Consider the following 55,931-nt stretch of genomic DNA (forward strand, 5'->3'; position numbering starts at 1 on the left):
CCGCACCGAGGAGGATGCTCGCGGCGATCACCTGCTTCCAGGATTCCGCAATGCCGAAGTCCTTCGTGATCTGCAGCAGGGCTCCGGAGATGATGCCCGTGTCGTAGCCGTAGAGCATGCCCGACACCGCCGACACCAACGCGACGATCACCACCGCCCCCGTCAGCTGGCCGGGTGCCTTCTCGCGGGCCTCTGCCGACCCGGTGGGAGCGTTGTCGGTCGAACCCATGCCTCGGCCCTCCAGCCTGTGTGACGTCGTCGTCTAGGTGGTGCTGTGGCGTCATACCCACAAAACGTCCAGTTCACCCCAAGGTGCCCTCGCGCGACGAGCGCGACGTGTTCCACGACGGCGGGTGAGAAGTGGCACGGGGCCGGCGCGGCGTTTCCACCCGGGTGGCGGCATACTGTCCACCTTGGAAAGGCGACGTGACTAATCGTCGCTTCCGTTATCTCACAAGGGTTTTGGATAAATGATCGACGTGAAGGCGATTGCCGCAGCTACCGCCGTCGCGGGAGCCCTCGGCGTCGCCGCCCTGGGAATTGGTTCGGGTGTCACCGGACCGCTCGGGCTGCTCCACTTAGGCAACTGCTGAGCGCGATCTGCACGGCGGTCCGCCAACGAAGACGCCCACCTCCGAGCGATGCTCGGAGGTGGGCGCTTTCAGTTCTGGGAAGTCAGCGACGGGTTAGCGGGCGGGCTGAGCCAGGGTGGACTTGTAGTGGCGCTGCAGGAGGAAGCGCAGCCAGCGAACGTCGATCAGCATGTCGAGATTCCTTTCGCTCAGGCGGACTTGGTGAGGATGGGGAGGATGCGCCGGCGCTCGCCCGCGACGTCCGAGAAGTGGTGCAGTGCATCGGGGACCGACGGGGTGGCCGGGAAGACGTCGTCGACCCCACACAGTCGCAGGGTGCGCGACACCGCCTGGCTGATCACCAGTGACCACTCGTCACCGGCGGCGTAGCAGGCCTCGTCGATGGCGTCGAGGAGTTCGATGCCCTGGGCAGCGAATGAGGTAACGCCGCTGAGATCTAGTACGAAGGGCTTCTCCGCGATGATGCAGCCCTTGGCCTGGGCGACCACCTGGCCGACGTTCACCTCGTCGATCGATCCGGTGATGGTCAGGACGGTGGCGAGTTGCCGGCACTGCTTGTGGAGCTCGGCGCCGTTGCATTCGACCGACGGATTTCCATAGCGGAAGCGGGAATTCGTTGCTGAGCTGGTGCTCGTAGCGATCATGGCACTGCCTCCCTTCGGTAGTTGCCGAATGAATTGGCGGCGTTGCCGTCACTTCGACTTGAATCCCAAGGTAAGGGGCCAAAATAAGGTACCGGGGAGTAAGTCCTAAAACATCCTTAAGACTTCCGCGAGGGTCTGGCAGCAAACCGACTCGGAAAGCGTCAGTTCCGGGCGCCCTGGTTACCCGTGTAACCCTCCCACGGGGAGTAGTCGGCGATGAGCGACTCCTGCGGTGGCCGTTGGTCTTCCGGCACGTGCTGGAGGTTGATCCGGACGCGATACCAGATCGAACTGGGCCCCCGCATGCCGTCGACGAGGACGTCGACCGGGGTCAGCCGGTCGGCGGCCGACCCGTACCTTGCCTTCCACGTCTCGAGGGCGGCCATCGCCTCGTCCTTGGTCTTGGTCCTGGCGATCTCGATGAGGGGTTTGGTGGAGACGCGACCGCGGGTCGAATCGTCGCCCCGGCGAGCGCCCTTGGGTGCCTTCTCCGCCGGACCCAACTCCTTGGCGAGTGCGAGCAGCCCCTCGAGGCCGCCTGCGGCGTCGTCCATCCCCTCCCACGGATCGCCGATGTCGGCGTAGCGCTGCGGCACCGTGGCGACGGTGAACGCCTCCGGCCGACACCCGGGAACCTCGTCCCACCGAAGCGGCGTCGACACCCGGGCATCCGGCCGCGAACGCACCGAGTAGGCCGACGCGACCGTCCGGTCCTTGGCGTTCTGGTTGAAGTCGACGAAGACGCCCTCGCGTTCTTCCTTCCACCACCGGCTGGTCGCCAAATCTGGTGCGCGCCTTTCGACTTCGCGCGCGATCGTCTCGGCGGCCAGTCGCACCTGTCGGTAGGGCCAATGTGGCTCGATGCGGGCGTAGACGTGAAAGCCCTTCGAACCGGAGGTCTTGGGCCACGCCGTCAGGCCGTAGTCGGTGAGCACGTCGCGGGCCACCAGGGCCACGTCGACGATCTGCGCCCACTCCACTCCGGGCATGGGGTCGAGGTCGACGCGCAGTTCGTCGGGATGCTCCAGGTCGCCGGCGCGGACCGGATGCGGGTTGAGGTCGACGCAGCCGAGGTTCACCGCCCATGCCAGGCCGGCGGCGTCGGAGAGCACGGCCTCCTTGGCCGACGTGCCCGAGGCGTACTTCAACTCGGCGACGTCGACCCAGTCGGGCCGCTTCTCGGGTGCGCGCTTCTGGAAGACCGCCTCTTCGGTGATGCCCTTGACGAAGCGCTTGAGGATCATCGGCCGTCCGGCCACTCCGCGCAGGGCGCCGTCGGCGACGGACAGGTAGTACTCGATGAGAGCAAGCTTGGTCACGTCCGCCCGGCCGTCCGCGCCGGGGAAGACGACCTTGTCGGGGTTGGTGACGCGCAAGGTCCGACCGCCGATGTCCATCGACAGCGAAGACGCCATGGCGACGATGGTAGTCAGGCATTGCGACGTTGACTCGGACCCGCGTGCGATGGCGGTCACATATTGTGGGGCCATGCCCAACCTCACGGAGCTACCCCTGCAGGCCGCGGCCAAGGTGCAGCAGTACCTCGAACGCGGCTCGGCCGAGTTGCACTACGCCAGGAAGATGTTCGAGGCGGGTGCCCTGAAGGTCGAGCCGCCGCAGAACGTCGCCGCGATGCTCGCCGACATCCGGCGGTGGGGCGAGATCGGAATGATCCCGGCGCTCAACGCGCGTCGCAACCCCACCGGGACGGCGATCATCGACGACGACGGCGAGCTGACCTTCGCCGAACTCGACGAGGCGGCGAACGCGGTGGCCCACGGGTTGATCGGCATGGGCGTGCGGGGCGGCGACGGGGTGGCGCTCCTGATCCGCAACCATCGCTGGTTCCTGATCGGTCTCTACGGTGCCGCCAAGGTGGGCGTCCGGCTGATCCTGCTCAACAGCGAATTCTCCGGGCCGCAGATCAAGGAGGTCTCCGAGCGTGAGGGCGCGAAGCTGATCATCCACGACGACGAGTACACGAAGGCGTGCGCGTCGGCCGAGCCGGAGTTGGGCAAGCTTCGCGCGCTGTCGACCAACCCCGACAAGCCCGACCAGCCGTCGGAGAGCACCGACGAGACCCTGGCCGACCTGATCAGTCGCAGCAAGGCCGGGGCGCCGCCGAAGGCCAGCGCGCACTCCAAGATCATCATCTTGACCAGTGGCACCACGGGAACTCCCAAGGGCGCCAACCGAAGCAGCCCACCGTCGTTGGCCCCGATCGGCGGCGTGCTCTCGCACGTGCCGTTCAGGTCGGGGGAGGTGACGTCGCTGCCCGCGCCGATGTTCCACGCGCTGGGCTTCCTGCACGCCACCATCGCGATGATGTTGGGCAGCACGCTGGTGCTCCGTCGCCGGTTCAAGCCGGACACCGTGCTCGCCGACATCGAGAAGCACCGGGTGACCGCCGTTGTCGTGGTCCCGGTGATGTTGTCGCGCATCCTCGACGAGTTGGAGAAGACGAGTCCCAAGCCGAACCTGTCGAGCCTGCGCATCGTCTTCGTCTCCGGATCACAGCTCGGCGGCGAGCTCGCCACCCGGGCGTTGAAGGATCTGGGCCCCGTCGTCTACAACCTCTACGGGTCGACGGAGATCGCCTTCGCGACCATCGCCCGGCCCAAGGATCTGTCGATCAACCCGTCGACGGTGGGCCCGGTCGTCAAGGGCGTGAAGGTCAAGCTCTTCGACGACAACGGCAAGGAGGTGGCGCCGGGTGAGGTCGGCCGCATCTTCGTCGGCAACACGTTCCCGTTCGAGGGGTACACCGGCGGCGGCCACAAGGCGATCATCGACGGCCTGATGTCGTCCGGAGACGTCGGCTACTTCGACGAGCACGGCTTGCTCTACGTCAGCGGCCGCGACGACGAGATGATCGTCTGCGGTGGCGAGAACGTCTTCCCCGCCGAGGTCGAGGATCTGATCAGCGGGCACCCGGAGGTCGTCGAGGCCACGGCGCTCGGCGTCGAGGACTCCGAGTGGGGCCATCGATTGCGTGCCTTCGTCGTCAAGACCGAGGGCGCCTCGGTCGACGAGGATGCGATCAAGGCCTACGTCAAGGACAACCTGGCCCGGTACAAGGTGCCGCGTGAGGTGATCTTCCTCGACGAGCTGCCGCGCAACCCGACGGGCAAGATCCTCAAGCGCGAGCTGAAGGACATGGGCCCCGCCGACGAGAAGGCCGACGAGAAGCCCGACGCCGACTAGGCCCCGACGAGGTGCTCCAGGTCGGTCCACCGGCCGTGCGGGGTGCGGTCCAACAGGTGTGCGATGCCGGCGTCGTCGAATGCGGCGGCGACGTCCTCGATGCCCTCGGTGAAGTGGGCCCAGGAGTCCAGGTGGGCCGCGACCACCAACCGCGGCGCCAGCACCTCCGCCGCGGCGGCGGCCCTGGCGCTGGTCAGGGTCAGCGGACGGCCGCCCTGCTTCGGGGGCACCCGGGCGGCGCCGACGAACAGGACCGCGACGTCGATCGCGCCGACGGTGTGCGCGATCTCCGAAACCGTTGCCAGAGAAGCATTGTCACCACTGACGTAGACGGTCGGCAGGCCCTGTCCGGACAGCACGAAACCGGTCACCTCGCAGTTGACGTAGCCGGAGTCGTCGCGCTCGCCGTCGGCCGGGCCGTGCACCGCGGGGACGGCCTGCACGCGCAACCCGTCCAATTCGACCGTCTCCCAGGGCGTCAAACCCTGGGCGGGTGACCCCAGCCGTCTCGCGGCACCGGGGTGGGTGAGCACCCGCGGTACCGACCGGGCCAGTGCCCGGCCCGCGTCGTCGAAGTTGTCCAGGTGCTGGTCGTGGCTCACCAGCACCAGGTCGACCCGGCCCAGCGCCGCGGCGTCGACCGCGGGTGGGGCCGTCTTGGTCAGGTAGGCGTGCGGACCCGGAGGGTCGAACGTGGGATCCACGACGATCCGGTGCCCGCCGATGTCGAACACCGTCGTCGGCCCGCCCAGCACACTCACCGCACACGGGCGCCTGACCTCGGTGACTCCCAGGTCGCCCATGGCGGTCCTCTCGACGCTAGGAGGCTGCGGTCGGCGTGGCGCCCAGCACGCGCTGAAGGTCGGGCTTCATCGCCTGAAGCTGCGCTCCCCAGTATGGCCAGTCGTGCGTGCCGTCGTCCGGAAAGTTGAAGACGCCGTTCTTGCCGCCCGCGGCGATGTAGTTGTCCTGGAACGTGCGGTTGGTGCGGATGGTCAGCCCCTCGAGGAACTTGGCAGGCAGGTTGTCCCCGCCGAGGTCACTGGGGGTGCCGTTGCCGCAGTAGATCCAGATGCGGGTGCCGTTGTCGACGAGTTTCTGGATGTTGACCATCGGGTCGTTGCGCTTCCAGGCGCTGTTCGGGTCCTCCGTCGCACCCCACATGTCGTTGGCCTTGTAGCCGCCTGCGTCACCCATCGAGACGTTGATCAGGAACGGCCACGATCCCTCCGACGGGTTCAGGAAGCCCGACAGCGAGCCCGCGTAGATGAACTGCTGCGGGTGGTAGATCGCCAACGTCAGCGCCGCCGAACCGGCCATCGAGAGCCCCACCGCGGCGCTGCCGTCGGCCTTCACCTGGCGCTGGTCGGCCAGATAGGCGGGCAGTTCCTGGGTCAGGAACGTCTCCCACTTGTAGGTCTGGCAACCTGTCTTTCCGCACGCCGGCTGGTACCAGTCGCTGTAGAAGCTGGACTGGCCGCCGACGGGCATGACGACGGACAGACCGGAATTCAGATACCACTCGAACGCCTGGGTGTTGATGTCCCAGCCGTTGAAGTCGTCCTGGGCACGCAGGCCGTCGAGCAGGTAGACGGCGGGGGAGTTGGGCCCACCGCTCTGAAACTCGACCTTGATGTCACGCCCCATGCCCGCCGAGGGCACCATCAGGTATTCGACCGGCAAACCGGGGCGGGAGAAGGCGTTCGCCGTGGCGGCGCCGCCGGCGAATCCGACGAAGACGGGTAGCAGAACCGCCATGAAGGCCGTGATGACGAACCGACGCACGATGATCTCCTCCGGTGTCGAACGCAGTGACGTCTACGTTGACACGCGCTCCTGTGAAACTCTCGTGGCCGCGGGCGGGGAATAGCCTCGGCGCCGGAGTGGTACTACTCCGGAGTGATCATCGACCTGACAGGAAAGACCGCACTCGTCACCGGTTCCACCCAGGGCATCGGCCTGGCGATCGCGAAGGGACTGGCGCGCAGCGGTGCCCGGGTCGTCGTCAACGGACGCACGGCGGCGCGCGTCGACGAGGCGGCCGAGGAATTGCGCTCCACCACCGACGGGGACGTGATCGGCATCGCGGCCGACGTCACGACCTTCGGCGGGGTGAAGGGACTGCTCGACCAGCTTCCCGCCGTGGACGTCCTGGTCAACAACCTCGGCATCTTCGGCGCGGCACCCGCCCGCGAGATCTCCGACGACGAGTGGCGCCGCTACTTCGAGGTGAACGTGCTGTCGGCAATCCGGCTGATCCGCACCTACCTGCCGGGGATGACCGACCGTGGCTGGGGACGGGTGCTGCAGATCGCCAGCGACTCGGCGATCGTCATCCCCGAGGAGATGATCCACTACGGAACGTCGAAGACGGCGCTGCTGGCGGTCTCCCGCGGCTTCGCCAAGGACGCCGCGGGCACGGGCGTCACGGTCAACTCCGTCATCGCCGGGCCCACGCACACGGCGGGGGTGGAGGACTTCGTCTACCAGTTGGTCGACGCGAACCTGCCCTGGGAAGAGGCGCAGCGCGAGTTCATGCGCAAGCACCGCCCGCAGTCGCTGCTGCAGCGCCTCATCGAACCCGACGAGATCGCGAACATGGTGACGTATCTGAGCTCGCCGTTGGCGTCGGCGACCACCGGAGCTGCGGTCCGCGTCGACGGCGGGTACGTGGACTCGATCGTCCCCTAGACTCTTCGCCATCACGTCGACGTGATCTGGCCCGGTGCACGGTTTTGGCGGCGGCCCGTCTGGGTACGGATGGGCCGAGACGATGCGCTTGCCGCGCCTCCCCCCTGACACTTGACCGGAAAGTCGTGGTGAGCCCATGAGACGAGAAGTTGGCGCGCAATTACAGGTCGAGGTATTCGACACCACGACACTGGAATTCCAGATCGCGGTCGCGCCCCAGCCGGGTGCCGAGGTGACCGAGGAGTTGTCCTTCACCCTGAACGGCAACACCGTCGAGCCGATCGAACTGGTCGGCCAGCATGGCACCCGCATCCACAAGTTCGAGGCGGGCAAGGGCACGGTGCTGGCGAACTACTCGGCCACGATCATCGGCCAGGCCGACCCGGCTCCGGTCACCGAGATCGACTTGTCGACCTACCTGCGGCCCAGCCGGTACGCGGAGGCCGACAAGTTCTACGGTTTCGCCGCAACGGAATTCGGCAGCGACGCAAAGTCGACGGCGCTGCTGGAGAAGGTGTCGTCCTGGGTGGGCACGCGGTTGCAGTACGTGCCGGGTTCCAGCGATCCGATCGACGGCGCCGCCGACACGGTGCTCGCCGGCACGGGGGTGTGCCGTGACTACGCACACCTGGTGATCGCACTGCTGCGGGCGGTCAACGTGCCCGCCAGACTGGTCGCGGTGTACGCGCCGGGCTGCTATCCGATGGACTTCCACGCCGTCGCCGAGGCCTACGTCGACGGGATGTGGCGCGTCGTGGACGCGACGTGCCTGGCGCCGCGGCAGACGATGGTCCGCATCGCCACCGGACGCGACGCCGCCGACACGGCCTTCCTGGACAACCACGGTGGCGGGATCAACCTCACCAGCATGAACGTGAACGCGTGGGTCGAGGGCATGCTGCCGCTCGACTCGGTGGAGGAACTCGTCTCGCTGGGCTGACCACGCGCCGACTGCACGCCTGTTCGCGTCGTCTCTCGACGTTCGCGGGCAACGAGCGTGCAGTCGGCGGGGTGAGCGGTCCTAGTACTCGATGGCCTCGATCAGGGGTCCGGGCTCGTCCATCAACGCCCAGAAGCGATCCCGGATGGCGACGGTGACGGGTCCGGGCTCGCCGTTGCCGATGTCCTCGCCGTCGAGGGTGTTGATCGGGGTGACACCACCGGCGGTGGTGACGGCCATGATCTCGTCGGCGTCGTACAGCTCACGGCTGGTCACGTCGCACAGGGTGGCCTCGATGCCCATCTGCTCGGCGATCTCGTAGACCGTCTTGCGGGTGATGCCGGGCAACGCATTTCGCGACGGGGAGAACAACTTGCCGTCCTTGACGACGACGACGTTGAAGCCGGGTCCCTCGGCGACGCAGTTGTCGGAGTCCAGCAGGATGGCGGTGCGGGCACCGCGGTCCTTGGCCTCGAAGCTGGCCGCGGTCAGGTCACCCCACTGGTAGTTCTTGATGGTCGGGTCGACGGTGTTGCGGCCGGCGCGACGAACGTGGCGCGGCACGATGGCGGTGGTGCCGAAGATCTGCTCGGCGGGCGGGAACGCCCACAGGTACGGGATCGCGTAGATGTAGACCTGGTGGGTGAGCTTGGTGAGATCCTTCTCGCCCTTGCGCTTTCCATAGCCGCGGGTGATCGTCAGGTTGACGAAGGACTCGCGCAGCTGCGACAGCGAGATGCACTTCTTGGTGATCTCGACGATCTCGGCCTTGCTCATGCCAGCGTCCAGGCGCAGCTTGCGGGCCCCGTCGAGAAGTCGGTCGACGTGGTCGTCGAGCCGAAAGACGTTGCCGTGCCACACGTGTGCGACGGTGTAGGTCACGTCCGAGTGGCCGAATCCGGTGTCGAAGATGGAAATCCTGGCATCCTCGGCGGGAATGAACTCGCCCTCGATCCAGGCCACCCCACCCGCGAACGGGCTGGACGTGTCGAGCTCGTAGTCGCTGTACTGGATCGCCGAGCCGGCGGGGGTGTCCTCACGGATGGCGGCGCCCGGTTCGACGGCGACGAGGTTGCTGGTGCCGATGTCGGTGACGGTCATGATGATCCTTTCGAAGTGCTTTGTGAGTCTTGGCGTTTCAGGAGGCGTGGGTCTTGGCGTAGTCGGGCCCGGCTTCACCGGTCGCCAGCCGCTTGCGCAGGCCGGTGAAGGCCCAGAGGGTGGCCAGTGCCAGCAGACCGAGGAACACGTAGCCGTTGCCGGCGAACTGCGGCAGGAAGATCAGCGCCGCACACACGCACGTGAAGGCGACGGCCGCGAGGAGGGCCACCGGCACGCGTGCCTTGCCGAGGTCGAACGTTCCCGGCTCGGGCGCCGGGATGGTGCCGCGGCGGGTGGCGATCATCACGGCGATGGTCTGCAGGAGGTACATCGCGCAGACCGCCAACGAGGAGAGCCCGAGGATGAGGAAGAACGCCTTCTCGCTGACCAAGGCCGAGAGCAACAGGATGGTCGAGAGCCCGAAGATGCCGAGCACCGCGTAGGTGGGCGTGCGGTTGGTCGGCGAGACGTGCCGCCACACGTGGGAGAACGGCAGCATGTTGTCGCGGGCCATCGAGTAGGTCAGCCGGGTGGCGACCAGGATGTTGGCCAGGATGCAGGCCAGCACGTTGGTGAGGGCGACGGCGACGACGATTCTGCTGACGATCGGGCCAGCCTGCTGGGTGATGATCTCCTCGATGGGCGCGGCAGAGGCAGCCTCGACGGCGGAGGGGTCCTTGATCGCGAGGACGTAGACGACGTACATGCCGAACTCGATGATGATCGACGCGGTCAGTGCGTAGAACATGGTGCGCGGAATTACCTTGCGGGCGTTGACCGTTTCCTCGGCGATGTCGGCGCTGGCCTCGACCCCGATGAGGCCGAAGAACGGGCCAAGTGATGCTGCCAGCCAGGCCAGGACGTACGGGGTGCTGTCGCCGGACGTGCCGCCGGTGAAGAGCACCGACACCGATTGGTGGTTCGCGGGCGAGGAGAAGGCGATGATCGCGACGACGATCGTGGCGCCGATGGTGATGACGAACTCCAGACCGACGCCGATGTTGTTGACCATCGTGGCGAAGCGCACGCCGTAGAGGTTGATCAGCATGCAGACGGCCATCACCCCGATGGCTACCAGGATCTGCGCGGACTGACTCATGTTCCAGCCGAACAGGCTGCCGAGGTAGCCGGACAGAATGAAGCCGACGCCCGTCATGCCGCAGATCCAGCCGGCGAGGGCCAGGACGCCGGTGAACAGCGCCATCGTCGAGCCGACGAGGCGGCTGGTCCACTGGTAGGAGTAGCCGGCCAGCGGGATCTTTGCCGTCAGGTCGGCGGCGATCAAGGTCCAGATGACGAACACCGCGGCGGCAAGCAGTAGCGTCCAGACGAATGGACCGCCCGCGGTGAAGTAGCCAGCGCCGAAGCCGGTGAACACCGCCGTGGTCGCGCTGATGGTGGCGAAGCCGATCGCGAACGAGGCCAGGCGGCCGACCGAGCGGTCGAGCTTCTGGGTGTAGCCGAACTCGGCGAGGTTGGCGTCCTCGTCCCGCAGCGGCGGCTGTGAATGAGTGGATGAAGCCAGGGCATCGGTCATGATCGCTCCAGGTCAGGTCTGTCGAATTACGCCTAGAGACAGGAAAGCCCTCCGGCCCGCCCGGCGGAAGTTCCGTGTTTTGATTTGCTTATAAGCTCGGGTTATCAGTGATCTCGTCGGCGAGCATGTCGCCGAAGTTCCAGTGCGCCTGCACGTGCCTGACCAGCGCATCTCCCTGCGGCGACAGCGCCGACGGCCGCCACGCCAGCGCCGTGTAACTCGGCGGTCGGTCGGTGATGGGTACGTAGACGATGCCCGGCCGGTCGTAGAAGCGGGCGACGGACGACGACGTGAAGCTGATGCCGAGGCCCCTGGCGATGCACGTCGTCTCCGCCTCGTAGGTCGCGGCGACCGCGGCGATGGTCGGCGGCCGGTTGCCCCGGACGTCCATCGCCAGCCAGTAGTCGCGCCAGGGACCTGCGGTCAGGGGCGCGCAGACGATGGGGTCGTCGAGCAGCTCGGTGATCGACACCTCGGCCCGCTCGGCGAGGCGGTGGTCGCGCGGCATGCACACCACCCACGACTCGGCGTCCAACATCAACATCCGGTGCTCCGGCAGGTCGACCGGCGGGCGGATGATCGCCACCTCCGTGCTGCCGTCGGCCAGGCCGGCGGTCGGGTCGGCGAAGTCGTACTCCATGGGCTCGACGGTCACCTCGGGGTAGGCGGCCTCGAAGTGGCGGACCACCCGGAACAGCAGATCGGCGCCGGTGCCGATGAGATACCCGAGGCGCAGCACGCCCTTTCGCGTCCCGGACAGGGTGACGAGGTTCTCGACGACCGCGTCGACCCCCGAGATCGCCTGCTGCACCTGCGGCAACCACGCCGCGCCGAGGTCGGTCAGCGCGACCTCGCGGGTGTTCCTGGTGAACAGCACCACGCCGAAGTGCTGCTCGAGCTGCTTGATCGCCGTCGACAGCGCCGGCTGGGTGATGAACAACCGGCTCGCCGCGCGCCGATAGTTGAGCTCCTCGCCGAGGACCGCGAAGTAGCGCAGCTGACGCAGGGTGATGTCGGCGCTCACCCTGACCAGGGTGTCACGACGATTACGGATCGCGGGGCAGGCCGAGCAGGCGTTCGGCGATGATGTTGAGCTGCACCTCCGAGGTGCCGCCGTAGATCGTCGTGGCACGGCCCGCGAGCAGGTACTCCGCCCACTTGCCGGACGGCTCGCCCTGGTCGCCGATCGCCGCGTCGGTGCCGAACGACGACACCCCGAACTCGGCGTAACCCTGGCCGGTCTTCATCGACAGCAGCTTGCTGATGGCAGCCGCGGGCATCGGGTCCCCGCCCGCCAGCGTCAGCAGCGTCGAGCGCATGTTGAGCAGCTTGGCGGCGTGCCCCTCGGCGATCAGCTTGCCCGCCTCGTTCTGCTCGATCTGATCGAACTGCCCGTCGCGGACGAACTCCACGAACTGCTCGAGGCTGGCCAGGAAGGGCGGCTCGCTGCTGCCGATCGACACGCGCTCGTTGGTCAGCGTGTTGCGGCTGACCTCCCAGCCGCGGTCCACCTCACCGAGTACCAACTCGTCGGGCACGAAGACGTCGTCGATGAAGACGGTGTTGAACATCGCGTTGCCGGTGAGCTCGCGCAGCGGCTTGACCTCGACGCCCTCGGCCTTCATGTCGAGCAGGAAGTAGGTGATGCCCTGGTGTTTCGGCGCCGACGGGTTTGTGCGAGCGAGCAACGCACCCCACTGCGAGTACTGCGCACCGGTGGTCCAGATCTTCTGGCCGGTGATGCGCCAGCCGCCGTCGACCTTGGTGGCCTTGGTGGTCAGGCTCGCCAGGTCGGATCCGGCGCCGGGCTCGGAGAACAGCTGGCACCAGATCGTCTCGCCGCGGAACGTCGGCGGCAGGAAGCGCTGCTGCTGCGCGTCGGTGCCGTAGGCGACGATCGACGGGATGATCCAGGCGGCGATGCCCATCTGCGGCCGCTTCACGCGACCACTGGAGAACTCCTGGGCGATGATGATCTGCTCGACGGGTGCGGCGGCCCGACCCCACGGCGTCGGCAGGTGTGGCGTCACCCAGCCGCCCTCGGCGATCGCGGTGACGCGCTCCTCGCTCGGAAGTGCCTTCAGCGCAGCCACTTCCGCGCGGATCTCCTCGCGGAGCTTCTCGGTGTCGGGGTCCAGGTCGATGTTGATCGGACGCATCCCGGTACCGGTGGCGACGTCGACCACCTGCTGGGGGTAGTCCGCGGCCCGGCCGAAGCACGCGGCGAGCACGATGGCGCGCCGGTAGTAGACGTTGGTGTCGTGCTCCCAGGTGAAGCCGATGCCACCGTGCACCTGGATGCAGTCCTGCGTGCTGTGCTGCGCGGCGACGGGGGCCAACGTGCCGGCCACTGCTGCGGCGAATTCGTACGAGGAGTCCTCGCCGTCTTCGTCCAAGGCGCGCGCCGCGTCCCACACGGCAGCCGTCGCCCGCTCGGTCTCGGCGATCATGTTGGCGCACTTGTGCTTGATGGCCTGGAACTGGCCGATCGGCCGGCCGAACTGTTCGCGGATCTTGGCGTACTCCGACGCGGTGTCGGTGGCCCAGCGCGCGACGCCGATGCACTCGGCGGACAGCAGCGTCGACATCAGCGCACGGGCACGGGTGCGGCTGAGGTTGGTCAGCACGCGGTCGTCGGCAACCTCGACGGCGTTGGCGCGGACGTGGGCCAGGGGGCGCAGCGGGTCGACGCTCGCGACCGGCTCGATCTCGACCTGGTCGGCGTCGAGGACGATCCACTCCTCGCGGCTGTCGATGGACACCGGAAGGACCAGGAGCGACGCCTGTGCGGCGGCGGGCACGGCGCGGACCTCGCCGCGGATGACGAGGCCGCCGCCCTGACGCGTCGCGGTCAGCCCGGAGTCGATGGCGTAGGCGGCGATGGTCTCCCCGGAGGCGAGGCCCTCGAGGAGCTTGTCGCCCGGGTCGTTGGCGGCGATCAACGCACTGGCGATCGCCGACGGGACGAACGGGCCGGGTACCGCGCCGTAACCGAATTCGGCCAGCACGATGGCGAGTTCGAGGATGCCGAAGCCCTGTCCGCCGACGTCCTCGGAGAGGTGCAGACCCTGCAGGCCCTGCTCGCCGGCGGCCTTCCAGTAGGTCGGCGGATTGGCAATGGGGGTCTCGAGGGCGTCGTGGAGAACCTCCGACGGTGCCACCCGCTTGACCAGGTCCCGGACGGAGTTGGCGAGGTCGTTGTGCTCGGAAAGGATCGCGATCGGCATGCGGTGCTCCTTGATCAACCGGTGGGTTGGGTTCGAGCGTACCTGGGCGTCAATCGGGCGCGACGGCGACCTCGTTTACCAGGTTCACCAAGTGCTCACCGTCGCGCAGGCGACGGCAGTCGTCGACGCCCACGGCGAGGTAGCGCCGCATGGTGTCGGCGGTGTACCAGGTGACGTGCGGTGTGACGACGACGTTCTCGAGCGTCAGCAAGGGGTTGTCCGGAGTCACGGGTTCGACGGCGAAGACGTCGAGTCCGGCGGCGGCCAGCCGGCCCTCCCGCAGCGCGGCGGACAGTGCCCGCTCGTCGACGATCGCGCCGCGCGAGGTGTTGACCAGTACCGCGCCGGGCTTCATCAGGGCCAGTTTCCCGGCGTCGAGCAGGGCCGAGGTCTGCTCCGTGAGCGGCAGGTGCAGCGACACCACGTCGCTGTCGGCGAGCAGTGCCGCCAAGGGTCGCCAGCCCGGGGTGCCGTCGTCCCGCGTGCTGGTGTGCACCACGTCGGCTCCCATGGCGGTCACGATCGTCTCGACCCGCTTGGCGACGTTGCCGTAGCCGATCAGCCCGACCGTGCAACTGCCGACGTCGCGGACGGTCTCGCCGAGTGCCGGATCGGACGGCCAGCCGCGGCCGTCGCGGGTCGCGGCGTCGAGGACCACCAGGCGGCGCAGGGCGGCGAGCATCAGCAGCACCGTGCCCTCGGCGACCGACGGGGCGTTGGCGCCGGGCATGTTGGCCACCCCGATGCCCAGTCGTGTCGCGGCGTCGACGTCGATGGTGTTGACTCCCGCTCCCAGCTTGTGCACCAGGCGGCAGCGCGTGGCGCGCTCGAGGTCCGTGCCGGACAGCGGGCGCAGGACGTGCCAGATCACCTCGGCGTCGGGCAGCTCGCGGTAGAACGTCTCGTCGTCGTCCTCGGCGCAGAACCGCACGTCGAGCCAATCAGACTCGGGCGCAAGCAGTTCGCGAACCTTGTCGCCAGGAGTGAAGTGGGCGAGAACTCTCACCGGAGGCCTCACCGGGCTACTTCCACCGCTTCGAAATCCACTTCGCGATCGTATCGGCCTGCTCGCTGCGCGCGCCGGGAGTGGTGAAGTAGTGGTCGGTGTCGATCGAGCACGGCGTCTTGTCGGTACTCGCCAGCGCGTCGAGGATGCGTCGGGCGTCGGACGGGTAGACCCCGGTGTCCTGTTCGGCGTTGATGATCAGGGCGGGGCAGTCGATGCGCGCCAGGTGCGGCTCCGCACTGGTTTGGGCGGTCCGAAGGCTCCACATGCCCAGCCAGCTGCGGAGCGTGCAGGCCGCCGCGATGCCGTGCGCCGACCGGTTCGCTCTGGCCGGTACCCCGGCGTAGCAGGTGTTGGGTGGCCGCTTGGTGGGTTCGAGCGCGGGGTCGACCATCCGCGGATCGGCCCAGGTGCGCATGACCGTGAAGGGGCGGTCTGAAAATCCAGCTGCCCGAACACGTTTGAGCTCGTCGTACACCCAGTCGGTGATGGCGTGGTTGCGCGCGGTCTGGGCGGAGCGGTAGCGCTCGACGAACTCGGCCGAGAACGGCGGTCCGTTGCGTTCGTCGAAGACGTCCACGGTGGCGTCGGTGGCCACGGGGTCGTTCTCGTCGACGACGGAGCCGTCCATCCACGCCGTGAGCACCTGGGGCCTGCCGGGGTGCGCGGCGCTGGCGACGTAGCCGTCGGCCGGGAGCAGGTCTGTGATCCCGGCAGCGGGTCGCATGCCCTCCATGGGTGTCACGTGCGGGTCGACGGCCTGCGCCTGGTAGGCGGCCATCAACGACCCGCCACCCGAATTGCCAAGCAGAACAATGGTTTCGAGATGCTGGACCTCGCGCAGCCACCGGATGCCGACGCCGACGTCGACCAGCGCGTGGTCGAGCAGGAAGCTGCTCTCGTTGCCACGGAAGCGGGTGTTCCAGCCCAGGAAGCCGATGCCGCGGGTCGCCATGTAGTCGGCGAGGTAGTGCTCGGAGAAGTCGACTTGGTAGTGGGTGGCGATCATGCCGATCTTCGGCTTGCGGCCGACGCCCCGGTGGTAGACGCCCTGGCACGGATGCCCACCCGAACCGGCCCGGCGAGCGGTGGGGGAGTCCAGGGCCACGAACTCGCGCAGAACTCCAGGTGTCATGGTGACGACCTCTCTGGCTCAACCGCACAGTCGACGATTCGGCTGATGGTAATTTCAGATTCGCCCGTTGACCAGACGATTCCCGTGCCGGATAGCGGAATTCGCTAGTGCCGGTCCCGCTCGCGCGCGGCGAGGCCGTCGAGCATGCGGGTCAGCTGAGAGACCAGCTGCGGCTGGCTGAGCGCGACGTCGCCCGAGACCCACGCGCTGATCGTCTGGGCGACTCCGCCGACGATGAAGTGGGCGGCCGACTTGGTCCATTCGTCGTCGGGTAGTGCGTAGGCGCTCGTCGCGTGTTCGCCGGACAGGATGGCGAAGAGGCCGCCGGCTTCGGACCGCTTGCGTGCCAGTACCGCATTGGTCAGCAGGGGGTTGAACAGGAGTCGTCCGACACGGGCGTCGACGGCGACCGCGTTGACCAGGTTGGCGACGCCCGCCCGGTTCTGCTCCTCGGGCGGTGCGGCGGCGACGGCGGCCTGGGTGGTGGCGGCGATGTCGGCGACCACCCGATCGAAGACGGCCGCGACCAGCGCGTCCTTGTCGGTGAAGCTCTCGTAGAAGTACCGGGCGGTGATGCCGGCCTCTGCGCAGACGGCGCGAACGGTGAGGTCGGGCGGGCTGTCGGAACCTCCGAGCAGTTCGAGGCCCGCGTCGAGCAGGCGGCGCCTGCGCTCGGCCACGCGGTCGCGTGCCTGCACGCCGCGGTAGGGCCGGACGTCCGTCATGGGTCGATCTTGACACCTGGCGGCCGCCGGGAGCAATATCTGGAAACATTCGTTGTCAGATATGAGGGGTGGACCCATGGCGGTCGGCAACAGTCACGTCGAGCGTGCGATCAATGCACCCGCCGCACCCTCGGCGCGGCGTCGACCGCGCCGGCGGCGCGGTCCGACCGTCGACGAGGGGCTGCTCGGAGTGGGTCTGCTGCTCGGGCCCGCGAACGTCATCATGCAGCTGGCCAGGCCGGGCGTGGGCTACGGCGTGCTGGAGAGTCGCGTCGAGAGCGGCCGGGTCGACCTGCATCCGATCAAGCGGGCGCGCACCACGTTCACCTACCTGGCCGTCGCGGGCCGGGGCAGCGACGAGCAGAAGGCCGCCTTCCGCCGCGCGGTGAACAACGCCCACGCGCAGGTGTACTCCACCGACGAGAGCCCGGTGACGTACCACGCCTTCGACAAGGACCTGCAGATGTGGGTGGCCGCCTGCCTGTACAAGGGCGCCGTGGACTCCTACCGCACGTTCGTCGGCGAAATGGACGACGAGACCGCCGATCGGCACTACGCGGAGGGCAGTTCGCTCGGCACCACGCTGCAGGTGCCGCTGGAGATGTGGCCGGCCGACCGGGCCGCCTTCGACGCGTACTGGGAGGAGCAGCTGGCGAAGGTGCACATCGACGACACGGTCCGGGAGTACCTGTACCCGATCGCCGCGAGCCGGATCCGCGGGGTGCGGCTGCCGGGACCGCTGCAGCGCCGCAACGAAGCACTGGCCCTGTTGATCACGACGGGCTTTCTCCCGCAACGCTTTCGGGACGAAATGCGGCTGCCGTGGGATGCCCGTCGTCAGCGTCGCTTCGACCGGTTGATGGCACTGTTGCGCACCGCCACCCACCTGACGCCGCGCCCCGTCCGGCAGTTCCCGTTCAACGTCCTGCTCAAGGATCTCGACTGGCGCATCAAGACCGGTCGCCCGTTGGTGTAGTCGGGGTGCGGGCGTATCGTCGGCTGAGTGCGACCCGACGGCGACGAACGAGACACGTGGGACATCACCACCAGCGTTGGCTCGACAGCCCTGTTCGTCGCCGCGGCAAGGGCTTTGGAGGCCAAGCGTCCCGAACCCCTGGTGCTCGACCCCTACGCCGAGGCCTTCTGCCGGGCGGCCGGAGGCGAGTGGTCCGACATGATGGACGGCCACGCGTCGGGCAGCCACGGCAGGCAACTGCTCGAGGGCGACTTCGGCGGGTACTTCGTGTCCTTTCAGGCCGCCAGGACGAAGTACTTCGACGCCTACTTCGCCGACGCCGTCGCCGCGGGCGTGCGACAGGTCGTGATCGTCGCGGCGGGCCTCGACTCGCGCGCGTACCGGCTGCCGTGGGCCGACGGCACGGTGATCTTCGAGCTCGACCAGCCCAAGGTGCTGGCGTTCAAGCGGGAAGTCATGGCCCAACTCGGCGACTCGCCACGCGCCGACCGGCGCGAGGTCGCCGTCGACCTGCGCGACGACTGGCCGCGGGCGCTCGCCGACGCCGGCTTCGACCCGTCGGCACCCACCGCGTGGATCGCCGAAGGCCTGCTGATCTACCTTCCCGCGGCGGCGCAGGACCAGTTGTTCGCCGGAATGGACGGCCTGTCGGCTCCGGGCAGCCGGATCGCCGTGGAGGAGGGCAGGCCCATGCCTGCGCCAGTGTTCGAGGCCAAGCAGCAGGAGGAACGCGACGCCGGCCAAGAGGGCACCTTCTTCACGCTGATCTACAACGAGCAGATCGCGCCCGCCGACGAGTGGTTCGGCGCCCGCGGGTGGCACGCCAGGCCGACGCCCCTGGCCACGTACCTGGCCGCCGTCGGGCGACCGATCCCGGCCGACGATCCCGACGCCGGCCCGATGGCAGCGGCGAACAGTTTGGTCAGCGCGGTCAAGGATCGAGCCGTCACGGACTGAGGCGGTACACCAGCGACGTACCGACCGGGATCCCCGGATAGTGGGCGTCCACCCAGTCGGCGATCTCCCTGACGTGGGACGGGCCGTGGTTCTCCGACCGGATCACCGGACCCTCCGGTCGCGCCGCGCCGCCACGGCCGGCCTCCACGTAGTAGGCGACTCGGCCGGCGTGCACGTCGTCGACGAACTGGGCGAGGGTGGGCGTCGGGTCGCCGCTCCACCCGCCGATCGCCATCACCGACGTCCCGGTGGCCAGTTCCAGTGCCGCCGCCGACTGCGACCCGTTGGTGGCCGCCGACCACCGGGTCGTGGTCGCCGTGAGCATGGCGGCCAGCGTTGGGTTGGTGGCCTCGTCGCCGGTCCAGCCGCCGACGGTGTGCGGGCTCTGGCCCGGTCCGGCGACGGCGGTGGGGACGGCCCCGTGATGCGGCGTCGCGACCGTCGCGAACGTGAACGCGACCGTGCCCGCCACCGCTGCCGCCGCCCCCGCGACGAGCCCCGCCGTCATCGGCTTGAGCCGCCCGACCAGGATGCTCACCGATGCCACCAGCCACGTGGCGAGGACGACTCCGGGTAGCCACCGCGGCCCGAAGTGATTCTGGTGCAACAGGATCCACGACCACCAAGCGCCGAGTCCCGTCAGGGCGACCATGGCCAGCCGGCCGTCCCACGCCGCCCGAAACCGCCAGGCCCACATGCAGCCCAGTCCCACCGTCGCGCCGACCGCCGGCGCCATGGCGGCGGTGTAGTACGGATGGATCGTGCCGTTCATGAGGCTGAAGACCAGGCTCGTCACCAGAAGCCAGCCACCCCACGACAGGAGGGCCGCCCACTCCGTGCGGTCCAGTCGCCCGCGCGCGGCGAGGTAGGCGCCGTAGGCCACGGCGAACAGGGCGGCGGGCAGCAGCCAGGAGATCTCGTTCGCCATCTCGGTGACGAACAGCCGGTGCAGACCCGTCGCCGTGCTCCGCGGGCCGAGTGTTGGCCCGTCCCAGTCCGATCCGCGTCCGACCAGTCGGCTCATCCCGTTATACCCGAACGCGAGGTTGAGCACGGAGTCGTCGGTCGAGCCGCCGACGTAGGGCCGCGAGCCCACGGGCGTCAGCTGCACGGCGAGCACCCACCAACCCGCCGCGAGCACCAGCGCTGCCGCTCCGGCGGCGACGTGCAGCAGCCGACTACGCCACGTCGTCGGCGCGGCCACCAGGTAGGCGAGGCCGAATCCGGGCAGCACGAGGAAACCCTGCAGCATCTTGGTCAAGAACGCCGCACCCATCACCAGCCCGACCGCGGCCAGCCACCGCCACGACGCCGCCTGCACGGCGCGGGCCAGGCAGTAGGCCGCGACGACGAGCAGCAGGACCAGCAAGGCGTCCGGGTTGTTGAACCGAAACACGAGCGCCGCGGCAGGCGTGCAGGCCAGGACCGCACCGGCGATCAGACCGGCGGCTGCGCCCTGATCGAGGTCGGGCACCGCGCGGCGGACGGCCGCGACGAGCGTCCCCACCGCGGCCACCCCCATCACGGCCTGGGGAGCCAGCACCGCCCACGAGTTCATCCCGAACACCCGCACGGACAACCCCGTCACCCAGAGCGAGGCCGGGGGCTTGTCGACGGTGATGAAGTCACCGGCGTCGAGCGAACCGAAGAACCACGCCGACCAACTTCGCGATCCGGCTTGCGCCGCGGCGGCGTAGAAGGCGTTGCCGTAGCCGGATTCGGACAGGTTGGGCAGGTACACGGCGGCGGTACCCGCCAGCAGAACGGCGAGTCCCCACCGCGGCCACCGGCTAGTCACGGAAAGCAGCTAACCGTCAGACGCTGTCAATCCGCTGTAGTGCCAAGCCCGAAGAGTTCGGCGGCGTTGTCGTGGAACACGCCGCGCAGCCAGTCGTCGTCCACGCCGCCCAGCTCGGTCAGCACCCGCATGGCCTCGACGTAACCGTAGGGGATGTTGGGGAAGTCACTGCCGAACACGATGCGATCACCGAGTGCCAGCAGCCGCGGCCCCTCCGACGGCGGAAACGGATGTGTCTCCTCGACGAACGGCGTGAAGGCCATCGTCGTGTCGAGCCTGACGTCGGGGTAGCTCTCGGCGAGTGAGAGGAAGTCGCCGTACTCCGGCATGCCCATGTGGGCCACGACGAGCCGCAGCCGGGGGTGTCGGGCCAGCACCGCCCGAATAGGGTCGGGTCCGGTGTGCAGGCCGGGCTGCGGCCCGGAACCGCAGTGGATGACGACGGGTGTCCCGGCCTCTGCGACGACGCCCCAGACCGGGTCGAGCAGTGGGTCGGTGGGGTCGTAGCCGCCGACCTGGACGTGGGCCTTGAACACCCGGGTGCCGCCGTCGATCGCGGCGGTGACGTACTCGGTGGCGCCCGCTTCCGGGTAGAAGGTCGCGGTGGCCAGACAGTCCGGCGTGGTCGACGCGAATTGGGCCGCCCACTGATTCAGCCACGCGGCCATGTCGGGTTTGTGGGGATAGACCAGCGAGGTGAAGGCGCGGACTCCGAAGCTACGCAGCGTCCGGAGGCGGTCGGCCTCGTCGGTGCGGTACGCGATGGGCCAGGCGCGGCCGACGAGGGGCCCGGCGGCGTCGAAGTACTGCCACACCTTGTCCATCACGCGCTTGGGCATGAAGTGGGTGTGGACGTCGACCACACCCGGTATCCCGAGCGGTTCCCAGATCGCACGTACGTCGGCTGATTCGTCCATCGTCAGACAGGATGTCACCATGTGGAATCCCGACGTGTACCTGGCCTTCGCAGACCACCGCGGTCGACCGTTCTACGAGTTGCTGTCGCGGGTGCGGGCCGAGTCGCCGCGCCGCGTCGTCGACCTGGGGTGCGGGCCGGGGAACCTGACCGTGACGCTGGCGGAGCGCTGGCCCGACGCCGTCGTCGAGGCGGTCGACAGCTCGCAGGAGATGGTCGACGCGGCACGCGAGCGCGGGCTGGACGCCACCCTCGGCGACCTGGAGGCGTGGACGCCGAGGCCCGACACCGACGTCCTGGTGAGCAACGCCGCGCTGCAGTGGGTGCCGTCGCATCGGGAGCTGCTGCGACGTTGGGCCGGCGAACTACCCGCCGGCGCGTGGATCGCGGTGCAGGTGCCGGGCAACTTCGACGAACCGTCGCACGCCGCGGTCCGCGAGCTGGCCAGCAGCCCGCGGTGGGTGGACGCGTTGGGCGACATCCCCTTTCGCGTCGGCAAGGTGGTCGACTCGGCCGTCGAATACGCGGGGATGCTCACCGACGCCGGTTGTACGGTCGACACGTGGGAGACCACCTACGTGCACGAACTCACCGGTGAGCACCCGGTATTGGACTGGATCACCGGTACCGCGCTCACTCCGGTGAAGAGTGCACTCGGAGAAGACGATTGGCAGCGGTTCCGCAGCGAGCTGATCCCCATGCTGGCCGAGAGGTACCCGGCCCGGCCGGACGGGCGCACGTTCTTCCCGTTCCGCCGGATCTTCGTCGTGGCGCAAGTGGGCTAGCCGCCCCTGCACACGCTCACGCCGGAAGCAGCGGCTTTACCGCCTCGGCCACCGCCGCGACGGCGCCGGGCGTGTAGTTCGGCATGTTGAAGATGATGCCGCCGACGCCCTGGTCGAACACCTTGGCCTTGATCTGCTCGGCAATGGCCTCGGGGCTACCGATTGCGGTGCGCTGCCGACTGCCCTCCGGCACGTCGTCGAGAGTGGCCTTCTCGTCGACGATCACGGTGATGAGCGTGCTGGTCTCCAGAGTGGCGGGGTCGCGACCGACGTCCTCGCAACGCCGCCTGACCACCTCGACCTTGCCGGGTAGGTCGTCGAATCCGGCAATGAGATTCAGATGGTCGAAGTGCTTGACCGCCAACGGAATCGTCTTCTTCTCACCGCTGCCGCCGATCATCAGTGGGATGTGGTCGCGGTAGCGGGGCTCGGCCATCGCCTCCTGCGTCCGGTAGTACCTTCCGGAGAACGTCGGTCGTTCTCCCTTGAGCATGGGCAGGATGATCTCGAGCGCCTCGCCCAGCTTGTTGAACCGATCGGTGAAGGTGCCGAACTCGTAACCCAGCTGATCGTGCTCGAGCTCGAACCAGCCGGCGCCCAGGCCCAGGATGGCGCGGCCCTGGCTGATCACGTCGAGCGTGGTGATCGCCTTGGCCAGCAGGGTGGGATTGCGGTAGGTGTTGCCCGTGACGAGGGTGCCGAGCTGGACGTTCTCGGTGGCCGTCGCCAGGGCGCCCAGCGCGGTGTAGGCCTCCAGCATCGGCTGGTCGGGGGTTCCGAGACCGGGCAGCTGGTAGAAGTGGTCCATCAGATAAACCGAGTCGAATCCGGCGGCGTCGGCCTCGCGAGCCTGGGCCACGACGGTCGGGAAGAGCTGCTCGACACCAGTGCCGTAGGAGAAGTTCGGGATCTGATAGCCAAGTTTGATGGTCATGCGTCGACCTTAGCCAGAGCGTGCCTGCCCGTGAATGACGTTACGCTGCGTGCGAAGCGGGAATAAACGGCCGCCGACGTGCCGCCGCCGAATCCGAGGGCGAGCCTCTCCCTATGCGCCGTCGCGCTTGACCCGGAGCACCTCGAGCACCTTGGCGACCAGGTCGTCGATGTCGGCACCCGTGGTGTCGAGCACCAGGTCGGCGTTCTCCGGCGGTTCGTAGGGTGCGTCGACGCCGGTGAGGCCCTTGAGTTCGCCGGCCCGCGCCTTGGCGTAGAGGCCCTTGGGATCGCGCTTCTCGCACTCCTCGACCGAGGTGCAGATGTACACCTCGACGAACGGCAGCTTCGCGGCGTCGCTGAGCGCCCTGGCCACGTCCCGGTCGGACTTCAGCGGTGACACCAGCGAGGCCAACGCCACCACTCCGGCGTCGGCGAACAGTCGCGTCAAATGACCGACGCGCCTGATGTTCTCGGTCCGGTCGCCGGCCGCGAAGCCGAGGTCGTCGGACAGTCCGTGGCGGATGTTGTCACCGTCGAGCAGGTAGGCGACGTCGCCGGCCTCGACGAGCGCGCGCTCGACGGCGACCGCGAGGGTCGACTTGCCGGATGCGGGCAGGCCGGTGAACCAGATGGTGGCACCGCGCTGGCCGGTCGCCTTCCATCGATGCTCGCGATCCAGAGCAGAAGGGTGCCAACGGATGTCGTTGCGCGTCTGGGAGCCCGGCTTGACTTCGCGCGGCTCGATGATGGTGCCGGCGCCGATCGTGTCGTTGGACGTCTCGTCGATCAGGATGAACGCGCCGCTGTCGCGGTTGTCGGAGTAGGGGTCGGCGACCACCACCGAACTCGTGCGCAGCGTCACCGCGCCGATGTCGTTGATGGACAACTCGACCGGGTTGTCCAGTTCGTCGAGCGTCTCGGGATCCAAGCGGGTGTGCAGGGCCTGAACCGTCGCGCGGACCGTCTTGCTGGTCTGCTTCAGGGCGACCCGGTCGCCGGCCCGCAACGGGGTTTCGGTGAACCAGCACACGGTCGCGTCGAGCTCGCGGGCCAGCACCGGCAGGGCGGCGTCGTCCGCGCCGCTGACGAAGACGTCACCACGGCCGACGTCGATGTCGTCGGCCAATTCGATCGAGACCGACAGTGGCGCAACGGCCGTCGTGCGCTCGTCGTCCAGGGTGTCGACCGCGGTGACCGTCGAGCGGGTGCCGGCCGGAAGTGACACGATCGCGTCGCCGACGCTGACCGTGCCGGCCGCCAGCCGCCCGGTGTAACGCCGTCGCTCCTCGGCCGTCGGCCGCGACACCCACTGGATCGGGAATCGCAGCTTGGCCGCCTCGGGCTGCGGTGCGGACAGCTCGACGCCCTCGAGGTACTCCAGCAGCGTCGGCCCCGGGTACCAGGGAGTGTTCTCCGAGCGATGCACGACGTTGTCCCCGTGCTTGGCGGCGATGGGGATCACGGACAGTTCGGCCCCGCCCAGGCGCGCGGCCATCTGCTGCAGTTCGCCGGCGACCTCGTCGAACCGGTTCTGGTCGAAGTCGACCAGGTCGATCTTGTTCACCGTGGCGACGAAGTGCTTGATGCCCAACAGCTTTGCGATCCTGGCGTGTCGGCGGGTCTGCCGCAGCACCCCGGCTCGAGCGTCGACCAGGAGGATGGCGACGTGGGCGTTGGACGCCCCGGTGAACATGTTTCGCGTGTACCGCTCGTGCCCCGGGGTGTCGGCCAGGATGTAGCTGCGCGTGTCGGTGGAGAAGAACCGGTACGCCACGTCGATCGTGATGCCCTGCTCGCGTTCGGCCCGCAGCCCGTCCGACAGTGCCGCCAGGTCGGCGATGCCCTCGTCGTCGGTGACGGCTTCGAGGTGGTCGAGCGGCAGGCTGTCGGTGTCGTGCATGAGCCGGCCGATCAGGGTGCTCTTGCCGTCGTCGACGGATCCGGCGGTGGCGATGCGAAGCAGTTGTCGGGTGGTCGACGTCATCAGAAATACCCCTCGCGCTTGCGGTCTTCCATCGCCGCCACGGACGTGCGGTCGTCGGCGCGGGTCTCGCCGCGTTCGGACACCGTGGCCGCGGAGATCTCGGTGATGACACCGGCGATGTCGGTGGCGTGGCTGCGAACGGCTCCGGTGATGGTGAGGTCGCCGACGGTGCGGTAGCGGACCCATTCGACGGCGGAGCTCTCGTCGCCTTCGGGCTGAACGTACTTCGACACCGCGAGCAGGATCCCGTCCCTGGCGACCACCTCGCGCTGGTGCGCGAAGTAGATCGACGGCAGTTCAAGGCCTTCCAATTCGATGTAGCGCCAAATGTCGAGCTCGGTCCAGTTGCTCAGGGGGAACACCCTGACCTGTTCGCCCTTCTTGATCCGGCCGTTGTACAGCGACCACGGTTCCGGGCGCTGCGACCGCGGATCCCACTGGCCGAACTCGTCGCGGAAGCTCAGAATGCGTTCCTTGGCCCTGGCGCGTTCCTCGTCGCGGCGCGCCCCGCCGAAGGCGGCGTCGAAGCCGCCGGCTTCCAGGGCGTCGAGCAGCGTGCGGGTCTGCAGGCGGTTGCGGGATCCGGCGGGGCCGCCGACCTCCTGGACGCGACCGCTGTCGATGGACTCCTGCACCGAGCCGACGATCAGCTTGTGGCCGTGTTCGGCGAGGCGGCGGTCACGAAACTCGATCACTTCGTCGAAGTTGTGCCCGGTGTCGACGTGCAACACCGGAAACGGCAGCGGCGACGGGCGAAAGGCCTTCTCCGCCAACCGGAGCAGCACGATCGAGTCCTTGCCGGCGGAGAACAGCAGTACCGGCCGCTGCAGTTCGGCGACCACCTCGCGGATGATGTGCACCGACTCGGCCTCGAGCAGCCGTAGCTCGTCGACCTGAGTGGCGTCGTGGGTGTCAACGGTCATGTGGGCAGGCCCTCCCTCTCCGCATCCCTGCGATAACGTTCGACCCAGTCGTCGGATCGCTGGTCGGCCTGGCGTTCGAGCACGGGCGCGGGGGCCAACCGCGGATCAAGCCCCAACGCCTCCAGCACGGTACCGACGACCTCGGTGAGATTGCGCCACAGCACGGGATACGAAACGTCGATCGGGGTAATTCGTTCCTCCGCAAACCATGCTCGCCACGCGTCCTCCTGGGCGCGCAGCATCGTCACGACGTGCGCGATGGCTCCTGCGTGGTACTCGGCCCTGGCGTCGCGCACGGGGTCCGGACGTCCCCGCCATACCCGCGTCTGCACGGCGCGCCAGAACGACACCGCCTGCGACACGACGTCCGGGCGGTAGACGTGGACGAGCACCGGGTCGGAGCCGACGACGTCGCGGATCGCCGACAGCAGCCCGGTTCCGGAGCGGTCCGGCAGCCCTTCGGCGCGCTGCATCAGCAGCGGGGTCTGGTTCCACATCAGCTTGCCGCCCCAGACGCCGTTGGGCGTGCGTCCGACGGTGCGGATGTAGTCGCGCCAGATCTCCGGCGGTGCCAGGTCCGGCTTGCCCTCGTCGAGCGGGTCGAGCAGACGCATGATCGACTCGTCGCCGGCCTCGGCGAACCACTCCCGCGGCTGGGGTGACTGACTGGTCGTCGGCAGGTACTGGAAGAACTCCTGCGGCTCGCCGGCGACTCCCGTCGCGCGCAGCGACTCGACCAGAAGGGTGCTGCCGCTGCGCTGCGAGGCGAGCACCAGATATGCGGTCGGGGAGGGCATGCGCGTGAGCCTAACCGGAGGAAAATGGGGTTGCATATTCGCCCATGGCGGCGATCTTCAACTCGTCACGAGCAAAACTATTGCGGTATCCGGACTTGGTCGTCGATCCCGCGTTCGGTAGCCAGTGCGGACCGGCTGGGCAATTGTATTCCCTTGATGTGCAAGTAGGTTTCGGTATATCTGGCGGAGATGCGCGTCCCGGCGAACTCGGACGGGATGACGTCGTTGGTCTTTTCTCGCCAATCGTTGAGCAGCATCGACATCTCGTTTGCCACGGCCTCGGACTCGCTGCTCACCACACCGGTCAACAGGTTGTTGCGCTCGGTGGGATCGGTGCGCAAGTCGTAGAGCTCACGACTGGGCCGCGGCGCCGAACTCAACGGAGCCACCGCCTTGCCCGGTGCGCTTTCCTCGATGTCCAACGGCAGATCCAGCAGCGGCCGGGTCGCGTAGTTCTCGATGTAGCTGAAGTCGGTCGTCCTGATCGCTCGGATCGGATCGAAGGAATCGTGATAGGTCTTCGTGGTGTAGACCTCCGAACGGACCGGAATGGATTCACCGATTCCGTCGAGGAGGTTGGCCGCATGCGACAGCCCGTCCACGTCGTCCGGTACCGGCAGCCCCAGCAGCCCGAGCAGGGTTGGCACCAGGTCGACGCCGCTGAAGAGGTCCTCGTACGTCCGACCCGGTGCGCCGAACCGCGTCGGTGGCCGGACGATCGTCGCGATGCCGGTGCCCGCGTCGTACAGCGTCGACTTGGCACGGGGGAGGGCAGGACCGTGATCGGTGAGGAACACCACCCACGTCGTGGCGTCGAGCCCCGTTTCGGCCAGGGTGTCGAGCAGTTGACCCACCGCGGCGTCGGCGACGGTGATCGAGCCGTAGAAGTCGGCGAGGTCCTCCCGCACGCCAGGCAGGTCGGGCAGGTAGTCGGGCAGCTCGACGGTGTGGGCGTCGGCGGGCTGATACCGCTCCGGCGGATAGGGCCGGTGCGTCTCGAAGAACCCCGCGGTCAGCAGGAACGGCGTCGACGGTGCCTGCCGCAGCCAGGTGGTGGCCTTCTCGACGACGTACTCGCAGTACGAATTCGACACGTCGTACTCGTCGAAGCCGAGCCGGGCCGGGAACGAGGTCTCGTGCTGCATGCCGAAAAGTGCCGTGTATAAACCCGATTCGCCCAGTATCTGCGGCAGCGTGCGCACCCCTGCGCGGTACTCCCAACCATGGTGGGCCAGCCCCACCAACCCGTTGCTCTGCGGGTAGCGGCCGGTGAACAGCGAGCCCCGCGACGGTGAGCACAGCGGGGCGGTGGCGTGCGACCGCGTGAAGAGGATTCCCTCGGCGGCGAGCTGATCCAGCCGGGGGCTGGACACGTCGTCGTGGCCGTAGGCGCCGAGATACCGTCCGAGGTCGTGCCAGTGCACGAGGAGCACGTTGTCGGTCATCGTTGCTATACCGAACAGGGTCAGCGGCGAATCGGCAACCGTTGAGCTCGTGTCGACGTGAACGTGTCGTGTTCCGGAGCTGACGAATTTCGGGCAAAACGGCGGGTTGAGTCCACGTCTCGTGCTGTGATGAACCGATGGCAGCAAACTCTTACGGGGTGGCTCGATCCTCCGTCGTCGCGGCAATGCTGGGGTTGGCGGCGATGGGTGCGACTGCTCCGGCAAACGCCGATCCCACCGATCCAAATGACCCAGCCTGTGCGACTCAGCCCTGGGCCTTCGCATGCCAGGGCGGTGTGTACGACACTCCGCCGCCCATGCCGCCGCCACCGCCGCCGATGCCCCCGCCGATGGGTAGTGGTTTACCGGGAAGCATGATGCCCAACGGCGCGCCCTACGAGGGAGGGTCGCCCGCGGGTGGCATGCCCGGAATGGCAGGGGGAGTTCCCGGCATGCCGGGGTCGATCTGACGCGCGCACGTTTCACGTTCGACCGCGCAAGCATGATCAGAGGTGGCGCCCATTACCCGGCCTGAAGCGGTCTGGTCGGTGACACAATCGTGCAGTGACGGCCACCAGAACTGCGCGCTACGACAAACTTTCGGCGTTTCTGGCCTCCTGCAGCGATTTTGAGCTCGTTGAGCTGATGGGCACCGGTCGAGTTACGAGCGTGGGTGTGGGCGGGGAATCAGGGATCGTCGCCGTCGACGGCGTGCCGGTTTTCACCAAGCGGATCCCACTATCGGACCGCGAGGTCGCCAACCAGGGCTCCACGGCGAACCTCTTCGACCTGCCGGTGTACTGCCAGTACGGCATGGGTGGACCGGGTTTCAACGCCTGGCGCGAGCTGGCCGCGAACGTCGTCGTCACCAACGCCGTGCTCGCCGGGGAGACGCAATCGTTCCCGGTGCTCCACCACTGGCGGGTACTACCCGGTCGGTCGCCGATCGCAGCCGAACACGCCGACATCGACAGCGTCGTCGCCGCCCAAGATGGTCACCCGGCCGTGCGGACCCGTCTGGAAGCGCTGGCTACCGCAACGTGCAGTCTCGTGCTGTTCTGCGAGTACGTCCCGTACCCGATGGCGGATTGGTTGCGAGACGACCCGGCCGGTAAGGCCGTCACGGTCGAACGGCAGCTTTCGGAGATCGTGACGTTTCTGCGGGATCGGGAGTTGCTGCACATGGACGGGCATTTCGGCAACATGCGCACCGACGAGGAGCGGATCTATCTCTGCGACTTCGGGCTGGCCACGTCGCCGCACTTCGAGCTGTCGGCCGCTGAACGCGACTTCGTTGGACGACACGTCACGCATGACGCCGGCTACGCCGCGATGCGACTGGTCGATTGGCTGGTGACCGATGTCTGCGACATTCCGATCTCGCGCAGTGCCGGGGGCACAGTCGCCCGTGATTACATCGTTCAGTGCGCCGCTGGGCGCATACCGGAGGATGTGCCCCCGATGGTCGCCGCGATCTTGAGCAGGCATGCACCCGCTGCCGTAAAGATGAACGCCTTCTATAGGAGCTTGTTCGACGGCGACCTCCATGCGGACTACCCCGAGATATGAGGGAGTGCGAGCGGCTGGGAGCTGTCGCCAAGGCGTGGCACAGCCTTTCCCGGCCGAAGCCACTGGCTGGCCCCTTCCGTGGTGTATCACCCGGCTTGGCGGACGCCCGGTGGCCGACATCCGGTCGTCACGAGCCAACTCGGTGAATCACGCGTGCCTACGGCCCCGGTGTGGCCAGCAGCCGTTCGGGGTGGTGGAGGTAGTTGATTCGGGCTTGCCCGACGTCGAGTTGCGGGGGTGGGATCCACTCGACGACACCGTCTCTGAGTTGGACGGTCCAGCCGTGTTCGGCGAGGCGGTTGTCCGCTCCGCAGGCCAGGACTACGTCGTCGATGTTGGTGTGGCCGTTCTCGGCCCAGGCGGTGGTGTGGTGCACCTGGGTGCCGTACCCGGGGACGGTGCAGCCGGGTTTGGTGCACCCACGGTCCCGCGCATGGAGCACGATCCGTTGTCCTGCTGAGGCGAGGCGTTTGGTGCGGCCGAGGTAGAGGGCTTCGGTGGTGTGTTTGTCGAACACCGCCAGGTAGTGGTGGGCGTGGGCGGCCATTCTGATCAGGTCGGCCATCGGCAGCAGGGATCCACCACCGGTGACCCCGCTGCCGCGGGCGGCTTCCAGGTCGTGCAGGGTGGTGGACACGATAACGGTCACCGGTAAGCCGTTGTGCTGGCCCAGTTCACCCGAACTCAACACCGACCGTCCGATGGCGATGAGCGCGTCGTGGGTGCGTTGCCCGACGCTGCGGTCGTCGGCGTCGATCTGCTCCTGCGACGGTGTCCCCGAGATTCGGGGTTCGTGATCAGCCGGGTTGCACATGCCGGGGGCGGCGAGTTTCGCGAGGATCGGCTCCAGGGTCGCCCTCGCTTCGGGGTCGAGCAGCCCGGTGATGCGGCTCATCCCGTCGGCCTGCTGCGGCCCGATCGTCAACGATCGTTTCCGCGCCCGGTCCCGGTCGTCGGGTTCGGGTCCGTCTTGGTCGATCGCGGCGGCCAGCTTCTCGGCGACCTTCTTCACCTCCTCGGGCCCGGTGCCGGACCCGACGACCACCAAGGTCTTCTCCGAGAGCTCCCGAACCTCGGGGTCCACCCACGTCGGCAGCTTGTCCAGAAACGACCGGATCTCGGTGACGTGTTCGGGTCCGATCGCCCCGGACTGCTGTGCGGTGGCGGTGGGGGCCAGCTTCGGGGCCAACGGTTGCCCGTTGAACGCCGTCCGCGGCCCGAGATCCTCGGCCTCATGGAGCCGGCGGCGGACCTCCTTGCCCGAGATCCGCAACCGCTGCGTCAGCACCGACCCCAACGACTTCGCACCCAACTCCACCGGGGAGGCCTCTCGCTGCAGCCGGGCGATCACCCGGTGCCCGACCGTCGGCAGCTGCCACGTCACCGTCTCCAGTTCACCCAGCAACTCCACCAATTCGAGGTGGGTGAACTGGTCACAGTCGAGGTCGGCGAGTTCGGCGACGGCGGCCACCAGCGAGGCAACTGCCGCGGTAACCCGATCCGAACTCATACTCGAACACTAGTACGAGCCACCGACAAGAAATCCGCGTGAAACCACAGTGGCACAAGGGAACTCGCGCTCCACTGCCTGTGGATGGTTTCGGCACGGCACCGAGATTTCGTGTAATGGGGCAGGCTGATCGTCGTGAGCGATTCATTCGGTAGTCCGTGTCCCTGCGGCAGCGGCACCGTGTACGAGGCGTGCTGTCAGCCGCTGCACCACGGCGAGCGTCAGGCGGCCACCGCCGAGGAACTCATGCGATCGCGATACGCCGCCTATGCGACGGGTGAGGCCGACTACCTCTTTCGCACCTGGCATCCGCGCACGCGGCCCGCGACGGTGACGGTCGACGCTGATCTGGTGTGGAAGGGTCTGCGGATCACCGACGTCGTCGCCGGCGGCCGCGACGACCACGTCGGCGAGGTTGAGTTCATCGCTGCCTACGACGACGCGTCCATGCACGAGCGCAGCCGCTTCGAACGGCGCGGCGGTCGCTGGGTATACGTCGACGGGGACTAGTCAGATCGCCATGCGCCGGTCGACGGTGCCCTGCCACGCCTCGGCGGCGTCCGCCAGTGGCATGCCGAGTGCGGTGCAGAGTCCGATGACGGTGCCGAAGCTGGGGCTGGGGATTCGGCCGACCTCGATCTTGCGCAGCGTCTCGGGGGAGATGCCGGCAGCGCGGGCGATCACCTCGGGATCGCGACCGGCTCGTGCGGCTCTGATCAGCGCGCCGAGGCGTTGACCGGCCGCAACCTGTTCTGGGCTCAGGGGTACGCGCACCATGCGGGCCAGCATAGCCGGTATTCATATACCGCTACTGATACCGTGGGCTCGGTATAACAATACCGAGCCCGGAAGGAGGCCACGCATGATCGAATTGAAGTCCGCCGACGAGATCGACAAGATGGCCGTCACGGGGGAGTTCGTCGCGCAGGTACTGGCCATCCTGTCGGACGAGGCTCGGCCCGGCGTCGACCTGATGCAGCTCGAACTCCATGCGCGTCAGCTGGTCGCCGATCGCGGCGCGACGTCCTGCTACTGGGACTACGCGCCGTCATTCGGCCGCGGACCGTTCCGCAACGTCATCTGTCTGTCGGTCAACGACGCCGTGCTGCACGGCAAGCCGCGCGCATACGTGCTGCGCGCCGGTGACGTGCTGAGCCTGGACTTCGCGGTGTCGATCGACGGCTGGGTGGCCGATTCCGCGGTCACGGTCGTCGTCGGCGACGGCGCGGATCCGGCCGATCGCGCGCTCGTCGACTCGACGCGACGAGCCCTGGCTGCCGGCGTCGCCGCGGCCGTGCCTGGCGGTCGGCTCGGTGACGTCTCGGCCGCCATCGGCGAGGTCGCCGCCGACGCCGGGTACCGCGTCAACCTCGAGTTCGGCGGACACGGCTTGGGGCGGACGATGCACGAGGATCCCCACGTCCCCAATCGCGGACGGCGGGGGCGCGGAATGCTGTTGCGACCGGGGCTGACCCTGGCGCTGGAACCGTGGTGGAGCCGCGGCAGCGACCGGCTGACCCTCGACGCGGACGGCTGGACGCTGCGCTCGGCGGACGGTTCCAACACGGCGCATTCCGAGCACACCATCGCGATCACCGAGCACGGCCCCCGCATCCTCACTCAGTGCGCGGGCACGCCACAGACCGAGTAGACGAACTTGGGTGGCACGTCGAAGCTGAATTCGCGTTCGGGAAGCTCCGCGAGCACCTCGGCCGGCAGCGGCGTCTTGTAGTGCAGCGACACCGAGCCGGCAAAGGTGGGGTCGACGACGGACAGATCGGACCCGCTGAGCGTCAGCCCCGACTCGTCGAGAGTGGCCTGAACCATGCTGCCGCCGGGCGCATTCCACTCGTGGTCGACGGTCCGATCCGCCTTGTTCGGCACCGAGGACAGTGTGCCGAGAAGGCGTCGACGGGTCAGTGCCACCGCGCCCACGTAGCTGCTGAGGTTGCCCTTGGCGACCTTGCCCGGCACCTTCCCGGAGAAGCGGTAGGTCACCGGGACGAACTCGGCCAGGAACAGCACGCCCTCGGCGTCGACCTGGGCGCGCATGTCCTCGGGCAATCCGCCGATGCCGAGCATCTTGCGCAAGAAGACGGCCATGGTCGAAGACTATCGACCATGGCCGTCCTGTCGCGCAATTTCTACGTTTGAGCTGGGAGGACGTTTTCGCCCGACTTGTCGGTCGAGAGACACAGCGAGCAGATGTAGCCCTCGACGCTGGCGGACTTGATCATGTCTGGTCGCTCGTAATCATGGTGGCAGACATGGCATTTGAGGTGAGCGTCCGACGGGTTGCCATGCTCGTCGAGCATCGGCAGGTCGATCCCGTCGTCCGTGCGGCGCAGGTAGTACTTGCCCTTGGTGGCGAGCGCGATGATCGGCGGCAGCACCAGCCCGAGGCCGATGGCGACCAGCGGCGAGTACGGCCGGATGGCCTCGCCCAGACCGCCGAAGAAGGCGATCACCGAGAGGCCTGCCGCGATCAACATCGAGCCGAAGCCGACCGGGTTGAAGGAGTAGAGCATGCCGCGGCGGAACTCCGGTTGCATCGGCGAGAGCTTCAGCAGGTACTTGTTGAACACGATGTCCGACGCCACCACCACGACCCACGCCATGCCGCAGTTGGCGTAGAAGCCGAGAATCGTGTTGAGGAAGTCGAACATGTTCGCCTCCATCAGCACCAACGCGATCAGAAGGTTGAAGCCCAGGAACACCAGGCGGCCCGGGTAGGTCTTGGTGACCCGGGTGAACGAGTTGGTCCAGGCCAGCGAGCCGGAGTAGGCGTTGGTCACGTTGATCTTCACCTGGCTGATGACCACGAGCACCACGGCCAGCGTCATGGCGAGCCACGGCGGCAGGAAGTTCTGGTAGATCTCCAGGAACTGGTGCACCGGCTGGTTGGCGATGCCGGCGCTGTTGGCGACGTTGGCGATCAGGTACACGGCGAGGAACAGGCCGACGATCTGCTTGATGGCACCGAAGATGACCCAGCCGGGGCCGGCCAGGAACATCCAGGTCCACCAGCTGCGCTTGTTCTCGGGCGTCTTCGGGGGCATGAAGCGCAGGTAGTCGTTCTGCTCGGCGATCTGTGCGATCAGCGACAGGCAGACGCCGGCAGCCAGCAGCGTGGACCCGAGGTCGAAGCCCTGCACGCCGTTCTCGCCCTGGTAGGCGAAGAACTGGCTGACCGACTCCGGGTGGCTGACCACCAGGTAGACGAACGGTGCGACCATCAGCACCAGCCACAGCGGCGTCGTCCACACCTGCAGTGTCGAGAGCACCTTCATGCCGTAGATGACGAGCGGGAAGATGATCAGCGTCGAGGCTGCATAGCCGATCCAGAGCGGGATGCCGAGGCCCAGTTGCAGGCCCTGCGCCATGATCGAGCCCTCGAGGGCGAAGAAGATGAAGGTGAACGTCGCGAAGATGACGTTGGTGACCACCGACCCGTAGTAACCGAAGCCGCTGCCGCGGGTGACCAGGTCGAGGTCGATGTTGTAGCGCGCCGAGTAGTAGGCGACCGGGAAGCCGGTCAGCATGACCACGACGGCAAAGATGAGGATGCCCCACAGGGCGTTCGTGGTGCCGTAGGCGATGCCGATGTTGGCGCCGATGGCGAAGTCGGCGAGGTAGGCGATGCCACCCAGCGCCGAGATGCCCACCACCCGCGTCGACCACTTGCGGTAGCTGCGTGGGGCAAACCGCAGCGTGTAGTCCTCCAAGGTCTCCTTGGTGGCGGTCATCTGATCCAGGCCCGCGTCGAGGCCCGTCCCGACGGGCGCGTCAGGCTCCTTGCTCAGCTCTTGAGTCATGTTTTGCAAGGTAAATCCAGGTTGTTTCGGCATTGTGACAACCGTGTTCCCAGCACAAGCGAAAAGGGCTCGCGCTGCCGTCAAGAGTCGGGGTTGTGACGGCAGCGCGAGCTCTAACCAACACATCGGTGCGGTAGTGAAGGGTGTTACACGTGATGCCAATTAATTCGTCGGCGCGGCGATGGTGGCTGGCCGGGCTGTGCTGCGCCGTCTACGCGCTCCTCTGGGTCGGCTGGGTTCGGGACTGGGGCTGGCTGGTCTCGGCCGACACGTCGATGTTGGCGGCGGGCTGGCGCGTGGGCGCCGATCACCCCGCGTGGGTGACCTTCTGGGACGTGTGGTGCACCGTGTTCTCCCCGGTGGTGATTCGCATCGCGACCGTCGGGTTGATCGTCTACGCCCTCAGGCAGCGCCAGGTGCGTACCGCGGTGTTCCTCGTCGTCTGCGTCGAGATGGCCGCGGTGCTGACGGAGTTGCTGAAGCGGCTGGCCGACCGACCCCGGCCGGCGACCGCCATGGTCGACGCGCTGTCGACCTCGTTTCCGTCCGGCCACGCCCTTGGCACGATGGCCGCGGCGCTGGCCCTCGGGGTGGTGTGCCTGCCGAAACTGCGACCGAACCTGCGACCGTGGGCGGTGGCGGCAACCGTCGTCGTCGTGCTGACCGTCGGGGCCGGTCGGGTCGCGCTCAACGTCCACCACCCGTCCGACGTCGTCGCCGGCTGGGCGATGGGCTACGTCTACTTCGTGCTGTGTCTGCTCATCCTGCGCGGTGACCGAACCGGGGTTACGGAAGCGGACGAAACACCGGCAATGCCCGGTAGCGCACGGTGAAGGTGGCCTCGTCCAGCTCGTCGGCGAGTTCGCCGTCGTGGGCGAGCAAGGTGGGGCCGTCCACGGCACGGAAGCTGAATTCGGGCACGCGCAGTTCGTGATAGAGCGGGCTGCGGACGAGCCGCCCCAGGGCAAGGGAGGTCAGGATGCGCGTCTTGCTGAACCGCTTCTCGGTCTCCAGGATGCGCACGTCCATCAGGCCGTCGTCCATGCGCAGTCGGCGCGACGGGGCGAAGCCCGACGGCAGATAGGACGAGTTGCCCAGGAAGAACAGTGAGGTCTGCAAGACCTTGTTGTCGTACTGGATCCGCACCGGCTGGCCGCGTCGCAACGTGTAGAACATCGCGTACACGCCGGCCAGCGGCTTGCCGATGCGATGTTCCAGCTTTTCCCGCTTTTGGACGAACGCGGGGTAGGCGCCGATGCTGGCCGTGTTTATCACGGTGCCGGTTTCGTTGAGGCGCAGGACGTCGACGCATGCGACGGTGCCCTTGCGGATGGACTCAACCGTTCGGGCCACGGTGTCGCAGCCGATGTCCTTGGCGAAGTGGTTGAACGTGCCGCCGGGGAAGACGGCGAGCGGGCGTTCGGCGGCCAGGGCCACCCCGGCCGCCGCCGCCACGGTTCCGTCGCCGCCGCCGACGGCAAGCACCTCGGCTCGCTCGGCCGCCGAACTGAGGACCTCGACGACGTCGTCGCCCTTCTCCAGCTCGACGATCTCCATGCGCGGCAACGCTTCTCGGGCCTCTTCGATGACCCGCGCGCCCGTGCCGCTGCCCGAGGCGGGGTTGATGACGAGGACGACGCCGGCACCGTCGGGTCGCTTCAGGGTGGGTATCCGCAGCGGGTCGGCCACCGGCACGCGCGCCTCGACGATCGGTGGCACGATCCGCGCACCGGCCACGGCGATCGCGGCGCCGAGACCGAAACCGGCCAGCACGTCACCGGGGTAGTGCGCACCCGTCGCGACTCGGGACACGCCGACCATGCCGGCGAGCAGGGCCAATCCGAGGCCGGCGGGCGCGTTCTCCAGGCCGACGCCGACGGCGAAGGCCGCCGCGCTGGCCGAGTGGCCCGACGGCAGCGAGTTCGAGGTGGGCATCCGGCGGGATCGTCTCAGCACGGGGACCGCGGCCCACTCCGGACGCGGTCGCTTCCACACCCGCTTTGCCACCTGGTTGGCCACCAGGCTGGTGACCGCCAGCGAGGCGACGCCACGACCGGCGCCGCGTTGTAGCGACGACTGCCTTGTGGCCGTCAGTGCGGCCGCGATCGCGAACCACAGCTTCGAGTGGTCGGCGGCGGCCGTCAGCTTCGGCATGAAGCCGTCGAGCAGCGGGCTGGGTGACTCCGCGATGGCCTCGAACACCTCGCGGTCCAGGGTGCCCAGACCGGCACCGATCTGGCGGATGCCGCGGTGCCGGTTCACGAGCCTTCGCAAGGAATGCATGACCCCCAACCTAGTGGGGTCGGGTAGGCGGTCTTCGGCGCAACTCACCTCGCCAGCCACGGATCGTTGCTCAACCTTTACTTGACCTCGAGGTTCAGGTGTGTTGACGTTGACGACGTGCGCCGACTGCTGATCTCGCTGTGCGCGTTCGTCGTCGGGCTGGTCCTGGCGCCGACCGCCCGGGCCGAGTTGACGCCGTGGTTCGCGCCCGGTGTCGGCAACGCGACCCAGGTCGTTTCCGTTGTGGGCGTTGGCGGCTCGAACGCCAAGGTCGACGTGTACGAACGCACCGCCGCCGGCTGGCAGGCCGTTGCGGCGGGGATTCCCGCTCACGTCGGCGAGAAGGGCATGGCTCCAGAGACGCACGACGGTCAGATGCTCACGCCAATGGGCATCTTCACACTCGACTTCGCCTTCGGCACCGCGCCCAATCCGGGTGGCGGCCTGCAGTACGTGCAGGTCGGTCCCGACCACTGGTGGGACGGCGACATGAAGAGCCCCACCTACAACACGATGCAGGTGTGCAAGAAGGCGCAATGCCCGTTCGACACCAACCCGAGCAGCGGCACCGAGAACCTACGGATACCGCAGTACGAGCATGCCGTGGTGATGGGCGTCAACAAGCAGCGCGTGCCGGGGAACGGCGGTGCGTTCTTCCTTCACTCCAGCGACGGTGGACCGACGGCCGGGTGCGTCAGCATCGACGACGACACCCTGGTGGGGATCATCGAGTGGCTGCGCCCCGGCGCGTTGATCGCCGTCTCGAAGTGATCAAAGGGCTACTGCGCGACCGGCTTTCACGTTGAAGTCGAGCGCCTTGGTCGAGAAGGACGCGTCGTAGGTGCGGTCGTACCCGGTGACGCTGATCTTCCAGCCGTCGGGGGTGCGCCGGTAGCGGTCGCGATAGAACCCCGCGCCGATCAACATGAAGTCGAACTTGGGGACGATCACCTTGTCCTGCAGGTACCAGATGGCGGTCGCCTCGTCGCCGTCGACCTCGATCTCGGGGTGCGTCACCCGGTGGTCGGTGATGACGTCGGCGGGCATCGAGGTGCGCATGAACTCGACGAGGGTGGCCCGATCGGTGAAGTGGTGCGTCTCGCCCAGGGATTCGCCGTAGTCACCGATGACGTCCTCGGTGAGAGTGTCGGCGAACTCGTCCCAGTGCTTGGTGTCGAGCGCGCGCAGATACCGGTACTTGACCCGCTGAATGTCTTCGATGTCACCCATTTGGCCATTGCAACACAGGGGGGCTCGCGACGTAGGCCCTTGCCGCAAATGTCGTTGACGTCCGCGTCAACGACCCGTCGAGCAAAGAGCGCGGTTCCCCGCGTAGCTGTGTGTCGTCTATGAATCCAAAACGATGCTGGCAGAACGATGTTCGTGGTGTCCCTTGCGGAGTGTCTGGCACTGTCACGACGCCGCCCGGGTTATCGTGGACGGCGTCATGAGCGATCCGTTGGGGTTGTCGATCGGGACGACCAACCTGGTCGCCGCCCGCGTTGGCAACCAGCCCGTCATCCGTCGCTCAGTGCTGTCCCGCGCCGGTCAGGTCCTCAGCGGATTCGTGGAGCGGGTCGGCGATCCGGTGCCGTTGGTCGGCCAGGACGGCACGTCCTACCGCGCGGACCTCCTGATGGTCGAGGCGCTCGACGCCATGGTCGTCGACGTTGGCAGTGACGCGTCCTCGCAAATCGCCCTCGCGGTGCCCGCGCACTGGAACGGTGCCACCCTCCGGTCGCTGCGGGACGCCATGCGAACCACTCCGAGCCTGTCGCCAAACGGCGTGCCCGTGCGGCTGGTGTCCGATGCGGTGGCGGCGTTGACCGCGCTGGCGGCCAACCCCGGTCTTCCCGTGCGCGGCGTGGTGGCGCTGCTGGACTTCGGGGGCGGCGGCACCAGCGTCACCCTCGCCGACGCGACCGCGTCCTTCGAGCCCATCGAGACGACGCGGGTGACCGACTTCTCCGGCGACCATCTCGACCAAGCCCTGCTCGCGCACGTGCTCGACGGCCTCGCGAACGAGGTCGACCCCGCGGGAACCGCCGCGGTGGGCTCACTCAGCCTGCTGCGCGAGCAGTGCCGTCTCGCCAAGGAGGAACTGTCCGAGGCCGCGACGACGGAGATCCGCGTCGAGCTGCCCGGCCACCAGACCACGGTGCCCGTGACGCGAGACCAGCTCGACGCGCTGATGGCGGCGCCCCTTGCCGCCGTGCTGGCCGAACTCGACGAAGCGTTGCTGCGCAACAGGATTGCCCCAGCCGACCTGTCCGCCGTCGTGGCCGTTGGTGGCGGTGCGCGCATCCCGCTGGTCACCCGACTGCTGACCGAGGCTCACCAGAACGCGTTCGTCACCACCCCGCACCCGGCGTTGGACGCTGCGGTCGGCGCGGCGCTCTTCGCGGCCTACGGGGCCGACGCCGACGCCCAAACCGGGGTGGCGCCCAGCCCGTTGACGACGGGTGCCTGGCCCGCCACCGCCCCCGCCGAGGTCGCGCCGGATTCGTCGGCGTTCCGCGCGCTCGCGTGGTCTCAGGACGACGACACCGTCGGCGACCCGACCCCGTACACCGGGGAGGATCCCTACGCAGATCCGTACGCGGACTCCGGCACGACGCGCGTCGTCGCGCAGTACCACCCACGGCAGGACGACGAACCACGGTCGTGGCTGCGGCTGCCCCAGTTGCTCGTCGGCGTCGCGGCCGTGGTGGCACTGGTCGCGGTGGGTGGCGTCGCGATCGCCCTGACCAGCGCCACCGACGAGACGCGGCCGACGCCGACCACCGTCCCCGTGACCGCGACGTCACCGCCTGCGCCGCCCCCGACCAGCATCGAACCGCCGCCTCCGCCGCCCTCGACCGAGCCGCCGGCCCAGAACGTCGTCACCGTGACGAGCGAGCCACCGCCCCCACCCCCGCCGCCGTCGACCGAGACCGTCACGGTGGAACGTCCCGTCACCACCACCACGACGCAACCGACGACCACGACGACGACACCCACGACCACCACGACGACGCCCACCACCACGACTACGACTACGACTACTACGACGACGTCGAGCACGCCGACCATGACGACGAGTTACATCACCGTGCCCTTCGTGCCGGTGCCGATCCCGATTCAGGTTCCGGCCACCCCCACCCCCACCCCGGCGCCGTACGTGCCGTACCAGCCGTATGCGCCGCCGGTGTATCAACAACCGCCGCAGTTGCCCTACTGACCTTCGCGAGCCCAAGGCCGAAGGAACGTCACAGTTGCGTTCCAGGTTTCCCGCGGGTCGGCGGTTCACGATCTGTCCATGACCGAGAAGAGATTGCAGACCGACGGTTTGCGCGTGAAGGTGCTTGGGCTGGCCGGAGCCGCCGCGTTCGTCACACTGGGGGTCCTCAGCCTCGGAGACGGACACGCCACCAACGGTGGCGTCGACCTGGCGGGTTCGGGTGACGCACCCGCCAGCACCACCTACGTCCAACCGACTGACAACGCCATGACCATGGGCGCCACCGCGACGTGGACCACGCCGACGACCGTGGAGCCCATCGCCAAGGCCGCACCCAAGAGCGGGTCCTGAGATGCGCAAGGTAGCGGGCAGCGTGGTGCTCGCCGCCTCGGCAGTGCTGTGCTTCGGAGCCGGTGTGGCGCAGGCTGGTTCGGCCCCCGACGTCGTCGGACAGAAGTACAGCGATGCCCAGACCGCGATAAGCGGCGCTGGCCTCACGGCCGTCGTCTCGACGACCGTCGGCGATCAGGAGGCGTGGCCCGACTGCATGGTGACCAACACGGTCGCCCGCACCGTGCCCGCACCCGAGAACAGCTCGGGGTCGGCGACCAATCAACTGCTCGTGTCACTGAACTGTGAGGCGAGCGAAGCTTCTGCGACGAAGCCGGGCTTCTCGGCAGCCAGCCCGCAGGGGCGTGCCGCCGCTGCGGCTGCGGCGTCGTCTTCTGCGGCCGCAGCAGCCTCGGCGTCGGCCGCACCGTCTAGCTAACTAGCTCGAATCTGCTGACACCGCCAGGTTGCGCGGGTGGTGGCAGGCCGCCACGTGCGCGCTCTGCAACTCCTCCAGCCGAGGATCGTCGACCGTGCAGACCTCCGTCGCCCACGGGCAGCGGGTGTGGAAGTGGCAGCCCGACGGCGGATCGATGGGGCTGGGCACGTCGCCCTCCAGGACGAGTCGTTCCCGTGCCAGGTTGAGCTTGGGGTCGGGGATCGGCACCGCGGAGAGCAACGCATTCGAGTAGGGATGCAGCGGGTGATCGTAAAGGTCTGCCGCAGGCGCACTTTCGACGATCCGGCCGAGGTACATCACGGCGACGCGGTCCGAGACGTGCCGCACGACACCGAGATCGTGGGCGACGAAGAGGTACGACAGACCGAGCTCCTCCTGCAGATCCTTGAGGAGGTTGATGATTTGGGCCTGCACCGAGACGTCCAGCGCCGACACCGGCTCGTCGGCGATGATGAGCTTGGGCTGTAGGGCCAATGCCCGGGCGATCCCGATCCGTTGACGCTGGCCGCCGGAGAACTCGTGCGGGTAGCGGTTGGCGTGCTCGGGACTCAAGCCGACGCGATCCAGCAGATCCTGGACCCGTCGGCTGACGTCGCGGCCACTGGCCAGCCCATGCAATTCCATGGGTTCACCGATGATCTGGCCGACGCGCTTGCGCGGGTTCAGCGAGGCGTAGGGGTCCTGGAAGATCATCTGCATCTGTCGGCGCACCGGGCGCAGGCTGCGACGCGACTGGCCCACCAACTCCTCGCCGAGGAATTTCACCGATCCCGACGTCGGCGCGGTCAGCTGCAGGATGGCCCGGCTCAGAGTGGACTTGCCGCAACCGGATTCGCCGACCAGGCCCAGGGTTTCGCCCTCGTTGATGGTCAGGCTGACGCCGTCGACCGCCTTGACGTGGGCGACCACGCGGTCGACGATCACCCCGGACTTGACCGGGAAGTGCTTCACCAGGTCGGTGACCTCGAGCAGGGGTTCGCCACTCATGACGCCACGTCCTTTCGGAGGCCGATCCGACCGTCGACGTCGCGCAGTCTGCGCTTGTCGTCCGGGCTTAGCCAGCAGCGGTCACCGTCCAGGGGTGGCGGCTCCGAACACTTGTCGAACTCGTGCGGGCAGCGGGCGGCGAACCGGCAGCCCGTCGGCGGATTCAACAGCGACGGAGGCATTCCCGCGATCTGAGCCAACCGCGCCGGGCGTGGCTGGTCGAGCCGCGCCAACGAGCCGAGCAGCCCCCAGGTGTAGGGATGCTGGGGATCGTAGAAGAGCTTCTCCAGGGTCGCGTCCTCGACGATCTGGCCGGCGTACATGACGGCGACGCGGTCGGCGATCTCGGCGACCACGCCCAGGTCGTGAGTGATCAACACGACCGCCAGACCGCGTTCCCGGTTGAGATCGTCCAGCAGGCGCAGGATCTGGGCCTGCACGGTGACGTCGAGCGCCGTGGTCGGCTCGTCGGCGATCAGCACGTCCGGATCGAGCGCCAGGGCCATCGCGATCATCACGCGCTGACGCATGCCACCGGAGAACTCGTGCGGGTAGTTGCGGGCGCGCCGTTCGGGATTCGGGATCCCCACCGACCGCAACAGGTCGACGGAGGTTTCGCGGGCCTCCTTCTTGGAGACCTTGCGATGCGCCCGGATCATCTCGGCGATCTGGTCACCGACCCGGTACACGGGGTTCAGCGACGTCATCGGGTCCTGGAAGATCATCGCGATGCGCTTGCCGCGGATCTCGCGGAACTCGTCGTCGTCGAGCTGGATGAGGTCCTGTCCGTCGAACTCGACCGACCCCGTGATCGTGGCATTGGGTGCCCTGGTGAGGCCGAGCAGCGTTTGGGCCGTGACGCTCTTGCCAGACCCGGATTCCCCGACGATGGCGAGGATCTCGCCCTTGTCGAGGGTGAAGGACACACCGTCGACCGCGCGTACCACTCCGCCGTCCGTGGCAAAGCGTACGGCGAGGTCGCGTACCGACAGCATCATGCGGGTGCCGCCTCTCCGAGTCGAATGCGTGGGTCGAGGAAGGCATAGAGGATGTCGACGACCGTATTGAAGAACACGATGAAGAACGCACCGAACATCGTCACGCCCATCAGCGGGGGCAGGTCGAGACTGCCGATGGCACGACCTGCGTAGAGCCCAACGCCGTTGATGTTGAACACCGTTTCGGTGAGGATGGCGCCGCCACCGACCACCGCGCCGAAGTCCAGTCCGAACAGCGTGACGATGGGGATCATCGAGTTGCGCAGAACGTGCCGGATGCGCACCTGGCGCTCGGGGAGACCCTTGGCTCGGGCGGTGCGGACGTAGTCCTCGTTCATCACGTCGAGCATGTTGGATCGCAGCACCCGGCTGTAGAACCCGACGTAGAGGATCGCCAGCGTCAGCCAGGGCAGGATCAGATGCGACGCCCACCTCAACGGATCGGTGGTGAGCGGAACGTAGCTGCTGGTGGGGAACAGCTGCACCTTGAAGGTCAGGAAGTAGAGCAGGATCGCGGCCAGCCAGAACACCGGCATCGAGATGCCCACCAGCGACAGGATCGTCAAGGCGCGGTCGGTGAACTTGCCGGAGTGGATGGCGCTCAGGTAGCCGAACACGACCGCCAGCGCCATCCACAGCACCGCCGCGCCGATGGTGAGCGACAACGTGGCGGGCAACCCGCGCCAGATCTGGTCGGTGACGTTCTGTGCGCTCGCGTACGAGGTCAGGGTCCCGGTGAAGATCTTCTTCATCAACGTCAGGTACTGCACCCAAATCGGTTGGTCCAGGCCAAGATCCGCACTCACCCGGGCGATCAGCGCGGGGTTGGCGTTCTTGCCGGCGATTCGAATGGCGGGGCTGGAGTTCGGGATCACGTTGAAGATGAGGAAGACGATCACCGAGATGGCGAAGAGCACGGCGATCATCCCGGACAGTCGCCGGGCGACGAAACGAAACATGGGGCTAGTGCTCCAGTCGGATCTTGGCGCGGGGATCGAGGGCGTCACGTAGACCGTCGCCAAACACGTTGAGCGACAACACCGTGAGCACGATCATCAGGCCAGGAATGATGGTCAGATGTGGTGCGGTGTAGATGGTCTGGTAACCGTCGGCGATCATGGTGCCCCACGATGCGCTGGGGGGCCGGACACCCGCCCCGAGGAAGGACAGCGCTGACTCCAGCAGCATGTCGTTGGCGATGTTCAAGGTGAAGAACACGATGATGGTCGACACCACGTTGGGCAGCAGTTCGGTGATCATGATGCGTAGCGAGCCCTTGCCCTGGGCGACGGCGGCCTCCACGAACTCCTTCTCCCGCAGCGCGAGGATCTCGCCGCGGATGGGCCTGGCCATGTAGGGCACGTACACCAGCCCGATGATCAGGATCGGAATCCACACCGAGTCACCGGCGATGGTGGTGAACCCAAGGCTCAGACCGCCCACCGCCAGCGCCGTTCCCAACGCGATGCCCAGCAGCAGTACCGGGAACGCCCACACGACGTCCATCACCCGCGAGAGGATCGCGTCGATCCAGCCGCGGTAGTACCCGCACAGCAAGCCGACGACGACCGCCACGATGGTGGTGATGGCCGCGGAGACCACGCCGATGAACAGCGACGTCCGTCCGCCGTAGAGAAGCCGCACCATCACGTCGCGACCGTTCTGATCGGCACCGAGCAGGTACTGACCGCGCAGCCCGGGGCCGATCGGCGTGCCGTCGGGGGAGACGATGTCGACCTGCTGGCCGCCCACGTCGATCGTGTCGGTGATGTGGTTGGCGTCCGGGGTGGTGTGTGCCACGTGATCCGCCCACAGCGGGGCGGCGAGGCACAACAGCACGATCAGGATGAACAACACGCCGAACCCGAGACTGACCTTGTTGCGGCGCAACCGAAGTCCGGCCAGATACCAGGGGCTACGCCCCTGGATCTGGGCGGCCGGAACTCCGGTGGGAAGTGGGGGCTCGTCCGCCACCTCCACCTCGCTGAAGGGAGCAGCCATTACTTGATGGCGAAGGAGGAGAAGTCCTGGCTGAACAGCAGATGGCGGTAGCTCTTGTCGAAGTCCATGCGCTCAGAAAGGAAGGTCGTGTACTGCTCGTTGCCGTACGGCGCCCACGCCGCCTGCTCCATGTAGGCCTTGTCGAGCGCTGCGTACTGGTCCTTCACGCCCGGATCGTCGATTTGCTTGGTGCGTAGCTCGTTCATCTTGGCGTCGAGCTCGGGGTAGCTGGCCCGGGAGTAGTTGCTGCCGTTGGTGGGCAGTATGTTGGCCCCGTTGAGCAGCGGCCGGAAGAAGTCGTCCGGGTGCGGGAAGTCCTGAAACCAGTCACCGAAGCCGGTGTCGATGTCGGGCGTGGACTGGTTGCCGATGGTGGCCCAGTACACGTCACCGGAGATCACCTTCAGCGTGGCGTTGAACCCCAGCTGGGACAGCACGTCGTGGTAGTACTCGCCGATGCGCTTGCGGTCCGGCTCGTCGTCGGTCCACACCGTGATGTCCTTGTCGGCCGGGTTGGCCTCGGCCATCAGCTGCTTGGCCTTGTTCATGTCGGGCCCCGGGAAGAGCTTGTATTCCTGGTATCCCGGCATACCCGGCGGCAGGATCTGCTGAGACGGGTGCAGGCGGCCACCGAAGACCCGGTTGAGCGCCTCGGGGTCGATCGCGTAGTTCACGGCCTGACGCACGCGCAGATCGTTGAACGGCGCGGTCTGGTTGTTCATCCAGAAGTAGTAGGTGTTGATCGAGTCCTCCATGCGGAAGCGATCCGCGAACCGCGACTTGACCTCCGCGAGCCTGTCGGCATCTGGCGGATCGGACATGTAGTCGACGCGGTTCTGCTCGATGTCGGTGACCTGCGCGGTGTTGCTCTTGTTCTGGGTGATGGTGATCTTGTCGACTCCTGCGTCGGCGACTTCCGTTGCGCCGGCGTCCTTTACGGTCTTGAAGTTCGGGTTGCGCTCCAAGGTCATGGTCTGCGGCGCCTGGACGCTCGAGATCATGAACGGGCCGCTCGACGGCGGCGGGGAGTTGGTCGCGTCCTTGTCCAGCGGGGTGCTCGGCGGGACGGGCGCGGCGAAGGTCAGGCCCAGGATGCTGTCGAACGTGCCGTTGGGTTCGGTGAGGTTGATGGTGATGTCACCGGTGGCGTCGTCGGTGACGATGCCACTGATGGTCTTGGCCGTGCCGCCGGCGTAGTCCTTTGCGCCGACGATGGTCTCGTAGAACACCGAGCCCCCGGAATTGGCCTTGAAGAGACGCTGAATGGCGTAGGTGAAGTCCGACGCCTTGATCGGCGTGCCGTCGGAGTACTTCATGTTGGACCGCAGCTTGAGCTTGTAGGTCTTGCCGTCGGGGGAGACCGTCGGCATTGCCTCGGCCAGCCCGGGGACGACCTTCGTGCCGTCCTCGCCCTTGGCGTGCTTGTAGGTGAGCAGCGGGGTGTAGACGTTGTAGAGCGTCTCCCAACCCTCGACGGTGTAGGACAGCTGCGGGTCGACGTAGTCGGGGAACGACGTCATCGTCACGTTGACCTCACCGCCGCCGCTGCCGCCGCTGGCGCTGCTGCCGCCACTACTGTCACCGGTGTCACCCCCGCACGCGGCGACACCGAATGTGGTCAGTGCCGCGACGACGGCCACGGTCACCGCCTTGCGCATCTTGGTCATCTGAGATCCCTTGGTCATGTGTCCCGACGGTGTCCACTACGTGTACGCCTCCCGCCGAGGTGCCATTGCATCTTTTCCGAAAAACGGCGGATGGCAACTCGGGCGTTCAGGAATGGACACCCCGCGGCAACCCTCTGGCCTGCGAAATCCCAGGACACGGGCTTCATGCGGGGGCCCTCGACGGGGCCGTCCGGGGTTGCTGCGCCTGCTCGTCGCCGTCGCCACGAGGCTGGCCTGGGCCGGAATAATTACCGTCTGCGTGCCGTTGGACCGGAAAATTAACGACTACGTGGGTTCGTCCCCGAAGGTAGCCGACCACGGCGTCGGCCCAGGTGGTATAGACCGTCGGAAAAAAACCTTCAAAAAAACTGAGCGTTTCGGCGCGTCGCCGTCGCGCCCCGCCGGTGTCGGCGTCCCAGCACTCGATGCCGCACTGGGTAACATCCAACGTCGTGGCGCGTAACGACGGTCCCGGCGGACCCCAAGACGACCCGTACTACTCCGATGGCGAGCCGACGCAATACGGCGGATACCCCCGCGGCGACTCGCAGGCGTACAGCGAACCGACGATGGCGGCCAACTACGGAGCGCAGGACCCGTACGGTCAGCAGCCCGGCTACGGCCAGCCCGAGTACGGACAGCCGCAGCCTCCGGCGGAGCCGCCGCGTCCGTGGTACCGCACCCCGCCCGGCCTGGTGAGCCTCGGCGCGGTGGGCGTCATCATCCTCGCGCTGATCGTCTACGCCATCGTCTCGCTCACCGGCGGCGACGACTCGAGCACCACGTCCACCTCGTCGACCACCTCGTCGAGCGCCGCCACGACGACGTCGGGCGCCGAGTCCGTCGTGCCAGCACCGGGTGGCGGTACCGAGACGGTGACCCAGACGGAGGCGCCGAGCACCACCACCGACTCGTCGGAGGCCTCGACCACCACCAGTCCGACGACGACGACCACCACGACGACCACGACGACGACTCCGACCACGAGCACGACCGTGTCGACCAGCACCAGCACGAGCACGAGCACGGTGACGCAGACGGTGACGGTGCCGCCGACCCAAGCGCCCCAGACGCCGAGTGGCGGTGGGGCGGCCGCGGGTTAGCGCCTGCGGCCGCATGTCGGTTCTGTCCTAGGGTGCTTGCATGCGGGGAATCATCCTGGCCGGCGGCACGGGGACGCGGCTCTATCCGATCACCGTGGGCGTGTGCAAGCAGTTGTTGCCCGTGTACGACAAGCCGCTGATCTATTACTCGCTGTCGACCCTGATCATGGCGGGCATCCGCGACATTCAGGTGATCACCACCGCGGGTGACGTCGAGGCCTTCACCCGACTGCTGGGGGACGGCTCGGCGTTCGGCACGAACATCACCTACGCGGTACAGGATCGTCCCGACGGGGTCGCCCAGGCCTTCGTGGTCGGCGCCGACCACATCGGCGACGATTCGGTCGCATTGATCCTGGGCGACAACATCTTCTACGGTCCAAGTCTGGGCACCAGCCTGGCCCGCTTCTCCGACGTCGACGGCGGCGCCATCTTCGCCTATTGGGTGGCCAACCCGTCGGCGTATGGCGTCATCGAGTTCGGCGACGAGGGCAAGGCGGTGTCGTTGGAGGAGAAGCCGGCCACTCCGAAATCGCACTACGCGGTGCCGGGACTGTACTTCTACGACAACGACGTCGTCGAGATCGCCAAGTCGCTACGCCCTTCTGCCCGTGGCGAATACGAGATCACCGACGTCAACCGGACCTACCTCGAGCAGGGCAAGCTGGGTGTGGAGGTGTTGGCGCGCGGCACGGCGTGGTTGGACACCGGAACCTTCGATTCGCTGCTCGACGCCAGTGACTACGTGCGCACCATCGAGCGTCGGCAGGGCTTGAAGATCGGCGTGCCCGAGGAGGTCGCCTGGCGGCTCGGCTTCATCGACGACGACCAGCTGGTCGAGCGGGCGCACTCGTTGCTCAAGTCAGGGTACGGCGCGTACCTCTTGCAGTTGCTCGACCCGTAGCCGCGGTGGACGAAAACCGTTCTCCGTGAACCTGTCCGGTAGGGCCAGCGTGCACACGGTGCGCACGGTCATCAGGTACTGCTTGATCAGGTGACCCGTCGTGTAGGGCAAGTCGTAGGTGTCGCACAGTGCTCGTACCCGCGTGGCGATTTCGGCGTACCGGTTGCTCGGCAGATCAGGAAACAGATGGTGCTCGATCTGGTAGCAGAGATTGCCGCTCATGAACGCCATCACGGGTCCGGCATCGAAGTTGGCGCTGCCCAACATCTGTCGTAGATACCACTCGGCCTTGGTCTCGTTCTCGAGCGTCTCGGGCTCGAACTTCTCGGCGCCGTCGGCGAAGTGGCCGCAGCAGATCACCACGTACGCCCAGATGTTGCGCAACACGTTGGCCGTGACGTTCGCGCCGAGGGTCCGGCGCCACCGCTTGAGGCTCAGCGCCGGGAACAGGGCGTAGTCCTTGCCCATCTGACGGCCGATCTTGCGCAGCAGTGCGCGATTGTGCACGGACTTGGGCACGTCGTTGTCGGCGCGTTCGTGTTCGGAGTACAGGTCGTGCAACGCGATGCCCCACTCGAAGCCAAGTGCCAGCAACACACTTCGCAGCGGTGCGAAGAGGTAGCTCGGATTCCACTCCTGGTCCCTGGTCACCCGCAGCACGCCGTAGCCGAGGTCGTCGTCGACGCCGACGACGTTGGTGTTCACGTGGTGGCGGTAGTTGTGGGAATAGCGCCACTGCGACGACAGGCCCGCCATGTCCCACTCCCACGTGGTGGAGTGGATCTCGGGATCGTTCATCCAGTCCCATTGGCCGTGGCCGACGTTGTGGGCGATCTCCATGTTCTCGATGCTCTTGGCGGCGGCCAGCCCGAGGGTGCCGAGCCACCAGCCGCGCCTGCCCTTGGTGGCGGCAATCGTCAACCGCGAGGCGACTTCCAGCGCGCGTTGGAAGTTGATCGTCCGGCGGATGTAGGTGCGATCCCTGGCTCCGCGGCTGGCTTCGACGTCGCGGCGGATGTCGTCCAGTGCCGCGGCGAGCGCGTCGAGGTCGGATTCAGTCAAGTGGGCGTACTCGGCGACGTCGGCAATGGCCATCGGTTCATCGGTTTCTGATCGGTTCGGACGGCCCTCAGGTGAGGGTCGCGAATCGGCAGGGTCTGGGCCCAAGTCGCGTGTGCAGAGGCTCCGCGAAGTAGCTCGGCCCCCACCCGTGTAGGTGAGGTTCAGCCTAGACGTTCGGGGGTCGGCTGGGTATCGCCGCCCACCGGGCTGGCTCAGCAAATAATCGGCGGGTTCGTGCGGCCGGCGGCTCGCCAGCGGGCTAAGTCAGCGACCACGGAGGAGTCGACGGCGAAGAGGCCACTGCTAACTAGTGACTAGCTCTGCCGTGAATGCACACCGCGGGTCGGCGCACTACACGGGCCATTTGCCGCACTGGTGGTTGAGTGATCGCTAACCGGATCGACGATCCATCGCGTCGGGCCGGACGATCGCAGCAAAGCTGCGGATGCCGATCGTTTGCCGACGTACCACCAACTGATTGGGGGTCCCGTCGGCACGTCGATGGTGGATGGCCCTCTGAGCTGCGACTTCATCTCCGGTCGGTGGGGAGTGTGCGCCGTGCGTGCCGTTTGCCCCACCCGTGTCGAGGTAATGGACGTCGCACCGACGAGCAAATGCCCGGAGCCCGCCATCCCGACCGAGGAAGCCCATCCTCGCATTCCAACAGCAAAGTCGAATTGGAGCGAAATAGAGTTAGCTGGCGCAGTTGCAATTCGCACGAGCGAGGGTAAATTAAGGCCACATCAAAACGGCGGTTAGCTGTCGGCAAAGGGGAATCATGTTGGGGACAAGTAGTCTTTCCATTGGCGCGGGCATCACGGCGGTCGGCGCGGCAGCGTTGCTAATCAGTCAATACGGAACACTGGCTGCTACCCCCGAACAGCCGACCGTGCCGGCCATTCGAACCGCGGCCCAGCCACTGGAGTTCAACGTCGACCAGACGTTCCCGTGGGCACTGGCGCCCGGCAACGCGATCAGCAGCACGGGCGCGGCCACACTGGCGGCGATCAGCGAATACACCAACGGTTTCACGTTCGGGGCGGCCGCCGCGCTGCAGACGGCCAACCAGGTCGGCCCGCTGACCTTCGGACTCAACTCGATCCGCGCCATCAGCACCCAGCAGGGGCCGAACGGAGTCCAGCCGGCCGTAGCCAACGTGACGGACCTGGATCAGTGGGCGGTCGGGTTGGCGGGACTGGCCAACAGCACCGGAGCGGTTGGCTTCGTGGAGAACGCCGCCTGGTACGACCCGTTCATCGGCACGCACGCCGGCTTCCTCCAGACCAACAACAACTTCGGCCCAGCCTTCTTCAACCTCAACGTCCTCAAGGCCATCGGCCTCACCCAGGCGCCCAGCGGCACGCTCCTGACCAGCGGGCAGCCCGACGACTACAGCGCCGTCGACATCGGCCGGTGGTCCGCAGGCATCCCCGGACTCATCACCAACACCGGGACGACGGGGTTCGTGTACTCCCAGGACTTCGGTAACGGGCCGATCAACACCTTCTTCGTCGGCGGTCTGCACACGACCACCACGATTGGCTCCATGGCGTTCGACTTCAACTTCTTGCCGTCGATCAGGACCAGCATCTTCCCGCCGGGGCTGACCATCTCGTTGGCACCGGACATGACGGCCGCCGAGACCGAGTTCGCCGCCATCACCCCGCCTCCCCCGGGGACCATCGACCCCCCGGTCACCAACCCGCTTCCGCTGGCGGCCACGTCCACGCCGTCCACCCTGTCGGCGCTGTCGGCACCCGCGCCGCAGACCGTCAGCGGTCCGCCGCCCGCCGACACGAAGACGGCCACCGAGGCCACCGACGTCTCCAAGACCGAGACGTCAGAGACGACCAAGGTGAGCGACACCAAGCCGAAGGTCGAGATCCCCGGCGTCAACGGTGTCCCGCTGGCCGGAACGCCAAGCACGGGAACCACATCCGGCGGGGGCAACGGCGCGGTCGACCCGTTCAAGCCGTTCCGATCGATTGCCGATTCAATCAGGGGCGGGATCGAGACGTTCACCGGTACCGGTCCTCGGCCGGCGGCCACCGGCAGTGCCGGTTCGGAGAGCACGGCAGGTACCAGCACGTCCGGTGGGGGTAGTGCCGGCTCGGCCGGTGGCTCCGACAAGTCCGACGGATAGACGTAGCCGAAGACACGAGAGCCGCCCCGGTTTCCACCGGGGCGGCTTTCGTGTGCGGGTGTGCGGTGTCAGCTCACTTGCAGAGCTCGACGATCTTCGTGCTGTTGGTCTCGAGGGCCTTTAGTCGCGCCACCTGGCCGGCTTCGCCGTCCGCGGTGCCGGCCAAGGCGTCGATGGTGAGGTCTTGAAGGTCGGTCGCGAGCGTGCGCAGCAGCCCCGCCAAGTCGGCGGGGACGGCGGGACTGAGGCTGTCGACGAGATGTTCGCTGCCGACGGCCATCGCCAGCCGGGCGTTGGCCGCAACCGCCTGCGCCGCAACGGGATCGGTACCCGGCGAGGCCTGCGTTTGCAGTGCGACGGCGGTGCGCACCTTGACGTAGGCCTCACACGCCCGCCCCTTGGCGTCGGCGACCTGCTGCGCGGTCGGCGCCGGCGCGTCAGCCGACGTCGGTCGCATCAGGGCCCACACGGCGACTCCCGTCGACGCCACCGCGACCACCGCCAACGCTGCGGTGGCCCACCTCCACGGGGATCGCGCGGGGGGCTGGGCCGGCGGCGGGGGCGACGGCTCCTCATCGGACTCGGCGGCGTGCTTCATGGTCTGACGATCGTATCCGTTGGATTTGCTGACGGGTCACTCTCGCGATTTCGGCGCGTCCATCCGCGGTAGCCGCGGACGTCCGCGCCGAGATCTCAACACCCGGCCGGGGCGCCGAGGAACTCGCAGACCGCCTCCACCCCGCCGAGGTGGATGTCGTCCCGGCGGACGGTCTGCCATTGCGGTCGGGTCATCGCGAACGCCCGCATGGTGTCGGGTCGGCCGCGCCGCATCTCCTGGGCGGGCGTCCCCTCGGTGTAGGGCAGCGATCTGGTGACCCTCAGCGAGGCGACGTTGTCGTGCCACGCGCGGGTGGCGGCGGTGTCGGCGTACAACCCGGCGAAGATCAGGTGCAGCGCGGCCTGGCGCATCTCGCGGCCGAGCCCACGACCCTGAAATCGACGGCCGATCCACGACCCGGTCGTCACGGTGCGGGTGGTGGGGAAGTGGTCGGCATTGAGCGTGCAGACGCCCAGGAGCGTTCCGTCGCGGTGCTGGGCCGCCAGGATGAGAGTCCACCGCTCAATGGTGGTGTTGGCCCGGCAGTTCCAGAAGTACCGCACGGAGTTGCGCTGCTGATCCGGCGGCGGAACGTCGGTCCACGGGTCGGAGAACGGCATGGTCCCGGGATCGTGAATGCCCTGTGCGGCCAGGTCGGCCAGCTCCAGGGCGAGCTCGTCGGTGACGTAGCGCAGCGTCAGGCGGGGAGTCGACACATGGAGGTCGAACAGCGGCCAGATTGCGGCGGTCATGGTGTCATCGCATCTCACCCGGGGTGCGCACCGCAACCGAATTCGCCGCCCGGGCTCTTGGCGCTACCGTGGAGCGGTGTCCCGAGCCAAACCTCTGGGCTTCGATCTGCAGACCGACCAGGCCACGTCGACCCGCATGCAGCGCCAGCGACGACGCGACACGGCGATCGAGGTGGCGTTGCGGTCGCGTCTGCACGCGGCCGGGCTGAGGTACCGAATCCATCAGCGGCCGCTGCCGGCGTTGCGGCGCGAAGCCGACATCGTCTTCCGGCGGGCCAAGGTGGCGGTCTTCGTGGACGGGTGCTTCTGGCATGGTTGCCCGTTGCATTCGACGAAACCGAAGCGCAACAACGACTTCTGGGCCGCGAAGATCGAGGGGAACAGTGCGCGTGACCGGGCGACCGACGAGGCACTGCGCGAGGCCGGCTGGGTGCCCGTCCGAGTGTGGGAACACGAATCCGCCGAGGATGCCGCCGCGACGGTTCGCCAGCTGGTCGAAAGCCGTTCAGCCCGAGGTTGATTCGACGAACTCCCGGAGCGGGTTCAAGTCGTGCTCCCACAGAATCATCACACCCCGGTCCTGCGCCGTCACCAGGCAGGACAGGTCGAACACCCCGGCGAGGATGACGCCGGTCAGCGCCTGGGAGCCGAAGTGGGCCCGCCAGGCGTCGGACTTGCCGCCCACCTCGCGGTTGACGCGCTTCCATCCGTTCTTCGGGCCGTTGGACACCTTGCATTCGAGCGCGAGCAGTCGGCCGTCGAACAGCCGGGCGGGCACGTCGCACTTCGCCCCGGCGAGCCGGCGTTCGCGACTGTAGCCGCCCCGTGGCATGTCGTCGATGAATTGGATTGGCGCGCGCGACACTTCGAGAGTCAAGCCCGCGTCGTCGAGTGTCTTCGCGGTCATCGTCTCCTGGCGGGACGAGGCTTCACCGCGCCGTTCCGTACCGGTCTGTTGGGCGGCCCAGAGCACGGTCGTCGCCATGATCGCCATTTCGCGTTCGTCCGGCCACGGGGGCCGCCCCTGCGCGAGCCAGGGGAACCGCACCGGGTCGACGACGACGCGGATCGCCTCGGCGGTGTCCTCGGCGTACGCCGGGGGCACGGAGCGAAACTTCGGGCCGCCGACCAAGGTCCACAGGTCTTCCTGGCTGATCGGCGGACCGCACAGGTAGCGGCAGGCTTGCCACGCCTGGGGATCGGCCTCGAAGACTGCGCCCGTGAGGTTCTGGATGTCGTCGGACGCCTCGAAGACCTGCTCGACTCGTGGGCGAAGGTGGTTGTACATTCGCTCGAACGCCTTGGGGCCCTCCTCGCGGCGGAGATGGGTGAAGGCGTCTTCGGAAGCGTCGCGAGCGGCCTTCAACTCCGCTGCCGTCCACTGGGGCGGGGCGACGAAGGATGGCGACACCCGGCCGAGTCTGCCACCGGGCGCCCGGTTGCCCGGCCGACACGCTACTCGCGGGCGAGGATCCGCGTGCGCAGGCTTCCGTTGACCCGATGCTCCGCCTCGGTGTAGCGCACGCGCTTGGTGAGATAGTCGGGCCACGGTGGCATCGGCGGGGGCGTCTGGGCCGGGCCGTTGCGGACCGACTCGAGCAGGGTCCTGCCAATGGCTTCGACGGCGTCGATCTGGACGGCGTTGCCGATGTGGCGGAAAAAGTTGCTGGTCTTGCCTGCGAATCGCCAGTCCCGCGGAAAGCCTTGCAGTGCAGCGCATTCCTCCCACGTGAGACGCCGGATGTCGTGATCGCCGGGCAGTCGGATCCAGTCGGGGGTCGCCGCGGTGCGGATGGTGCGCGAGGGCAGGCCGAGGTCGGCGAGGAAGGCGTCCTGTCGGTAGCCCCACTGGCCGCTGGGGCGGTTGTTCATCACGCGGCCCTTCGTGCGGAGGCCGGTGCCCGGGGTCAGCTGCCGTAGCGCGTCACCGTCGACCCCGTTGGGCCGCACGACGGCGTCGTGGCGCGCCGGCGGCAGCGCATCGAGAAGCTCGCCGAGCGAGACCCACGGCTTGAGGCCGTTCTCGCCGTACCGGTGATGGGTGGGTTCGGGGAACTCGGGAAGCTCGTGGTCGGCGGTGGCGATCAGGTAGAGGCGCACCCGGCGCTGCGCGGCGCCGTAGTCGGCCGCGTTGAGCGTGGCGATCCGGCTGGAGTAGCCGTGCGCGCGGAGGTCGCGCTGGATGCTGCGCAGCACCTCGCCGGGGGCG

At 67.6% G+C, this 55,931-nt stretch carries 54 protein-coding genes (2 of these 54 cut by a window edge); 19 read left to right on the plus strand and 35 right to left on the minus strand.

What is annotated here, in order from left to right; translation table 11 throughout:
• A protein-coding gene (locus tag H7J06_RS28680; protein ID WP_264042839.1) for a sugar porter family MFS transporter crosses the window boundary here: on the minus strand, positions 1-229 show its start. The gene continues 1,202 nt to the left of window position 1, outside the view; the window shows 229 of its 1,431 coding nt (coding positions 1-229); its start codon is at positions 227-229; its stop codon lies off the left edge, out of view.
• Between the two features lie 241 nt (positions 230-470).
• Between H7J06_RS28680 and H7J06_RS28685 the strand changes: the two genes are divergently transcribed.
• On the plus strand, positions 471-593 hold the full coding sequence (locus H7J06_RS28685; RefSeq protein ID WP_264042840.1) for a hypothetical protein: 123 nt from the start codon (positions 471-473) through the stop codon (positions 591-593).
• 188 nt (positions 594-781) lie between these two features.
• On the opposite strand, the gene H7J06_RS28690 is transcribed toward H7J06_RS28685, so the two are convergent.
• Together H7J06_RS28690 and H7J06_RS28695 are read right to left on the minus strand one after the other, a co-directional pair.
• Positions 782-1,237 carry an STAS domain-containing protein gene (locus tag H7J06_RS28690; protein ID WP_142551818.1) on the minus strand — a complete coding sequence of 152 codons (456 nt, stop codon included), beginning with the start codon at positions 1,235-1,237 and terminating at the stop codon, positions 782-784.
• 161 nt (positions 1,238-1,398) lie between these two features.
• Positions 1,399-2,652 (minus strand): DNA polymerase domain-containing protein, encoded by a 1,254-nt coding sequence (locus H7J06_RS28695; RefSeq protein WP_275080025.1) that lies wholly within the window; start codon positions 2,650-2,652, stop codon positions 1,399-1,401.
• A gap of 73 nt (positions 2,653-2,725) precedes the next feature.
• On the opposite strand from H7J06_RS28695, the gene fadD2 reads away from it, so the two are divergent.
• Positions 2,726-4,441 carry a long-chain-fatty-acid--CoA ligase FadD2 gene (gene fadD2 / locus H7J06_RS28700; RefSeq protein ID WP_264042841.1) on the plus strand — a complete coding sequence of 572 codons (1,716 nt, stop codon included), beginning with the start codon at positions 2,726-2,728 and terminating at the stop codon, positions 4,439-4,441.
• Here fadD2 and H7J06_RS28705 read toward each other — a convergent pair.
• Positions 4,438-5,244, minus strand: a complete 807-nt coding sequence (locus H7J06_RS28705; RefSeq protein WP_264042842.1) for an MBL fold metallo-hydrolase — start codon at positions 5,242-5,244, stop codon at positions 4,438-4,440. The genes fadD2 and H7J06_RS28705 overlap by 4 nt on opposite strands.
• Before the next feature lie 16 nt (positions 5,245-5,260).
• A complete protein-coding gene (locus H7J06_RS28710) occupies positions 5,261-6,199 on the minus strand; it encodes an esterase family protein (protein ID WP_264042941.1) in 939 nt (312 codons plus the stop codon).
• A gap of 141 nt (positions 6,200-6,340) precedes the next feature.
• Here H7J06_RS28710 and H7J06_RS28715 point away from each other — a divergent pair, with 141 nt between their 5' ends.
• On the plus strand, positions 6,341-7,132 hold the full coding sequence (locus H7J06_RS28715; protein WP_264042843.1) for an SDR family NAD(P)-dependent oxidoreductase: 792 nt from the start codon (positions 6,341-6,343) through the stop codon (positions 7,130-7,132).
• Positions 7,133-7,268: 136 nt separating this feature from the next.
• The gene (locus H7J06_RS28720) at positions 7,269-8,072 is read left to right on the plus strand and encodes a transglutaminase-like domain-containing protein (RefSeq protein WP_264042844.1); all 804 of its coding nucleotides are present in this window, start codon (positions 7,269-7,271) and stop codon (positions 8,070-8,072) included.
• An 81-nt stretch (positions 8,073-8,153) separates the two neighbouring features.
• On the opposite strand, the gene H7J06_RS28725 is transcribed toward H7J06_RS28720, so the two are convergent.
• The 7 genes from H7J06_RS28725 to H7J06_RS28755 form a co-directional block, all read right to left on the minus strand.
• Positions 8,154-9,173 (minus strand): aminotransferase class IV, encoded by a 1,020-nt coding sequence (locus tag H7J06_RS28725; RefSeq protein ID WP_264042846.1) that lies wholly within the window; start codon positions 9,171-9,173, stop codon positions 8,154-8,156.
• A gap of 37 nt (positions 9,174-9,210) precedes the next feature.
• Positions 9,211-10,710, minus strand: coding sequence for an APC family permease (locus tag H7J06_RS28730; protein WP_264042848.1), 1,500 nt, complete (start codon positions 10,708-10,710; stop codon positions 9,211-9,213).
• A gap of 88 nt (positions 10,711-10,798) precedes the next feature.
• Positions 10,799-11,734: a LysR family transcriptional regulator gene (locus tag H7J06_RS28735; protein WP_264042850.1), complete on the minus strand. Its 936-nt coding sequence runs from the start codon at positions 11,732-11,734 to the stop codon at positions 10,799-10,801.
• A 22-nt stretch (positions 11,735-11,756) separates the two neighbouring features.
• The gene (locus H7J06_RS28740) at positions 11,757-13,937 is read right to left on the minus strand and encodes an acyl-CoA dehydrogenase family protein (RefSeq protein WP_264042851.1); all 2,181 of its coding nucleotides are present in this window, start codon (positions 13,935-13,937) and stop codon (positions 11,757-11,759) included.
• 49 nt (positions 13,938-13,986) lie between these two features.
• The gene (locus H7J06_RS28745; RefSeq protein ID WP_264042852.1) at positions 13,987-14,955 is read right to left on the minus strand and encodes a 2-hydroxyacid dehydrogenase; all 969 of its coding nucleotides are present in this window, start codon (positions 14,953-14,955) and stop codon (positions 13,987-13,989) included.
• 4 nt (positions 14,956-14,959) lie between these two features.
• On the minus strand, positions 14,960-16,078 hold the full coding sequence (locus H7J06_RS28750) for an alpha/beta hydrolase (RefSeq protein ID WP_264042853.1): 1,119 nt from the start codon (positions 16,076-16,078) through the stop codon (positions 14,960-14,962).
• A gap of 104 nt (positions 16,079-16,182) precedes the next feature.
• A complete protein-coding gene (locus H7J06_RS28755; RefSeq protein ID WP_264042854.1) occupies positions 16,183-16,803 on the minus strand; it encodes a TetR/AcrR family transcriptional regulator in 621 nt (206 codons plus the stop codon).
• Between the two features lie 76 nt (positions 16,804-16,879).
• Here H7J06_RS28755 and H7J06_RS28760 point away from each other — a divergent pair, with 76 nt between their 5' ends.
• Together H7J06_RS28760 and H7J06_RS28765 are read left to right on the plus strand one after the other, a co-directional pair.
• Positions 16,880-17,779, plus strand: coding sequence for an oxygenase MpaB family protein (locus H7J06_RS28760; RefSeq protein ID WP_264042856.1), 900 nt, complete (start codon positions 16,880-16,882; stop codon positions 17,777-17,779).
• 27 nt (positions 17,780-17,806) lie between these two features.
• Entirely contained in the window at positions 17,807-18,736 is a 930-nt protein-coding gene (locus tag H7J06_RS28765; RefSeq protein WP_264042858.1) for a class I SAM-dependent methyltransferase, read from the plus strand.
• Here the strand turns inward: H7J06_RS28765 and H7J06_RS28770 are convergent.
• A complete protein-coding gene (locus H7J06_RS28770; protein ID WP_264042860.1) occupies positions 18,726-20,534 on the minus strand; it encodes an ArnT family glycosyltransferase in 1,809 nt (602 codons plus the stop codon). The genes H7J06_RS28765 and H7J06_RS28770 overlap by 11 nt on opposite strands.
• Before the next feature lie 26 nt (positions 20,535-20,560).
• Positions 20,561-21,451, minus strand: a complete 891-nt coding sequence (locus H7J06_RS28775; RefSeq protein ID WP_264042862.1) for an amidohydrolase family protein — start codon at positions 21,449-21,451, stop codon at positions 20,561-20,563.
• A 19-nt stretch (positions 21,452-21,470) separates the two neighbouring features.
• On the opposite strand from H7J06_RS28775, the gene H7J06_RS28780 reads away from it, so the two are divergent.
• Positions 21,471-22,235: a trans-aconitate 2-methyltransferase gene (locus tag H7J06_RS28780; protein WP_264042863.1), complete on the plus strand. Its 765-nt coding sequence runs from the start codon at positions 21,471-21,473 to the stop codon at positions 22,233-22,235.
• A gap of 16 nt (positions 22,236-22,251) precedes the next feature.
• On the opposite strand, the gene H7J06_RS28785 is transcribed toward H7J06_RS28780, so the two are convergent.
• The 5 genes from H7J06_RS28785 to H7J06_RS28805 all read right to left on the minus strand — a co-directional run bounded on the left by H7J06_RS28785 (position 22,252) and on the right by H7J06_RS28805 (position 28,320).
• Entirely contained in the window at positions 22,252-23,169 is a 918-nt protein-coding gene (locus H7J06_RS28785) for an LLM class F420-dependent oxidoreductase (RefSeq protein WP_264042865.1), read from the minus strand.
• A 111-nt stretch (positions 23,170-23,280) separates the two neighbouring features.
• The gene (gene cysC / locus H7J06_RS28790) at positions 23,281-25,155 is read right to left on the minus strand and encodes a sulfate adenylyltransferase subunit CysN (RefSeq protein ID WP_264042867.1); all 1,875 of its coding nucleotides are present in this window, start codon (positions 25,153-25,155) and stop codon (positions 23,281-23,283) included.
• Positions 25,155-26,078, minus strand: a complete 924-nt coding sequence (gene cysD, locus H7J06_RS28795; protein ID WP_264042869.1) for a sulfate adenylyltransferase subunit CysD — start codon at positions 26,076-26,078, stop codon at positions 25,155-25,157. Before cysD ends, cysC begins: the two co-directional genes overlap by 1 nt.
• Positions 26,075-26,875 carry a trehalose 2-sulfotransferase gene (gene stf0 / locus H7J06_RS28800; RefSeq protein ID WP_264042871.1) on the minus strand — a complete coding sequence of 267 codons (801 nt, stop codon included), beginning with the start codon at positions 26,873-26,875 and terminating at the stop codon, positions 26,075-26,077. Before stf0 ends, cysD begins: the two co-directional genes overlap by 4 nt.
• A 77-nt stretch (positions 26,876-26,952) precedes the next feature.
• Entirely contained in the window at positions 26,953-28,320 is a 1,368-nt protein-coding gene (locus H7J06_RS28805) for a sulfatase family protein (RefSeq protein WP_264042873.1), read from the minus strand.
• Positions 28,321-28,884: 564 nt separating this feature from the next.
• Here H7J06_RS28805 and H7J06_RS28810 point away from each other — a divergent pair.
• Positions 28,885-29,889, plus strand: coding sequence for a serine/threonine protein phosphatase (locus H7J06_RS28810; protein ID WP_264042875.1), 1,005 nt, complete (start codon positions 28,885-28,887; stop codon positions 29,887-29,889).
• Between the two features lie 157 nt (positions 29,890-30,046).
• Here the strand turns inward: H7J06_RS28810 and H7J06_RS28815 are convergent, their stop codons facing one another.
• Positions 30,047-31,399 carry an HNH endonuclease signature motif containing protein gene (locus tag H7J06_RS28815; protein ID WP_264042877.1) on the minus strand — a complete coding sequence of 451 codons (1,353 nt, stop codon included), beginning with the start codon at positions 31,397-31,399 and terminating at the stop codon, positions 30,047-30,049.
• A 135-nt stretch (positions 31,400-31,534) separates the two neighbouring features.
• Here H7J06_RS28815 and H7J06_RS28820 point away from each other — a divergent pair, with 135 nt between their 5' ends.
• Entirely contained in the window at positions 31,535-31,909 is a 375-nt protein-coding gene (locus H7J06_RS28820; protein ID WP_264042879.1) for a YchJ family protein, read from the plus strand.
• Here H7J06_RS28820 and H7J06_RS28825 read toward each other — a convergent pair whose 3' ends face one another.
• Positions 31,910-32,176 (minus strand): helix-turn-helix domain-containing protein, encoded by a 267-nt coding sequence (locus tag H7J06_RS28825; protein ID WP_264042881.1) that lies wholly within the window; start codon positions 32,174-32,176, stop codon positions 31,910-31,912. It lies immediately after the preceding gene.
• An 85-nt stretch (positions 32,177-32,261) separates the two neighbouring features.
• On the opposite strand from H7J06_RS28825, the gene map reads away from it, so the two are divergent.
• Positions 32,262-33,050, plus strand: coding sequence for a type I methionyl aminopeptidase (gene map, locus H7J06_RS28830; protein ID WP_264042883.1), 789 nt, complete (start codon positions 32,262-32,264; stop codon positions 33,048-33,050).
• On the opposite strand, the gene H7J06_RS28835 is transcribed toward map, so the two are convergent.
• Together H7J06_RS28835 and H7J06_RS28840 are read right to left on the minus strand one after the other, a co-directional pair.
• Positions 33,020-33,502 (minus strand): hypothetical protein, encoded by a 483-nt coding sequence (locus tag H7J06_RS28835; protein WP_264042884.1) that lies wholly within the window; start codon positions 33,500-33,502, stop codon positions 33,020-33,022. The genes map and H7J06_RS28835 overlap by 31 nt on opposite strands.
• Before the next feature lie 41 nt (positions 33,503-33,543).
• Positions 33,544-35,214 (minus strand): purine-cytosine permease family protein, encoded by a 1,671-nt coding sequence (locus H7J06_RS28840; protein WP_372515426.1) that lies wholly within the window; start codon positions 35,212-35,214, stop codon positions 33,544-33,546.
• Positions 35,215-35,369: 155 nt separating this feature from the next.
• On the opposite strand from H7J06_RS28840, the gene H7J06_RS28845 reads away from it, so the two are divergent.
• Complete coding sequence (locus H7J06_RS28845) at positions 35,370-36,047, plus strand: phosphatase PAP2 family protein (protein ID WP_264042886.1); 678 nt, start codon at positions 35,370-35,372, stop codon at positions 36,045-36,047.
• On the opposite strand, the gene H7J06_RS28850 is transcribed toward H7J06_RS28845, so the two are convergent.
• Positions 36,001-37,497 (minus strand): bifunctional phosphatase PAP2/diacylglycerol kinase family protein, encoded by a 1,497-nt coding sequence (locus H7J06_RS28850; protein WP_264042888.1) that lies wholly within the window; start codon positions 37,495-37,497, stop codon positions 36,001-36,003. The genes H7J06_RS28845 and H7J06_RS28850 overlap by 47 nt on opposite strands.
• A gap of 117 nt (positions 37,498-37,614) precedes the next feature.
• Here H7J06_RS28850 and H7J06_RS28855 point away from each other — a divergent pair, with 117 nt between their 5' ends.
• The gene (locus H7J06_RS28855) at positions 37,615-38,268 is read left to right on the plus strand and encodes a L,D-transpeptidase family protein (protein ID WP_264042890.1); all 654 of its coding nucleotides are present in this window, start codon (positions 37,615-37,617) and stop codon (positions 38,266-38,268) included.
• Here H7J06_RS28855 and H7J06_RS28860 read toward each other — a convergent pair whose 3' ends face one another.
• A complete protein-coding gene (locus H7J06_RS28860; RefSeq protein WP_264042892.1) occupies positions 38,269-38,727 on the minus strand; it encodes a nuclear transport factor 2 family protein in 459 nt (152 codons plus the stop codon).
• A 217-nt stretch (positions 38,728-38,944) separates the two neighbouring features.
• Between H7J06_RS28860 and H7J06_RS28865 the strand changes: the two genes are divergently transcribed.
• The 3 genes from H7J06_RS28865 to H7J06_RS28875 all read left to right on the plus strand — a co-directional run bounded on the left by H7J06_RS28865 (position 38,945) and on the right by H7J06_RS28875 (position 41,486).
• On the plus strand, positions 38,945-40,717 hold the full coding sequence (locus H7J06_RS28865; RefSeq protein WP_264042893.1) for an Hsp70 family protein: 1,773 nt from the start codon (positions 38,945-38,947) through the stop codon (positions 40,715-40,717).
• Positions 40,718-40,795: 78 nt separating this feature from the next.
• The gene (locus H7J06_RS28870) at positions 40,796-41,068 is read left to right on the plus strand and encodes a hypothetical protein (RefSeq protein WP_264042895.1); all 273 of its coding nucleotides are present in this window, start codon (positions 40,796-40,798) and stop codon (positions 41,066-41,068) included.
• A 1-nt stretch (position 41,069) separates the two neighbouring features.
• The gene (locus H7J06_RS28875; RefSeq protein ID WP_264042897.1) at positions 41,070-41,486 is read left to right on the plus strand and encodes a hypothetical protein; all 417 of its coding nucleotides are present in this window, start codon (positions 41,070-41,072) and stop codon (positions 41,484-41,486) included.
• On the opposite strand, the gene H7J06_RS28880 is transcribed toward H7J06_RS28875, so the two are convergent.
• From H7J06_RS28880 to H7J06_RS28900, 5 genes are read right to left on the minus strand one after another with little or no spacing between them, the layout of a single operon-like run.
• Positions 41,487-42,494 (minus strand): ABC transporter ATP-binding protein, encoded by a 1,008-nt coding sequence (locus H7J06_RS28880; RefSeq protein WP_264042899.1) that lies wholly within the window; start codon positions 42,492-42,494, stop codon positions 41,487-41,489.
• Positions 42,491-43,492 carry an ABC transporter ATP-binding protein gene (locus H7J06_RS28885; RefSeq protein WP_264042901.1) on the minus strand — a complete coding sequence of 334 codons (1,002 nt, stop codon included), beginning with the start codon at positions 43,490-43,492 and terminating at the stop codon, positions 42,491-42,493. Before H7J06_RS28885 ends, H7J06_RS28880 begins: the two co-directional genes overlap by 4 nt.
• Positions 43,489-44,451, minus strand: a complete 963-nt coding sequence (locus H7J06_RS28890; protein ID WP_264042903.1) for an ABC transporter permease — start codon at positions 44,449-44,451, stop codon at positions 43,489-43,491. The genes H7J06_RS28885 and H7J06_RS28890 overlap by 4 nt, the downstream gene beginning before the upstream one ends.
• 4 nt (positions 44,452-44,455) lie before the next feature.
• Positions 44,456-45,493: an ABC transporter permease gene (locus tag H7J06_RS28895; protein WP_264042905.1), complete on the minus strand. Its 1,038-nt coding sequence runs from the start codon at positions 45,491-45,493 to the stop codon at positions 44,456-44,458.
• Positions 45,493-47,160, minus strand: a complete 1,668-nt coding sequence (locus tag H7J06_RS28900; RefSeq protein WP_264042945.1) for an ABC transporter substrate-binding protein — start codon at positions 47,158-47,160, stop codon at positions 45,493-45,495. The genes H7J06_RS28895 and H7J06_RS28900 overlap by 1 nt, the downstream gene beginning before the upstream one ends.
• Before the next feature lie 452 nt (positions 47,161-47,612).
• On the opposite strand from H7J06_RS28900, the gene H7J06_RS28905 reads away from it, so the two are divergent.
• Positions 47,613-48,263, plus strand: a complete 651-nt coding sequence (locus H7J06_RS28905) for a hypothetical protein (protein ID WP_264042906.1) — start codon at positions 47,613-47,615, stop codon at positions 48,261-48,263.
• Positions 48,264-48,303: 40 nt separating this feature from the next.
• Positions 48,304-49,167: a glucose-1-phosphate thymidylyltransferase RfbA gene (gene rfbA, locus H7J06_RS28910; RefSeq protein WP_264042907.1), complete on the plus strand. Its 864-nt coding sequence runs from the start codon at positions 48,304-48,306 to the stop codon at positions 49,165-49,167.
• Here rfbA and H7J06_RS28915 read toward each other — a convergent pair.
• A complete protein-coding gene (locus H7J06_RS28915) occupies positions 49,126-50,262 on the minus strand; it encodes a fatty acid desaturase family protein (RefSeq protein WP_275080026.1) in 1,137 nt (378 codons plus the stop codon). The genes rfbA and H7J06_RS28915 overlap by 42 nt on opposite strands.
• Positions 50,263-51,118: 856 nt before the next feature.
• Here H7J06_RS28915 and H7J06_RS28920 point away from each other — a divergent pair.
• Positions 51,119-52,372, plus strand: a complete 1,254-nt coding sequence (locus H7J06_RS28920) for a hypothetical protein (RefSeq protein ID WP_264042909.1) — start codon at positions 51,119-51,121, stop codon at positions 52,370-52,372.
• Between the two features lie 73 nt (positions 52,373-52,445).
• Here H7J06_RS28920 and H7J06_RS28925 read toward each other — a convergent pair whose 3' ends face one another.
• Both H7J06_RS28925 and H7J06_RS28930 read right to left on the minus strand, forming a co-directional pair.
• Positions 52,446-52,970 carry a hypothetical protein gene (locus H7J06_RS28925; RefSeq protein ID WP_264042911.1) on the minus strand — a complete coding sequence of 175 codons (525 nt, stop codon included), beginning with the start codon at positions 52,968-52,970 and terminating at the stop codon, positions 52,446-52,448.
• 95 nt (positions 52,971-53,065) lie between these two features.
• Entirely contained in the window at positions 53,066-53,722 is a 657-nt protein-coding gene (locus H7J06_RS28930) for a GNAT family N-acetyltransferase (RefSeq protein WP_264042913.1), read from the minus strand.
• Positions 53,723-53,798: 76 nt separating this feature from the next.
• On the opposite strand from H7J06_RS28930, the gene H7J06_RS28935 reads away from it, so the two are divergent.
• Positions 53,799-54,242, plus strand: coding sequence for a very short patch repair endonuclease (locus H7J06_RS28935; RefSeq protein WP_264042915.1), 444 nt, complete (start codon positions 53,799-53,801; stop codon positions 54,240-54,242).
• On the opposite strand, the gene H7J06_RS28940 is transcribed toward H7J06_RS28935, so the two are convergent.
• Both H7J06_RS28940 and H7J06_RS28945 read right to left on the minus strand, forming a co-directional pair.
• Complete coding sequence (locus H7J06_RS28940; RefSeq protein ID WP_264042916.1) at positions 54,228-55,133, minus strand: XamI family restriction endonuclease; 906 nt, start codon at positions 55,131-55,133, stop codon at positions 54,228-54,230. The two genes, H7J06_RS28935 and H7J06_RS28940, sit on opposite strands and share 15 nt — an antisense overlap.
• A gap of 44 nt (positions 55,134-55,177) precedes the next feature.
• Positions 55,178-55,931: the 3' portion of a DNA cytosine methyltransferase gene (locus H7J06_RS28945; protein WP_264042917.1), read on the minus strand. 458 nt of this gene lie beyond the right edge of the window; only the last 754 of its 1,212 coding nucleotides appear in the window; its start codon lies beyond the right edge, outside the window; its stop codon occupies positions 55,178-55,180.

The sequence above is a fragment of the Mycolicibacterium hodleri genome, assembly GCF_025822245.1.
Taxonomy (GTDB): domain Bacteria; phylum Actinomycetota; class Actinomycetes; order Mycobacteriales; family Mycobacteriaceae; genus Mycobacterium; species Mycobacterium hodleri.

Excerpts from the sequence above, each read along its gene's own strand:
- H7J06_RS28685 (WP_264042840.1), top strand. The coding sequence starts at position 471 with ATGATCGACGTGAAGGCGATTGCCGCAGCTACCGCCGTCGCGGGAGCC.
- H7J06_RS28690 (WP_142551818.1), bottom strand. The coding sequence starts at position 1,237 with ATGATCGCTACGAGCACCAGCTCAGCAACGAATTCCCGCTTCCGCTAT.
- H7J06_RS28695 (WP_275080025.1), bottom strand. The coding sequence starts at position 2,652 with ATGGCGTCTTCGCTGTCGATGGACATCGGCGGTCGGACCTTGCGCGTC.
- fadD2 (WP_264042841.1), top strand. The coding sequence starts at position 2,726 with ATGCCCAACCTCACGGAGCTACCCCTGCAGGCCGCGGCCAAGGTGCAG.
- H7J06_RS28705 (WP_264042842.1), bottom strand. The coding sequence starts at position 5,244 with ATGGGCGACCTGGGAGTCACCGAGGTCAGGCGCCCGTGTGCGGTGAGT.
- H7J06_RS28710 (WP_264042941.1), bottom strand. The coding sequence starts at position 6,199 with ATGGCGGTTCTGCTACCCGTCTTCGTCGGATTCGCCGGCGGCGCCGCC.
- H7J06_RS28720 (WP_264042844.1), top strand. The coding sequence starts at position 7,269 with ATGAGACGAGAAGTTGGCGCGCAATTACAGGTCGAGGTATTCGACACC.
- H7J06_RS28725 (WP_264042846.1), bottom strand. The coding sequence starts at position 9,173 with ATGACCGTCACCGACATCGGCACCAGCAACCTCGTCGCCGTCGAACCG.
- H7J06_RS28730 (WP_264042848.1), bottom strand. The coding sequence starts at position 10,710 with ATGACCGATGCCCTGGCTTCATCCACTCATTCACAGCCGCCGCTGCGG.
- H7J06_RS28740 (WP_264042851.1), bottom strand. The coding sequence starts at position 13,937 with ATGCCGATCGCGATCCTTTCCGAGCACAACGACCTCGCCAACTCCGTC.
- H7J06_RS28750 (WP_264042853.1), bottom strand. The coding sequence starts at position 16,078 with ATGACACCTGGAGTTCTGCGCGAGTTCGTGGCCCTGGACTCCCCCACC.
- H7J06_RS28755 (WP_264042854.1), bottom strand. The coding sequence starts at position 16,803 with ATGACGGACGTCCGGCCCTACCGCGGCGTGCAGGCACGCGACCGCGTG.
- H7J06_RS28760 (WP_264042856.1), top strand. The coding sequence starts at position 16,880 with ATGGCGGTCGGCAACAGTCACGTCGAGCGTGCGATCAATGCACCCGCC.
- H7J06_RS28775 (WP_264042862.1), bottom strand. The coding sequence starts at position 21,451 with ATGGACGAATCAGCCGACGTACGTGCGATCTGGGAACCGCTCGGGATA.
- H7J06_RS28780 (WP_264042863.1), top strand. The coding sequence starts at position 21,471 with ATGTGGAATCCCGACGTGTACCTGGCCTTCGCAGACCACCGCGGTCGA.
- H7J06_RS28785 (WP_264042865.1), bottom strand. The coding sequence starts at position 23,169 with ATGACCATCAAACTTGGCTATCAGATCCCGAACTTCTCCTACGGCACT.
- cysC (WP_264042867.1), bottom strand. The coding sequence starts at position 25,155 with ATGACGTCGACCACCCGACAACTGCTTCGCATCGCCACCGCCGGATCC.
- cysD (WP_264042869.1), bottom strand. The coding sequence starts at position 26,078 with ATGACCGTTGACACCCACGACGCCACTCAGGTCGACGAGCTACGGCTG.
- stf0 (WP_264042871.1), bottom strand. The coding sequence starts at position 26,875 with ATGCCCTCCCCGACCGCATATCTGGTGCTCGCCTCGCAGCGCAGCGGC.
- H7J06_RS28805 (WP_264042873.1), bottom strand. The coding sequence starts at position 28,320 with ATGACCGACAACGTGCTCCTCGTGCACTGGCACGACCTCGGACGGTAT.
- H7J06_RS28815 (WP_264042877.1), bottom strand. The coding sequence starts at position 31,399 with ATGAGTTCGGATCGGGTTACCGCGGCAGTTGCCTCGCTGGTGGCCGCC.
- H7J06_RS28825 (WP_264042881.1), bottom strand. The coding sequence starts at position 32,176 with ATGGTGCGCGTACCCCTGAGCCCAGAACAGGTTGCGGCCGGTCAACGC.
- map (WP_264042883.1), top strand. The coding sequence starts at position 32,262 with ATGATCGAATTGAAGTCCGCCGACGAGATCGACAAGATGGCCGTCACG.
- H7J06_RS28835 (WP_264042884.1), bottom strand. The coding sequence starts at position 33,502 with ATGGCCGTCTTCTTGCGCAAGATGCTCGGCATCGGCGGATTGCCCGAG.
- H7J06_RS28840 (WP_372515426.1), bottom strand. The coding sequence starts at position 35,214 with ATGACTCAAGAGCTGAGCAAGGAGCCTGACGCGCCCGTCGGGACGGGC.
- H7J06_RS28845 (WP_264042886.1), top strand. The coding sequence starts at position 35,370 with ATGCCAATTAATTCGTCGGCGCGGCGATGGTGGCTGGCCGGGCTGTGC.
- H7J06_RS28850 (WP_264042888.1), bottom strand. The coding sequence starts at position 37,497 with ATGCATTCCTTGCGAAGGCTCGTGAACCGGCACCGCGGCATCCGCCAG.
- H7J06_RS28860 (WP_264042892.1), bottom strand. The coding sequence starts at position 38,727 with ATGGGTGACATCGAAGACATTCAGCGGGTCAAGTACCGGTATCTGCGC.
- H7J06_RS28865 (WP_264042893.1), top strand. The coding sequence starts at position 38,945 with ATGAGCGATCCGTTGGGGTTGTCGATCGGGACGACCAACCTGGTCGCC.
- H7J06_RS28870 (WP_264042895.1), top strand. The coding sequence starts at position 40,796 with ATGACCGAGAAGAGATTGCAGACCGACGGTTTGCGCGTGAAGGTGCTT.
- H7J06_RS28875 (WP_264042897.1), top strand. The coding sequence starts at position 41,070 with ATGCGCAAGGTAGCGGGCAGCGTGGTGCTCGCCGCCTCGGCAGTGCTG.
- H7J06_RS28880 (WP_264042899.1), bottom strand. The coding sequence starts at position 42,494 with ATGAGTGGCGAACCCCTGCTCGAGGTCACCGACCTGGTGAAGCACTTC.
- H7J06_RS28885 (WP_264042901.1), bottom strand. The coding sequence starts at position 43,492 with ATGATGCTGTCGGTACGCGACCTCGCCGTACGCTTTGCCACGGACGGC.
- H7J06_RS28890 (WP_264042903.1), bottom strand. The coding sequence starts at position 44,451 with ATGTTTCGTTTCGTCGCCCGGCGACTGTCCGGGATGATCGCCGTGCTC.
- H7J06_RS28895 (WP_264042905.1), bottom strand. The coding sequence starts at position 45,493 with ATGGCTGCTCCCTTCAGCGAGGTGGAGGTGGCGGACGAGCCCCCACTT.
- H7J06_RS28900 (WP_264042945.1), bottom strand. The coding sequence starts at position 47,160 with ATGACCAAGATGCGCAAGGCGGTGACCGTGGCCGTCGTCGCGGCACTG.
- rfbA (WP_264042907.1), top strand. The coding sequence starts at position 48,304 with ATGCGGGGAATCATCCTGGCCGGCGGCACGGGGACGCGGCTCTATCCG.
- H7J06_RS28915 (WP_275080026.1), bottom strand. The coding sequence starts at position 50,262 with ATGGCCATTGCCGACGTCGCCGAGTACGCCCACTTGACTGAATCCGAC.
- H7J06_RS28925 (WP_264042911.1), bottom strand. The coding sequence starts at position 52,970 with ATGAAGCACGCCGCCGAGTCCGATGAGGAGCCGTCGCCCCCGCCGCCG.
- H7J06_RS28930 (WP_264042913.1), bottom strand. The coding sequence starts at position 53,722 with ATGACCGCCGCAATCTGGCCGCTGTTCGACCTCCATGTGTCGACTCCC.